This is a genomic window from Arthrobacter sp. B0427-1-12, from assembly GCF_059092905.1.
Window position 1 is genome coordinate 1 of the sequence record NZ_JBNHIC010000024.1, and the last position, 51,900, is coordinate 51,900.

At 66.5% G+C, this 51,900-nt stretch carries 64 protein-coding genes and 3 tRNA genes (1 of these 67 only partly in view); 30 read left to right on the plus strand and 37 right to left on the minus strand.

Features of this window, described 5'->3' with window-relative positions; all coding sequences use genetic code 11:
* Window positions 1-227: 227 nt before the first annotated feature.
* Together AC5RWU_RS14525 and AC5RWU_RS14530 are read left to right on the plus strand one after the other, a co-directional pair.
* A complete protein-coding gene (locus tag AC5RWU_RS14525; protein ID WP_494032590.1) occupies window positions 228-2,396 on the plus strand; it encodes a RecQ family ATP-dependent DNA helicase in 2,169 nt (722 codons plus the stop codon).
* Between the two features lie 16 nt (window positions 2,397-2,412).
* Window positions 2,413-2,733, plus strand: a complete 321-nt coding sequence (locus AC5RWU_RS14530) for a hypothetical protein (protein WP_494002621.1) — start codon at window positions 2,413-2,415, stop codon at window positions 2,731-2,733.
* Window positions 2,734-2,818: 85 nt separating this feature from the next.
* Here AC5RWU_RS14530 and AC5RWU_RS14535 read toward each other — a convergent pair.
* Both AC5RWU_RS14535 and AC5RWU_RS14540 read right to left on the minus strand, forming a co-directional pair.
* A tRNA-Ser gene (locus AC5RWU_RS14535) sits at window positions 2,819-2,907 on the minus strand.
* 94 nt (window positions 2,908-3,001) lie between these two features.
* Entirely contained in the window at window positions 3,002-5,188 is a 2,187-nt protein-coding gene (locus tag AC5RWU_RS14540) for a prolyl oligopeptidase family serine peptidase (protein WP_494032589.1), read from the minus strand.
* A 73-nt stretch (window positions 5,189-5,261) separates the two neighbouring features.
* On the opposite strand from AC5RWU_RS14540, the gene AC5RWU_RS14545 reads away from it, so the two are divergent.
* Window positions 5,262-7,232, plus strand: coding sequence for an FAD/NAD(P)-binding protein (locus tag AC5RWU_RS14545; RefSeq protein ID WP_494032588.1), 1,971 nt, complete (start codon window positions 5,262-5,264; stop codon window positions 7,230-7,232).
* Window positions 7,233-7,269: 37 nt separating this feature from the next.
* Here the strand turns inward: AC5RWU_RS14545 and AC5RWU_RS14550 are convergent, their stop codons facing one another.
* Entirely contained in the window at window positions 7,270-7,788 is a 519-nt protein-coding gene (locus AC5RWU_RS14550; protein ID WP_494032587.1) for a septum formation family protein, read from the minus strand.
* Window positions 7,789-7,978: 190 nt separating this feature from the next.
* Window positions 7,979-8,068: transfer RNA gene (locus tag AC5RWU_RS14555), tRNA-Ser, on the minus strand.
* 86 nt (window positions 8,069-8,154) lie between these two features.
* Here AC5RWU_RS14555 and AC5RWU_RS14560 point away from each other — a divergent pair.
* From AC5RWU_RS14560 to AC5RWU_RS14585, 6 genes are all read left to right on the plus strand, one after another.
* Window positions 8,155-9,138, plus strand: coding sequence for an NAD(P)H-quinone oxidoreductase (locus AC5RWU_RS14560; protein ID WP_494032586.1), 984 nt, complete (start codon window positions 8,155-8,157; stop codon window positions 9,136-9,138).
* Between the two features lie 122 nt (window positions 9,139-9,260).
* The gene (locus AC5RWU_RS14565) at window positions 9,261-11,552 is read left to right on the plus strand and encodes a carbon starvation CstA family protein (RefSeq protein WP_494032585.1); all 2,292 of its coding nucleotides are present in this window, start codon (window positions 9,261-9,263) and stop codon (window positions 11,550-11,552) included.
* Window positions 11,553-11,584: 32 nt separating this feature from the next.
* Window positions 11,585-11,785 carry a YbdD/YjiX family protein gene (locus AC5RWU_RS14570; protein ID WP_494032584.1) on the plus strand — a complete coding sequence of 67 codons (201 nt, stop codon included), beginning with the start codon at window positions 11,585-11,587 and terminating at the stop codon, window positions 11,783-11,785.
* A 121-nt stretch (window positions 11,786-11,906) separates the two neighbouring features.
* Window positions 11,907-12,584 carry a bacterial proteasome activator family protein gene (locus tag AC5RWU_RS14575; protein WP_494032583.1) on the plus strand — a complete coding sequence of 226 codons (678 nt, stop codon included), beginning with the start codon at window positions 11,907-11,909 and terminating at the stop codon, window positions 12,582-12,584.
* Between the two features lie 36 nt (window positions 12,585-12,620).
* Window positions 12,621-13,109, plus strand: coding sequence for a hypothetical protein (locus tag AC5RWU_RS14580; protein WP_494032582.1), 489 nt, complete (start codon window positions 12,621-12,623; stop codon window positions 13,107-13,109).
* A 174-nt stretch (window positions 13,110-13,283) separates the two neighbouring features.
* Window positions 13,284-14,048: a hypothetical protein gene (locus AC5RWU_RS14585; RefSeq protein WP_494037040.1), complete on the plus strand. Its 765-nt coding sequence runs from the start codon at window positions 13,284-13,286 to the stop codon at window positions 14,046-14,048.
* 531 nt (window positions 14,049-14,579) lie between these two features.
* On the opposite strand, the gene AC5RWU_RS14590 is transcribed toward AC5RWU_RS14585, so the two are convergent.
* Entirely contained in the window at window positions 14,580-15,170 is a 591-nt protein-coding gene (locus AC5RWU_RS14590) for a TetR/AcrR family transcriptional regulator (RefSeq protein ID WP_494032580.1), read from the minus strand.
* Between the two features lie 343 nt (window positions 15,171-15,513).
* Between AC5RWU_RS14590 and AC5RWU_RS14595 the strand changes: the two genes are divergently transcribed.
* Together AC5RWU_RS14595 and AC5RWU_RS14600 are read left to right on the plus strand one after the other, a co-directional pair.
* Window positions 15,514-15,723, plus strand: coding sequence for a helix-turn-helix transcriptional regulator (locus tag AC5RWU_RS14595; RefSeq protein ID WP_494032579.1), 210 nt, complete (start codon window positions 15,514-15,516; stop codon window positions 15,721-15,723).
* Between the two features lie 308 nt (window positions 15,724-16,031).
* The gene (locus AC5RWU_RS14600; protein WP_494037041.1) at window positions 16,032-16,967 is read left to right on the plus strand and encodes a tyrosine-type recombinase/integrase; all 936 of its coding nucleotides are present in this window, start codon (window positions 16,032-16,034) and stop codon (window positions 16,965-16,967) included.
* Between the two features lie 490 nt (window positions 16,968-17,457).
* Here the strand turns inward: AC5RWU_RS14600 and AC5RWU_RS14605 are convergent, their stop codons facing one another.
* The gene (locus AC5RWU_RS14605) at window positions 17,458-17,880 is read right to left on the minus strand and encodes a hypothetical protein (RefSeq protein ID WP_494032576.1); all 423 of its coding nucleotides are present in this window, start codon (window positions 17,878-17,880) and stop codon (window positions 17,458-17,460) included.
* Window positions 17,881-17,992: 112 nt separating this feature from the next.
* Window positions 17,993-18,289 (minus strand): hypothetical protein, encoded by a 297-nt coding sequence (locus AC5RWU_RS14610; RefSeq protein WP_494032575.1) that lies wholly within the window; start codon window positions 18,287-18,289, stop codon window positions 17,993-17,995.
* A gap of 97 nt (window positions 18,290-18,386) precedes the next feature.
* On the opposite strand from AC5RWU_RS14610, the gene AC5RWU_RS14615 reads away from it, so the two are divergent.
* Both AC5RWU_RS14615 and AC5RWU_RS14620 read left to right on the plus strand, forming a co-directional pair.
* Window positions 18,387-18,803: a hypothetical protein gene (locus tag AC5RWU_RS14615; protein ID WP_494032574.1), complete on the plus strand. Its 417-nt coding sequence runs from the start codon at window positions 18,387-18,389 to the stop codon at window positions 18,801-18,803.
* Between the two features lie 67 nt (window positions 18,804-18,870).
* Window positions 18,871-19,149, plus strand: a complete 279-nt coding sequence (locus AC5RWU_RS14620) for a type II toxin-antitoxin system Phd/YefM family antitoxin (RefSeq protein ID WP_494032573.1) — start codon at window positions 18,871-18,873, stop codon at window positions 19,147-19,149.
* Between the two features lie 23 nt (window positions 19,150-19,172).
* Here the strand turns inward: AC5RWU_RS14620 and AC5RWU_RS14625 are convergent, their stop codons facing one another.
* Genes AC5RWU_RS14625 through AC5RWU_RS14635 form a run of 3 tightly spaced genes read right to left on the minus strand, consistent with a single transcriptional unit; the run spans window position 19,173 to window position 20,620 of the window.
* Complete coding sequence (locus tag AC5RWU_RS14625; protein WP_494032572.1) at window positions 19,173-19,496, minus strand: hypothetical protein; 324 nt, start codon at window positions 19,494-19,496, stop codon at window positions 19,173-19,175.
* Window positions 19,403-19,816 carry a hypothetical protein gene (locus AC5RWU_RS14630; RefSeq protein ID WP_494037049.1) on the minus strand — a complete coding sequence of 138 codons (414 nt, stop codon included), beginning with the start codon at window positions 19,814-19,816 and terminating at the stop codon, window positions 19,403-19,405. Before AC5RWU_RS14630 ends, AC5RWU_RS14625 begins: the two co-directional genes overlap by 94 nt.
* A 42-nt stretch (window positions 19,817-19,858) precedes the next feature.
* Window positions 19,859-20,620, minus strand: a complete 762-nt coding sequence (locus AC5RWU_RS14635; protein ID WP_494032571.1) for an S-layer homology domain-containing protein — start codon at window positions 20,618-20,620, stop codon at window positions 19,859-19,861.
* A 798-nt stretch (window positions 20,621-21,418) separates the two neighbouring features.
* Here AC5RWU_RS14635 and AC5RWU_RS14640 point away from each other — a divergent pair.
* Window positions 21,419-21,640: a hypothetical protein gene (locus AC5RWU_RS14640; RefSeq protein ID WP_494032570.1), complete on the plus strand. Its 222-nt coding sequence runs from the start codon at window positions 21,419-21,421 to the stop codon at window positions 21,638-21,640.
* Between the two features lie 38 nt (window positions 21,641-21,678).
* Complete coding sequence (locus tag AC5RWU_RS14645) at window positions 21,679-25,176, plus strand: TM0106 family RecB-like putative nuclease (protein WP_494032569.1); 3,498 nt, start codon at window positions 21,679-21,681, stop codon at window positions 25,174-25,176.
* A gap of 2 nt (window positions 25,177-25,178) precedes the next feature.
* On the opposite strand, the gene AC5RWU_RS14650 is transcribed toward AC5RWU_RS14645, so the two are convergent.
* Both AC5RWU_RS14650 and AC5RWU_RS14655 read right to left on the minus strand, forming a co-directional pair.
* Window positions 25,179-25,547, minus strand: a complete 369-nt coding sequence (locus tag AC5RWU_RS14650; RefSeq protein ID WP_494032568.1) for a HepT-like ribonuclease domain-containing protein — start codon at window positions 25,545-25,547, stop codon at window positions 25,179-25,181.
* A gap of 59 nt (window positions 25,548-25,606) precedes the next feature.
* Window positions 25,607-26,059, minus strand: coding sequence for a helix-turn-helix domain-containing protein (locus AC5RWU_RS14655; protein ID WP_494032567.1), 453 nt, complete (start codon window positions 26,057-26,059; stop codon window positions 25,607-25,609).
* Between the two features lie 211 nt (window positions 26,060-26,270).
* Here AC5RWU_RS14655 and AC5RWU_RS14660 point away from each other — a divergent pair, with 211 nt between their 5' ends.
* Entirely contained in the window at window positions 26,271-27,293 is a 1,023-nt protein-coding gene (locus tag AC5RWU_RS14660) for a DUF808 domain-containing protein (RefSeq protein ID WP_494037042.1), read from the plus strand.
* An 18-nt stretch (window positions 27,294-27,311) separates the two neighbouring features.
* Here the strand turns inward: AC5RWU_RS14660 and AC5RWU_RS14665 are convergent, their stop codons facing one another.
* Window positions 27,312-27,905, minus strand: coding sequence for a hypothetical protein (locus tag AC5RWU_RS14665; RefSeq protein WP_494002595.1), 594 nt, complete (start codon window positions 27,903-27,905; stop codon window positions 27,312-27,314).
* A gap of 107 nt (window positions 27,906-28,012) precedes the next feature.
* Window positions 28,013-29,023, minus strand: coding sequence for an NYN domain-containing protein (locus AC5RWU_RS14670; RefSeq protein ID WP_494031977.1), 1,011 nt, complete (start codon window positions 29,021-29,023; stop codon window positions 28,013-28,015).
* A 122-nt stretch (window positions 29,024-29,145) separates the two neighbouring features.
* On the opposite strand from AC5RWU_RS14670, the gene AC5RWU_RS14675 reads away from it, so the two are divergent.
* The 3 genes from AC5RWU_RS14675 (at window position 29,146) to AC5RWU_RS14685 (ending at window position 30,471) form a co-directional block, all read left to right on the plus strand.
* Entirely contained in the window at window positions 29,146-29,520 is a 375-nt protein-coding gene (locus AC5RWU_RS14675) for a class Ib ribonucleoside-diphosphate reductase assembly flavoprotein NrdI (protein ID WP_494031976.1), read from the plus strand.
* A gap of 19 nt (window positions 29,521-29,539) precedes the next feature.
* Complete coding sequence (locus AC5RWU_RS14680) at window positions 29,540-29,809, plus strand: hypothetical protein (protein ID WP_494031975.1); 270 nt, start codon at window positions 29,540-29,542, stop codon at window positions 29,807-29,809.
* Between the two features lie 479 nt (window positions 29,810-30,288).
* Window positions 30,289-30,471 (plus strand): hypothetical protein, encoded by a 183-nt coding sequence (locus tag AC5RWU_RS14685; RefSeq protein ID WP_494031974.1) that lies wholly within the window; start codon window positions 30,289-30,291, stop codon window positions 30,469-30,471.
* An 885-nt stretch (window positions 30,472-31,356) separates the two neighbouring features.
* Here AC5RWU_RS14685 and AC5RWU_RS14690 read toward each other — a convergent pair.
* The 7 genes from AC5RWU_RS14690 to AC5RWU_RS14720 form a co-directional block, all read right to left on the minus strand.
* The gene (locus AC5RWU_RS14690; protein ID WP_494031973.1) at window positions 31,357-31,677 is read right to left on the minus strand and encodes a hypothetical protein; all 321 of its coding nucleotides are present in this window, start codon (window positions 31,675-31,677) and stop codon (window positions 31,357-31,359) included.
* A 77-nt stretch (window positions 31,678-31,754) separates the two neighbouring features.
* Window positions 31,755-32,207 (minus strand): hypothetical protein, encoded by a 453-nt coding sequence (locus tag AC5RWU_RS14695; RefSeq protein WP_494031972.1) that lies wholly within the window; start codon window positions 32,205-32,207, stop codon window positions 31,755-31,757.
* An 80-nt stretch (window positions 32,208-32,287) separates the two neighbouring features.
* Window positions 32,288-32,470 carry a hypothetical protein gene (locus AC5RWU_RS14700; RefSeq protein WP_494031971.1) on the minus strand — a complete coding sequence of 61 codons (183 nt, stop codon included), beginning with the start codon at window positions 32,468-32,470 and terminating at the stop codon, window positions 32,288-32,290.
* Window positions 32,471-32,648: 178 nt separating this feature from the next.
* Window positions 32,649-32,897: a hypothetical protein gene (locus AC5RWU_RS14705; RefSeq protein ID WP_494031970.1), complete on the minus strand. Its 249-nt coding sequence runs from the start codon at window positions 32,895-32,897 to the stop codon at window positions 32,649-32,651.
* Window positions 32,898-32,952: 55 nt separating this feature from the next.
* The gene (locus AC5RWU_RS14710) at window positions 32,953-33,156 is read right to left on the minus strand and encodes a hypothetical protein (protein WP_494031969.1); all 204 of its coding nucleotides are present in this window, start codon (window positions 33,154-33,156) and stop codon (window positions 32,953-32,955) included.
* Window positions 33,153-33,974, minus strand: a complete 822-nt coding sequence (locus AC5RWU_RS14715; protein WP_494031968.1) for an ATP-dependent DNA ligase — start codon at window positions 33,972-33,974, stop codon at window positions 33,153-33,155. Before AC5RWU_RS14715 ends, AC5RWU_RS14710 begins: the two co-directional genes overlap by 4 nt.
* A 13-nt stretch (window positions 33,975-33,987) precedes the next feature.
* Window positions 33,988-34,224, minus strand: coding sequence for a hypothetical protein (locus AC5RWU_RS14720; RefSeq protein ID WP_494037043.1), 237 nt, complete (start codon window positions 34,222-34,224; stop codon window positions 33,988-33,990).
* A gap of 175 nt (window positions 34,225-34,399) precedes the next feature.
* On the opposite strand from AC5RWU_RS14720, the gene AC5RWU_RS14725 reads away from it, so the two are divergent.
* Window positions 34,400-34,957, plus strand: a complete 558-nt coding sequence (locus AC5RWU_RS14725) for a hypothetical protein (protein ID WP_494031966.1) — start codon at window positions 34,400-34,402, stop codon at window positions 34,955-34,957.
* Here the strand turns inward: AC5RWU_RS14725 and AC5RWU_RS14730 are convergent.
* Entirely contained in the window at window positions 34,954-36,042 is a 1,089-nt protein-coding gene (locus AC5RWU_RS14730; protein ID WP_494031965.1) for a hypothetical protein, read from the minus strand. The genes AC5RWU_RS14725 and AC5RWU_RS14730 overlap by 4 nt on opposite strands.
* Before the next feature lie 203 nt (window positions 36,043-36,245).
* Here AC5RWU_RS14730 and AC5RWU_RS14735 point away from each other — a divergent pair, with 203 nt between their 5' ends.
* Together AC5RWU_RS14735 and AC5RWU_RS14740 are read left to right on the plus strand one after the other, a co-directional pair.
* Window positions 36,246-37,097 carry a metallophosphoesterase gene (locus AC5RWU_RS14735; protein WP_494031964.1) on the plus strand — a complete coding sequence of 284 codons (852 nt, stop codon included), beginning with the start codon at window positions 36,246-36,248 and terminating at the stop codon, window positions 37,095-37,097.
* Window positions 37,098-37,158: 61 nt separating this feature from the next.
* The gene (locus AC5RWU_RS14740; RefSeq protein WP_494031963.1) at window positions 37,159-37,446 is read left to right on the plus strand and encodes a hypothetical protein; all 288 of its coding nucleotides are present in this window, start codon (window positions 37,159-37,161) and stop codon (window positions 37,444-37,446) included.
* A 23-nt stretch (window positions 37,447-37,469) separates the two neighbouring features.
* Here AC5RWU_RS14740 and AC5RWU_RS14745 read toward each other — a convergent pair whose 3' ends face one another.
* Window positions 37,470-38,156, minus strand: a complete 687-nt coding sequence (locus tag AC5RWU_RS14745) for a DUF6308 family protein (RefSeq protein ID WP_494031962.1) — start codon at window positions 38,154-38,156, stop codon at window positions 37,470-37,472.
* Between the two features lie 94 nt (window positions 38,157-38,250).
* On the minus strand, window positions 38,251-38,586 hold the full coding sequence (locus tag AC5RWU_RS14750) for a hypothetical protein (protein WP_494031961.1): 336 nt from the start codon (window positions 38,584-38,586) through the stop codon (window positions 38,251-38,253).
* Window positions 38,587-38,629: 43 nt separating this feature from the next.
* Here AC5RWU_RS14750 and AC5RWU_RS14755 point away from each other — a divergent pair, with 43 nt between their 5' ends.
* Together AC5RWU_RS14755 and AC5RWU_RS14760 are read left to right on the plus strand one after the other, a co-directional pair.
* Complete coding sequence (locus tag AC5RWU_RS14755; RefSeq protein ID WP_494031960.1) at window positions 38,630-38,860, plus strand: hypothetical protein; 231 nt, start codon at window positions 38,630-38,632, stop codon at window positions 38,858-38,860.
* Window positions 38,857-39,069, plus strand: a complete 213-nt coding sequence (locus AC5RWU_RS14760) for a hypothetical protein (protein WP_494031959.1) — start codon at window positions 38,857-38,859, stop codon at window positions 39,067-39,069. The genes AC5RWU_RS14755 and AC5RWU_RS14760 overlap by 4 nt, the downstream gene beginning before the upstream one ends.
* 19 nt (window positions 39,070-39,088) lie before the next feature.
* Here the strand turns inward: AC5RWU_RS14760 and AC5RWU_RS14765 are convergent, their stop codons facing one another.
* Both AC5RWU_RS14765 and AC5RWU_RS14770 read right to left on the minus strand, forming a co-directional pair.
* Entirely contained in the window at window positions 39,089-39,367 is a 279-nt protein-coding gene (locus AC5RWU_RS14765; RefSeq protein ID WP_494031958.1) for a hypothetical protein, read from the minus strand.
* Window positions 39,364-39,489 carry a hypothetical protein gene (locus tag AC5RWU_RS14770; protein ID WP_494037044.1) on the minus strand — a complete coding sequence of 42 codons (126 nt, stop codon included), beginning with the start codon at window positions 39,487-39,489 and terminating at the stop codon, window positions 39,364-39,366. Before AC5RWU_RS14770 ends, AC5RWU_RS14765 begins: the two co-directional genes overlap by 4 nt.
* A 471-nt stretch (window positions 39,490-39,960) precedes the next feature.
* Here AC5RWU_RS14770 and AC5RWU_RS14775 point away from each other — a divergent pair, with 471 nt between their 5' ends.
* From AC5RWU_RS14775 to AC5RWU_RS14790, 4 genes are all read left to right on the plus strand, one after another.
* Entirely contained in the window at window positions 39,961-40,359 is a 399-nt protein-coding gene (locus AC5RWU_RS14775) for a hypothetical protein (RefSeq protein ID WP_494031956.1), read from the plus strand.
* A 55-nt stretch (window positions 40,360-40,414) separates the two neighbouring features.
* Window positions 40,415-40,915 carry a hypothetical protein gene (locus AC5RWU_RS14780; protein ID WP_494031955.1) on the plus strand — a complete coding sequence of 167 codons (501 nt, stop codon included), beginning with the start codon at window positions 40,415-40,417 and terminating at the stop codon, window positions 40,913-40,915.
* A gap of 160 nt (window positions 40,916-41,075) precedes the next feature.
* Entirely contained in the window at window positions 41,076-41,498 is a 423-nt protein-coding gene (locus AC5RWU_RS14785; protein ID WP_494037045.1) for a hypothetical protein, read from the plus strand.
* Window positions 41,499-41,706: 208 nt separating this feature from the next.
* Window positions 41,707-42,033 (plus strand): hypothetical protein, encoded by a 327-nt coding sequence (locus AC5RWU_RS14790; protein WP_494031953.1) that lies wholly within the window; start codon window positions 41,707-41,709, stop codon window positions 42,031-42,033.
* Here the strand turns inward: AC5RWU_RS14790 and AC5RWU_RS14795 are convergent.
* From AC5RWU_RS14795 to AC5RWU_RS14805, 3 genes are all read right to left on the minus strand, one after another.
* Window positions 42,030-42,530: a hypothetical protein gene (locus AC5RWU_RS14795; RefSeq protein WP_494031952.1), complete on the minus strand. Its 501-nt coding sequence runs from the start codon at window positions 42,528-42,530 to the stop codon at window positions 42,030-42,032. The two genes, AC5RWU_RS14790 and AC5RWU_RS14795, sit on opposite strands and share 4 nt — an antisense overlap.
* Before the next feature lie 6 nt (window positions 42,531-42,536).
* Window positions 42,537-42,767, minus strand: a complete 231-nt coding sequence (locus tag AC5RWU_RS14800; protein WP_494002698.1) for a helix-turn-helix transcriptional regulator — start codon at window positions 42,765-42,767, stop codon at window positions 42,537-42,539.
* A 347-nt stretch (window positions 42,768-43,114) separates the two neighbouring features.
* The gene (locus AC5RWU_RS14805; RefSeq protein WP_494031951.1) at window positions 43,115-43,825 is read right to left on the minus strand and encodes an SOS response-associated peptidase; all 711 of its coding nucleotides are present in this window, start codon (window positions 43,823-43,825) and stop codon (window positions 43,115-43,117) included.
* 450 nt (window positions 43,826-44,275) lie between these two features.
* On the opposite strand from AC5RWU_RS14805, the gene AC5RWU_RS14810 reads away from it, so the two are divergent.
* Window positions 44,276-44,479, plus strand: a complete 204-nt coding sequence (locus AC5RWU_RS14810) for a cold-shock protein (RefSeq protein WP_494031950.1) — start codon at window positions 44,276-44,278, stop codon at window positions 44,477-44,479.
* Here AC5RWU_RS14810 and AC5RWU_RS14815 read toward each other — a convergent pair.
* From AC5RWU_RS14815 to AC5RWU_RS14845, 7 genes are all read right to left on the minus strand, one after another.
* Window positions 44,476-44,718 (minus strand): hypothetical protein, encoded by a 243-nt coding sequence (locus AC5RWU_RS14815; protein ID WP_494031949.1) that lies wholly within the window; start codon window positions 44,716-44,718, stop codon window positions 44,476-44,478. The two genes, AC5RWU_RS14810 and AC5RWU_RS14815, sit on opposite strands and share 4 nt — an antisense overlap.
* Window positions 44,715-45,002: a KOW domain-containing RNA-binding protein gene (locus AC5RWU_RS14820; protein WP_494031948.1), complete on the minus strand. Its 288-nt coding sequence runs from the start codon at window positions 45,000-45,002 to the stop codon at window positions 44,715-44,717. The genes AC5RWU_RS14815 and AC5RWU_RS14820 overlap by 4 nt, the downstream gene beginning before the upstream one ends.
* A gap of 119 nt (window positions 45,003-45,121) precedes the next feature.
* Window positions 45,122-45,754 (minus strand): TetR/AcrR family transcriptional regulator, encoded by a 633-nt coding sequence (locus AC5RWU_RS14825; protein ID WP_494031947.1) that lies wholly within the window; start codon window positions 45,752-45,754, stop codon window positions 45,122-45,124.
* A gap of 125 nt (window positions 45,755-45,879) precedes the next feature.
* Entirely contained in the window at window positions 45,880-46,326 is a 447-nt protein-coding gene (locus tag AC5RWU_RS14830; RefSeq protein WP_494031946.1) for a hypothetical protein, read from the minus strand.
* A 107-nt stretch (window positions 46,327-46,433) separates the two neighbouring features.
* The gene (locus tag AC5RWU_RS14835) at window positions 46,434-47,174 is read right to left on the minus strand and encodes a hypothetical protein (RefSeq protein WP_494031945.1); all 741 of its coding nucleotides are present in this window, start codon (window positions 47,172-47,174) and stop codon (window positions 46,434-46,436) included.
* Between the two features lie 194 nt (window positions 47,175-47,368).
* A complete protein-coding gene (locus AC5RWU_RS14840; RefSeq protein WP_494037046.1) occupies window positions 47,369-48,787 on the minus strand; it encodes a hypothetical protein in 1,419 nt (472 codons plus the stop codon).
* Window positions 48,788-49,386: 599 nt separating this feature from the next.
* Window positions 49,387-49,462: transfer RNA gene (locus AC5RWU_RS14845), tRNA-Thr, on the minus strand.
* A gap of 226 nt (window positions 49,463-49,688) precedes the next feature.
* On the opposite strand from AC5RWU_RS14845, the gene AC5RWU_RS14850 reads away from it, so the two are divergent.
* Window positions 49,689-50,381, plus strand: coding sequence for a phosphonatase-like hydrolase (locus AC5RWU_RS14850; protein ID WP_494031943.1), 693 nt, complete (start codon window positions 49,689-49,691; stop codon window positions 50,379-50,381).
* A 43-nt stretch (window positions 50,382-50,424) separates the two neighbouring features.
* Here AC5RWU_RS14850 and AC5RWU_RS14855 read toward each other — a convergent pair whose 3' ends face one another.
* On the minus strand, window positions 50,425-51,900 hold the 3' portion of the coding sequence (locus tag AC5RWU_RS14855) for an alpha/beta hydrolase (RefSeq protein ID WP_494031942.1). 87 nt of this gene lie beyond the right edge of the window; the window shows 1,476 of its 1,563 coding nt (coding positions 88-1,563); its start codon lies off the right edge, out of view; it ends in the stop codon at window positions 50,425-50,427.

Consider the following 51,900-nt stretch of genomic DNA (forward strand, 5'->3'; position numbering starts at 1 on the left):
CGACCGCTTCGACGATTTCGGTGGTGATGGTTTCGCCGACGATACCCCGGACGTCGTAGGCCTTGAACGATGCGGAAAGATCAAGTGTTGTGGTCACATAGGTAAGCCTATCTGCTGCGGGCGGACGCCCGGTAAACGTTCCTCCACAGGTTCAGCCCGCGGCTCAGCTGTCCACATCCGGCGGCGGGACCGGGCCGATGTCGGCGCCGACTGGAATACTGGAAGGCATGATTCAGGCAGAGCAGTCCACGGTTGCGGCAGTTGAAAATCCGGAATTGAAAGATGAAGCAACCGCAATCCTGCGCGCCCTGGTAGGGCATCCGGAAGCGCAGTTCCATGCCGGCCAGTTCGAGGCCGTTGAGGCCCTGGTCGGCAGGGGCCGGCGGGCCCTGGTCGTGCAGCGCACCGGATGGGGGAAATCGGCGGTCTACTTTGTGGCCAGCCTGCTGCTGCGCGCCCGCGGCGCCGGTCCCACGCTGATCGTCTCGCCCCTGCTGGCCCTGATGCGGGACCAGGTCTCCGCGGCCGAGCGGGCCGGAGTCCGGGCCGCCGCGATCAACTCCGCCAACCCGCTTGAATGGGATGAGATTTCCGCACGCCTCGCGGCCGATGATGTCGACGTGCTCCTGGTGTCCCCGGAACGCCTCAACAATCCCGGCTTCTGCGAACAGCACCTTCCGGAGCTGATCCGCCGCTCGGGTCTGCTGGTGATCGATGAAGCGCACTGTATCTCCGACTGGGGCCATGACTTCCGCCCGGATTACCGCCGGATCAAGGATCTGATCGAGCAGCTTCCCCAGACGGTTCCGGTCCTCGCCACCACGGCGACCGCTAACTCGCGCGTGGTGGCGGACATTGAAGAACAGTTGGGAGCCCAGGCGCCGGAGTGCAGCACCGGTGCCCGCGGCGAGGTGATGACGATCCGGGGCGCGCTGGCCCGCGAATCCCTGCGGCTCGGCGTGCTGCGGCTGCCGAGCCCGCGGGCACGCCTGGGCTGGCTGCTGACCCATCTGACCGATCTGCCGGGCAGCGGCATCATCTACGCGCTGACGGTGTCAGCGGCCGAAGATACCGCGCGGCTGCTGCGCCAGGCGGGACATGAGGTTCTGGCCTACACCGGCCGCACCGATACCGCGGACCGGGAGGTTGCCGAGGCCGCGCTGAAGGAGAACCGGGTCAAGGCGCTGGTGGCAACCAGTGCCCTTGGCATGGGATTCGACAAGCCGGACCTAGGCTTCGTGGTCCACCTGGGCGCACCGTCGTCTCCGGTGGCGTACTACCAGCAGGTGGGCCGCGCAGGCCGTGCCACGGCCAATGCCGATGTGCTTCTGTTGCCCGGCGCTGAGGACCGGGACATCTGGGAATATTTCGCCACGGCATCCATGCCTGCGGAGGCCAACGCTTCGGCGGTGCTCCGGGAGCTGGGGCCCGGGCTGGTGCTGTCCACCGCCGCCCTGGAAACCCGCGTCAATGTCCGGCGATCGGCGCTGGAACTGCTGCTGAAGGTCCTGGCCGTCGACGGGGCGGTCCAGCGCGTTTCCGGCGGCTGGCAGGGGACCGGAAAAGCATGGGTCTACGACCGTGAACGGTACGAGCGTATCGCCAAGGCCCGGGTGGATGAACAGCGCCACATGCTCGACTATGAGAACAGCACCCAGTGCCGGATGGAGTTCCTGGCCCGCTGCCTCGATGATCCCGCAGCGGCGCCCTGCGGACGCTGCGACAACTGCGCCGGCCCGTGGTACTCGGACGTGGTGGCCACGGAAGCAACTGAAAGCGCGAACCGGGCACTGGGCCGGGTGGGCGTGGAGCTGGAGCCGCGCGGCATGTGGCCCAGCGGGATGGATCGTCTCGGCATCCAGGCCAAGGGCCGGATTCCGGCCGGAGAGGCTTCGCTGCCCGGCAGGGCCCTGGCCCGCCTGACCGACCTGGGCTGGGGCGGACGGCTCCGGGAACTGTTCGCCGCCGGCACTGCGGACAGGCCGATCGACCGTGACCTGCTGCAGGCCTGCGTCCAGGTCCTGGCCCAGTGGGGCTGGGACCACCGGCCGGTCGGGGTCATCACCATCCCTTCGCGGAGCAAGCCCCAGCTCGTGGAGTCACTGGCCCGGGGGCTGTCGGAGATCGGCCGGCTGCCGTACCTGGGCTCCCTGGTGGCACCGCACGGCGGCCCGGCCGGCGGCCCGGGCGGCAACAGCGCCTTCCGGCTGGCTTCCGTCTGGGACCAGTTCGAAGTGCCACCGGCCGGACAGGCCTGGCTCGCCGCGAACCCCGGCCCGGTCCTGCTCGTGGATGACCAGGCGGACAGCCGCTGGACCATGACCGTGGCCGGCCGGGCTCTGCGCCGGGCCGGAGCGGAAGCGGTGCTGCCGTTCGTGCTGGCCCTGAAGGCGTAGCAATTAGGATCAAAATATGGATCCGATGTGGATAATCGCCGCCTTGCTCGTGGTGCTGGTCATCGCCGCGATAGTCCTGGCACGCCGCCGCATGGGGGCTGTGCCGGGACCGGCTGGGCCGGCGACGGTGTCCCGCGAGACGGCCATCGCGGCCAGCCGGCTGCTCTCCGCCGAAGGGCACGCTGAGGTGTACGGCTACATCGGGCGCGGCAACCAGCTGGAGGCGATCCGGGCGTACCGCAGACACACCCGGGCCGGCCTGAAACAGTCCGTCGCCGCAGTGCAGAGCCTGGAGAAGTATCCGCAGGAATACAAGGGTCCTGGCTTCGACGCCTAGACGAGCCACCACGCGCCGCCCGGCTGCCTTCGTGCACTTCCCGTTAACGCAGAGCGCCCCGGTCCGAAGACCGGGGCGCGATACGCGGAGACGGGGGGATTTGAACCCCCGGTCGAGTTTAACCCCGACCCTTCATTAGCAGTGAAGTCCATTCGGCCGCTCTGGCACGTCTCCAAGCGCTATTAACCAGCCAAATCAGGTTACCCGGAAGACGGGGTTAAGAGCAAAACGGGTGCCGGAGGGACCGGGGGCGGCGGGAACCGGCCGGCTACCGGGTCAGCATCTTCCACAGGAACTCATTGGACAGCGCCTGCAGGTGCGCGGCCTGACGGTTGTCCGACGCCCCGGCGTGCCCACCCTCGAGCGACTCGTGGAACCAGACCTCCGGAATGCCCATCGCCTTCATCCGCGCGGCCATCTTCCGGGCCTGGACCGGGCCCACGCGGTCGTCGCTGGTGGCGGTCCAGATCAGGGTCGCCGGATAGTCGGCGCCTGGGCGGAGCAGATGGTACGGCGAGAAGGTCCGGATGAATTCCCACTGCTCCGGGTCCTCGGGGTCGCCGTACTCGGCGATCCATGAGTAGCCGGCGGAGAGCTTGGTGTACCGCCGCATGTCCAGCAGCGGCACGCCGCAGGAAATTGCCCCGAACAGTTCCGGATAACCGGTGAGCATGTTGCCCACCAGCAGGCCGCCATTGCTGCCGCCGGAACAGCCCAGGCGCTCGCGGCGGGTCACGCCGCGGGAGATCAGGTCCTGCGCCACCGCGGCGAAATCCTCGTAGGCGCGGTGCCGGTTCGCCTGCAGCGCGGCCCGGTGCCAGCCGGGCCCGTATTCGCCGCCGCCGCGGATGTTCGCCAGCACATAGACCCCGCCGCGGGTCCGCCCCGACGCATCCGGTCCGGTGCGGCGTTCCAGCCAGGCCCGGCCGACCGCTCCGCTGTAGCCCGGGGTCCTTGAGACCTCGAAGCCGCCGTAGCCGGAGAGCAGGGTGGGATTGCCGCCGTCGAGCTCCAGATCCTTCGGCGCCACCTGGAAGTAGGGCACCCGGGTGCCGTCCTTGGATACTGCGAAATGCTGCTCCACGCTGTAGCGGCTTTCATCGAAGAACGACGGCGCCGCCTTCACCGCCGCTGCCGAACCGCCGGGGATGCGGCCCGCCGGAGTCCCTGACGCGGTCAGCGTGCCGCGGCTGAGCGTGGACGGCGTGAGGAACCCGGTGGCGACGAGCCAGTAGTCGTTGCCGCAGTCCTCGTCTTCGTCGTCGACGGCGAAGGCGTCCACCGAATGCAGCGGCGGACAGTCATCCAGTACCGCCGGCTCCCAGTCCGCCACCGGGTTCAAGACCCGGATCTCCGACGATACGTGGGTGAGCAGGTTCAGCAGCAGGTAGTCCCGGGTCCAGCTCCAGGACTGCAGGGACGTGGCCGCGTCCGGGACGAACAGCGTGCGCAGGGAGCGTTCGCCGGCCAGGAAGTCGTCGAGCCGGACCGCCATCAACGAGCCGGCCTGGTGCACAGTGCCGGCCAGTGTCCAGTCGGTGCGCGGGCGCAGCAGCAGCCATTCGCGGTGCAGCGAGACATTGACGTCCTCCGGCACGTCAATGTGGACCCATTCATCCCCGGCGCGTATATGGGTCCGGCTGGAAAAGAAATCGATGATGTCCACCGCGATGTCCCGCTCGAAGCCGGGGGTGAGGTCGCGGGCGGCAATGCCCATCATGTGGTCCTCGGGGACCTCGAAGTACAGTTCCGCCTCGTCCAGTTGCCGGCCGCGGCGCAGGATCCGCGACGTACGCGGATAGGAGGAAGTGGTCATGGATCCGGGCCCGAAGTCCGTCCCCACGTACAGCGTGTCCGGACCGGCCCAGCCAAGCCGACTTTTCGCCGTCGGAATATCAAAGCCGCCCGGCACAAAGGCGCGGTTTTCGACGTCGAACTCCCGGTAGCGGGTCGCGTCGCCGCCGTCGGGGGAGAGGCCGATCAGCGCACGGCGGTACTCGGTTTCATCGCCCAGCGGGCGCAGGAACACGGCACCGGCCCAGACCCACTCGGTCTCCTCCGCGCGGCCGAGCTCGTCGACGTCGAGCAGGATCTCCCACTGCGGCTGGTCGCTCAGGTAGCTGTCCCAGGTCGTGCGGCGCCACAGGCCCTTGGGGTTCCGCTTGTCCCGCCAGAAGTTGTAGTAGTAGCCGCCGCGCTTGGTGACCATGGGAATCCGGTCCTCGGAGTCCAGCACGTCCAGGATCCGCTGCTCCAGCTCGTCGAACTCCGCCGAGCCCAGCATCGCTTCCGTGACCGCGTTCTCCTGGCGTACCCAGTCCAGCTGCCGGTCCCCGTGGATGTCCTCGAGCCAGAGGAATTCGTCCTCCGGTCCGTGGCCGGCCTCCGTGTCCGCCTCCGTGGCCGTCTCCGGCTTCCGGGCGGTGTCTTGCTGCGTCATGTCCTGCTGGGTCATAGAGCCATCGTAGGCCGCGGGGGCCTGGCAGGCCGCCCCGGGCCCGTCGCGCCTTGCCGGATACCCTAGATCCATGGTGAAACGGCGATACCGGGTGGCAATCGTGGGGGCAGGTCCGCGCGGAATCTCTGTCCTGGAGCGTCTGCTGGCCAACCGTTCCGCCGGCGCGCCGGAGCTGTCCGTCCATCTGATCGACCCGCACGCCCCGGGCCCCGGCCATGTCTGGGACACCGGGCAGTCCCGGCTTTTCCTGATGAACACCCCGGCGCTGTTTCCCACGGTTGTGCCCGTCGATGGCACATACCAGGAGGGACTGGCGCCCCCTGTCGCCGGGCTATCCTTCGACGCCTGGCGGCAGCTGATGCGCAGCGACGGGATCAGCGGGCAGGCGGCGGCCCTGTCCGCCGAGGACGTGAAGGAGCTCGGGGACCTGGGCGCCGCGGACTATCCGAGCCGGGCGCTGTACGGGCGCTATCTGAGCTGGGTCCACGGCCGGCTGTGCGAGGCGGCGGGGCCCCAGGTCACCCTGGTCCACCATCGCGCCGAGGCGCTGGCGGTGCGCCCGCGGGCAGGGGAGCCGGGCCACCGGATCGAGCTCGACGACGGCACGGAAGTCGAGGCCGACGCTGTCGTGCTCGCGCTGGGACACCTGCCGACCCGCCTGAACGCGGACCAGCAGGGCCTGGCCGACGCGGCCGGCAGCCACGGGCTGCAGTACTGGGCGCCGAACGTGCCCGCCGACGTAGACTGGAGCCGGCTGCCCGCCCGCCGGCCGGTCCTCATCCGCGGCCTGGGACTGAATTTCTTCGACATCATGATCCAGCTGACCGCCGGCCGCGGCGGCCGCTTCCGCGCCACGGGTGCCGGACCGGGCCGGGCGCTGGCCTACGAGCCGTCCGGAGAGGAGTCGGAGATCATCGCGGCCTCGCGCCGCGGCACCCCGTACCGGGCCAAGGCCGTGCTGGACACCTACATTCCCCGGAGCGTCACACTGCGGTTCTGCACCCCGGAGGTCCTGGCCCGCTTCCGCGAGTCCGGGGTGCAGCCGGGCTTCGACCGCGACCTGTGGCCGCTGCTGCACCGCGACGTCTTCTGGGCCTACTACACCACACTGGCACGGGTTTCGCCGGATGCCTTCACTACGGACCCGCAGCAGTTCCTGTCGGAGCTGGATGCCATCCTGACCGCGCCGGGGCAGGGCACCGACGAACCCTCCGATGCCCGCTACCACAAGGTGCTGAGACTGCTGGACGGTGCCGTGCCCGCCCGCCATAGGTTCGAGGTCCGCACGCTGGGCCATCCCTTCGCCAGCCGCACCTTCCGCTCCGGAACGGACTACGACGCCGCCGTCCTGGCGTATCTGGAGGAGGATGCGGCCGGATCGGCCGCCGGTGAGGACGATCCACTGAAGATGGCCATCGGGGCGCTGAATGCGGGCCGGTCCGTGCTCAAGGGCTTCGTGTCCGACGGCGGTATCACCGAAGCCTCGTGGCTTGCCGAACTGCGGGGCTGGTTCGAGCAGCTGGTAGAGGGGCTGGCCGGCGGACCGCCCGCGCAGCGGATCGAACAGCTGGCGGCCCTGGTGAGGGCCGGCGTCGTCCGGTTTGTGGGACCGGACCCGAAGTTCGGCGTGGATCCGGTGCACAGCCGGTTCACGGCATCCTCCCCGTGGGTGGCGGGCACCGAGTTCACCGCCAGTTACCTGGTGGAGGCGATGATGCCGGCCAACCGGGTCAATGACAGCCTTTCGCCGCTGATGCGGCAACTGCTCCGCGACGGGCTGGTGCGTGCCAAGCTCATGATGGCCGCCAACGGCGTGCCGGTGGTGACCTCCGGACTCGACCTGACCCTGCCCCCATACCGCCCGCTGGACGTCAACGGGCAGGTGGTGCCCGGGCTGTACGTGATCGGGCTGCAGCTCTCCTCGGTCCAGTGGGGCACCGCGATCGCGGCGGAGGCCGGTGCCCCGCTCGACGGCGGCAGCCGGACGCTGCGGGATGCGGACGACATCGCCCGCGCCCTGCTGGCCGCGGCGCCGGTCTAACCGCCGCACTCACCGCGGCCCAGGCCGCAGCCTCTAGCTAGCGCCGGGCGTTCCGCAGGCTTCCCGTTGTCGGACCTTCCCCGGAGACCAGGCAGGTGATGGTCCGGTCCCCGGCTTCCCAACTGTCGGCCGTGGGATGGACGTAGCGGAGCAGCAGCGCCGAATCCGCGTGCGGAATCCCGACGAAACGCTCGAACTCCGGCAGGCAGAAGTCCTCCGCGGACCGCGACACTTCGTCCTCGCCGGGATAGGTCTCGTCGGTCAGGTTCATGGCGCCGATCGCTTCATAGTCGTGCGGTTCCTCGCAGGGGACCACGGTCAAACCCGCGGCCGCCGCGTTGCCTTCCCCGCCGTCGTCGTCCTGTCCGGCCTGGTCCCGGGCGGGGTCGCGGAGGCAGTTGCCCACGGCGATGCCCGGACCGCGTCCGCCGTCGGACCCGCCGCCGGTGGGGAACAGTCCGCAGCCGCCCAGCAACACACCGAGAACGGCGGCGGTGCACACCGCCGCGGCGAATCGGGCGCCCGTGGGGCCGGAGACGGTGTCGCGCGCAGCCATGGCTGCCTCCTGGAGACTCAACGGCGATGGCGAACTGACACGAGCGACACTAGCGGCGCCGCCGAGGGGAAACAACAGGCGTCCCGGCCGGCAGGCCGGCACGGAAACAGGTGGGGCGCGGAAATAGAGAACACCCCGGCGTGGCCGGGGTGTTCCATGCCGCAGGGCTCATGCCGCAGGGCGGTCGCTGCGGAAGGTAAGGGATTCGAACCCTTGAGCCAGGGGATACCTGGCCACTGGTTTTCAAGACCAGCTCCATCGGCCGCTCGGACAACCTTCCCCTAGTAGTCTGTCATGAGGGACAAGCTGACCAAAATTCCGCGCCGCCTGCGGGCGGACCAACGGGAAGGGCGAGTGGACGAACAGATGAAAGCCGTATTGACCAAGGGAGCCGGCGGGCCGGAAATGCTGGAGGTCGTCGAGGTTGCGGATCCGGTACCCGGGCCCGGCGAGGTGCTGATCGACGTCATCGCCGCCGGGCTCAACCGCGCGGATGTCCAGCAGTTGCGCGGCGTCTACCCGCCTCCGCCCGGCGCCTCCGAGATCCTGGGGCTTGAAGTTTCGGGGCGGATCGCCGCACTCGGGGACGGTGCGGAGGGTTTCGCGGTAGGCGATGCCGTCGTCGCACTTCTTGCCGGCGGAGGTTACGCCGAGCAGGTGGCGGTGCCGGCGGGCCAGGTGCTCCCGGTGCCCGACGGCGTCGAGGTGGCCACCGCGGCAGGCCTGCCGGAGGTGGCCGCGACGGTGTTCTCGAATCTGTTCATGGCCGCCGGAGTCAAGGCAGGGGAGCAGGTCCTGATCCACGGCGGCGCCGGGGGGATCGGCACCATGGCCATCCAACTGGTGGCGGCGTTCGGCGCGGTGCCGATGGTCACCGCCGGTTCTGCGGCGAAGCTGGAGCTGGCCCGGGAGCTCGGCGCCAAGGTGCTGATCAACTACAAGGAGCAGGACTTCGTGGCCGAAGTCAGGGCGGCCACCGGCGGGCACGGAGCCGACGTCATCCTGGATGTCGTCGGCGCCAAGTACCTGCAGCAGAATATCGATGCACTGGCCACTTCCGGCCGGCTGGTCATCATCGGGCTGCAGGGCGGCGCACGGGCGGAGCTGAACCTCGCGCAGCTGATGGCCAAGCGGGCAGCGATTATCGCCACGACGCTGCGCGCCCGGCCCACTGAGGAAAAGTCCGCCATCATGCGCGCGGTCCAGGAGCACGTTTGGCCGCTGGTGGCCGAAGGCAAGGTCCATGCGCAGGTGAACCGGACGTTCAGCCTGAATGACGTGGCCCAGGCCCACGACTATTTCGCCTCCGGTGAGCACACCGGCAAGATCCTGCTGACCACGGGCCGCTAGCCACCTCAACCGCGGCACGGTCCGGGTTGCTCCCTATCCTCTTCCTTGCGGCGCGCCCCGATGCGTAGGCTCGAGATGACAGACCACCTTGTCAAAGATCACTTGGAGTCAAGAGGAGAATCATGAGTGAGAATCCCGAGCGCCCGGGGACGGCCGGCGCTGGCCGGGAGGCAGACGTCCTGGTCCAGGACCCGGACCTTCCCCCAGTGGCCGTTGACCCGGCCATAGCCGAGGCGGAGGACCGGAAGTGGACGCCGGCCAAGATCACCGTCTGGGCGCTTATCGCCCTGCTCGGCGGCCTCGGCTGGGTCATGCTGGCCATAGTCCGCGGCGAAACCGTCAACGCCATCTGGTTCGTCTTCGCCGCCGTGGCCACCTACTTCATTGCGTACCGCTTCTATTCCAAATTCATCGAAGCCAGGCTGCTCAAGCCCAATGATGTCCGGGCGACCCCGGCGGAGTACAACGCAGACGGCAAGGACTATGCCGCAACGGACCGGCGCGTCCTCTACGGCCACCACTTCGCCGCCATCGCCGGCGCCGGTCCGCTGGTCGGGCCGGTCCTGGCCGCCCAGATGGGCTACCTGCCGGGCACCGTCTGGATCATCCTCGGCGTCATCCTGGCCGGCGCCGTGCAGGATTACCTGGTCCTGTTCTTTTCGATGCGCCGCGGCGGCCGGTCTCTGGGGCAGATGGCACGGGACGAACTGGGCGTGATCGGCGGAACCGCGGCGCTGATCGCCACCCTGGTCATCATGATCATCATCGTGGCCATCCTGGCGCTCGTCGTCGTCAACGCCCTTGGCGAAAGTCCTTGGGGCGTCTTCTCCGTCTCCATGACCATTCCGATTGCCCTGCTCATGGGCGTTTACCTGCGCTACCTGCGCCCCGGCCGCGTCACCGAGGTGTCCATTATCGGCTTCGTGCTGCTCATGCTGGCCATCATTGGCGGCGGCTGGGTGGCTGACACCGCGTGGGGTGCCGCCGCATTCACGCTCCCGCGCGAAACCATCGCCTGGGGCATCATTGTCTACGGCTTTATCGCCGCGGTGCTCCCGGTCTGGCTGCTGCTGGCCCCGCGCGACTACCTGTCCACGTTCATGAAGGTCGGCACCATCGTGATGCTCGCCGTCGCCATCATCGTGGTGCGGCCGGAAATCACCGTACCGGCCTTCAGCGAGTTCGCGGGCCGGGACGACGGACCGGTGTTCCCGGGCTCGCTGTTCCCGTTCCTTTTCGTCACCATCGCGTGCGGTGCGCTGTCAGGATTCCATGCCCTGATCTCCTCCGGTACCACGCCGAAGCTGGTGGAGAAGGAACGCCAGACCCGCTTCATCGGCTACGGCGGCATGCTCATGGAGTCATTCGTGGCGATCATGGCCTTGGTGGCCGCGATCTCGATCGACCGCGGCATCTACTTCGCCATGAACTCCTCGGGCGCGGCCACCGGCGGAACCGTCGAGGGGGCGGTGGCCTTCGTCAACAGCCTAGGCCTGACCGGAGTCAACCTGACACCGGACATGCTCACGCAGACGGCGGCCGACGTCGGCGAGGAAAGCATCGTCTCGCGCACCGGCGGTGCGCCCACCCTCGCCGTTGGGCTGGCCGGCATCATGAACCAGTGGTTCGGCGGCGCCGGCATGATGGCGTTCTGGTACCACTTCGCCATCATGTTCGAGGCACTGTTCATCCTCACCGCTGTTGACGCCGGCACCCGCGTGGCCCGCTTCATGCTGCAGGACAGCATCGGCAACTTCGTGCCCAAGTTCAAGGACATGTCCTGGCGTCCCGGCGCCTGGTTCAGTACGGCTGTGATGGTGGCCGGCTGGGGAGCGATCCTGATCATGGGCGTGACCGATCCGCTGGGCGGCATTAATACGCTGTTCCCCCTCTTCGGCATCGCCAACCAGCTGCTGGCGGCCATTGCCCTGGCCGTCTGCCTGGCCATCGTGGCCAAGAAGGGCGCGTTCAAGTACATCTGGATCGTCGGGCTTCCGCTGGCGTTCGCCGCCGTCGTGACCGTTACGGCCTCGATGTACAAGATCTTCTCGACGGTCCCGGCCGTCGGATACTGGGCCCAGCACAGTGCCTTCCGCCAGGCGCTCGCTGACGGGGAGACCAGCTTTGGCACGGCCCGCAGCGTGGAGGCGATGGAAGCGGTGGTCCGCAACACCTTCGTCCAGGGCACACTGTCCATCATCTTCGTGACGCTGTCCATCATCGTGATCATCGCCGCGCTCGTCGTTACGTGGAAGGCCTACAGGGCCGGCGGCGGCGAGGACACTGAGGATGATGCCGTGCCGTCCCGGATGTTCGCTCCGGCCGGATTCGCGGCCACTCCGGCGGAGAAGTCGATCCAGGCGCAGTGGGATGCGCTGGCGGACGACCGGAAGCCAGTGCGCACCGGGCACTGAGCAGTCCGGAGCCGATCCAGGAAAGGAAAGCCATGAGCACCATCGAAGCCATCCGCAAGGGCTGGAAGGGGTTCGCCTGGTACGTCAAGGGCGTCATGGGCGAAAACGCCTACCAGCAGTATGTGGACCACCACAACCGGACGCGCACGTCGGAGCCGTTGATGACCGAGCGGGAGTTCTGGCGGGACAGGACGGACCGCCAGGAGCGGAACCCGCAGGGCCGCTGCTGCTAGAACGCCGCACAGCGCCGGGGCGGATCGGTCTGCAGGGGCGCCCGTTGCCGGACAAAACGTCCGGCGGCGGGCGCCCTTGCTTTCCCCTTGAAGTGTCGGTGCAGCGTGAGACGATGGGGGAATGAGTGAACAGCAGCCAACTGAGCACGACGTCGATCCCGCAGTGCAGAACACTAAAACCAAGGAACCTGCCGTCGCAGGCCAGCTCACCGCCGGACTGGCAGCCGGAGAACACGGGGTGGGCGGACTGACGGTGTCTGCCGAACCGGCCGGCCCGGACGCACACTCCAAGGGACGCTCGGTCCGGCTGAACGAACTGGTGGATGAACCCGCCAAGGTCATGCGCATCGGGACGATGATCAGGCAGCTGCTGGAAGAGGTCCGCAACGCGCCCCTCGACGACGCCGCACGCAGCAGGCTGGCGGAAATCCATGAGCGTTCCATCAAGGAGCTTGAGGACGGCCTGGCGCCGGAACTGGTCCAGGAGCTGCATCGGATCAACCTGCCGTTCACGGATGATTCGGTGCCCTCGGACGCCGAGCTGCGGGTGGCGCAGGCACAGCTGGTCGGCTGGCTGGAGGGCCTGTTCCACGGCATCCAGACGGCTCTTGCCGCCCAGCAGATGGCCAACCAGAACCTGGCGGCGAAACTGCAGCTTCGCCAGCTCCCTCCGGGCACGCAGATCGCCCCGGGCGTCATCGTTGGCGAGGACGGCGAGCCCCGGCGAGCGCCCGGTGCCGGCGATGAGGCCAGCCTGGGCAAGGATGAAGAGCACCACGGTCCGGGACAGTACCTGTAGTCCGGCGGCATCCCGAACAATCCCAGGAATACGACCATGGCTTTTTTCGCAGCGGCCCGCCAGGCCCGCAAGGACGACGCCGAGCTGGGCAAAGGCGTCTGGCGCCGCGCCCACGACCGGTTCCGGCGGGGGCTGGACCGCTGCCACCAGATCCTCGAAGGGGTTACCGACGACGAGCTGTACGCGCAGCTGGTGCCCATCGCCGACGACCTCGCGGCCCTGCTTCCGCAGGTCCGCGCCCTCTGCGCCGAGGCGCAGGTTAAGGCGCCCAGTGCCGGCCTCGACATTCCCGGCAGCATGACTCCGGTCCACCGTGCCCTCTCCCGTGCCGGCAATGCCCTGGCAACGACGGCGGAGGCAGTCGCTATGGCCCGGCACGCGGCGGAGCGGAGCACCGCTTTCGGCGAGGGGAACGACGTCGGACGGCTGGCTGACAGCGTCCGGCGCCGCGCGCTGGTGGTCGCCGAATGCCTGTCGGATGCAGCAGACGCTGCGCGGGCTGCCGGCAGCGGCCCGGCGGCCTAGGGCGTATTGCTCCCTTGCCGTTTATCCGGCCGACTACGTTGCATCGCGGGAACTAACGGCCAAGTGAGCTTAACAGTCACCGTTCCGGGCCGAAATATCCTTTAGACCTGGCCCATGACGCTGTACAGTCGGGGACCAACGGCGGCAACGGTGCCGCTTGGATTTGGGGGAATCATGAACCGCTACGGTCTCTCCGCCCTGGCGGCGGCAGCGGTCCTGCTGGCCGGCTGTTCAGGCGCGGGCACGAACACAGGTCCCAGTGAGGCGCCGCCGCCCGCCGCTGATTCCCCTGCGCGGGAGGCGCCGCTTCGCACCTACACCTCGGAGCAGGTCGCGCAGGCGCTCGGAGGCCTGACCGGTTCCGGCGGTACGCGGCCCGTGCAGGTAATCACTGACAAAGACGTGGCAGCCCAGGGGGCCACCGAAGCCCAGGCCTTGCAGCGGCTGGAGACGACTCCGAGCATCTGCGCCCGGTACCTGAATTTTTCTCCCGTGAGCTACCCCGGCTACACCATGGGCATGGCGTTCCTGGCCTCGGAGCAGCAGCAGTCGTCGGTGGGAGCGGTCGTTGATGCCGGTGGGGGCCACCCTGGCCGGATGGCCGACAACAGGGCCGCACTGAACGAGTGCCGGGCTTTCACGCTGTCACTCCTGGGCCAGGATGTCCCGATGTCGCTGGTGGAGGTCCCAGTCCCGATGGAGGCCGAGGGCATTCTCGGCGTCAGGGCCAGCGGGTCTCTTCAAGGTAGGGAGATCAGCATGCTCAACGTCTCCGGGTACCGGGGAAGCGTCATGGTCAGCGGCACCGCAGTCCTGGCGGATTCTTCCGGCCAGGCCGCGGCAGTGGATGAGCTGACCGGATATGCGGAGAATCTTTTCGCAGCGCTGGAGGGCCCGCCTCCGGAAGAGGAATCACCGGGTGCCGGACCGAAGGCCTGAGGCAGCGAGCGCGGCCGTGGGCCGGCGTGGCACGCAGCCCTCGCCGCTCACCCGTGTGGACGTGGGCTCACCCGTGCGGACGGGACGGATGTGAAAGGCCCTCCGACTCTCACCATTGGGGGGTCGTGAGAGGCGGAGGGCGCTTCAGAAAGTATGGCATACCAGAAGACGCTCATGGGGCCGGATTGATACATCACGCATAACGATCCGGTTGCAACACATCTCAACAGTCCCGGCACAGGCGTGTTCCGTGCTGCTTAAACGGCGAAGCCGCCGGATCGCTGTGATCGCGGCGGCCTGACCGATGACTGTTCTCCCCCAAGAACGGCCTGGATGGTGGCAGGAGGCGTTCCCCCCAAAACGCTTCCTGCCGGGTTCGCCGTTCGGGTCCCCCAACCCGGACCGTCGAACCTTCTGATGAAAGGTTGTCATGGGCGCACCGGCCCCGCCAAGAGCCTTCACTACTCGTTTTTATGGTTGGACATGCACAAGTAGCCAATTTGTTATTTAACCAGTCAGGCCGAGCTCCGTTCAGCGGCCGAGCCGCTCGTCGAGGGTGTGCCAGAAGCTGCGCATCATCACCTCGAAGGCCGCCGTGGACGCATCGGTGTCGTCATTGATCAGAAGGTCGTAGGACAGCCCGTAGAAGGTTGCGCAGAGCAGCCGAGCGTTGGCGGCCGCATCCTCCGGACTCATGCCCTGTGTGGTCAGCCAGGTGCGGGTGTGCTCCAGCCAGTGGGAGAAGTTCTGCTGCGCGGTGCCGATCGGGTTGGCAGAGACCAGGGCCTGCATGGCTGCCTCCAGGCCGAGCCGGCGCAGCTGACGGCTGCGTTCGTGTACCACCCAGCGCCAGCCTTCATTGAGCCAGGCTTCGTACTGGTCCCGGGACCAGGCCTCGATGTCTTCGCGCTTGAGCTCGTCGGCGCGGGTTCCGACGGTGGAGACAATCTCGTGGATCAGCTGCTCGCGGGTGCCGAAGTGGTACACGAGCACATAGGCACTGATGCCCAGGGCGTCCGCCGCGGTCCGGAACGTCAGGGCGGACAGCGGCTTGTCCTGCAGGTAGTCGATGATCTGGGCCAGCAGTTCGCCCTTGCGCTGCGGGTTCTTCGGTCTGGCCATGGCTTGACGTTAGCCCACCGCATGGCGTGGACGGCACGTGTGTGAAGCAGTGTTAATCACCGGTCATGTTCGGTACGCGCGGCCGGAGGGGTAGACGGCCTGGGCAAGAACCACTGAAAATGGAGCCTCCTACCAGAATCGAACTGGTGACCTTCTCATTACGAGTGCTGAGTTCACGAGTTTTCCCGGGGGCTCACCAATGAGCCCGAATCAGCGTCATTTCGGGGATTTTCAGGCCTGGTGTGTTCACTGCAGATCACGGAAGTTCATTTGCAAAGCGTGCCGTTTACGTGCCGGGCTCAAAAGCGACACCTGTCGTTCAGCTTCGCGCATAGAAGTTGGCATGGAACAAGTTCACAACTATGAGCCCGCGATGTGGCTCACCCGCAAGCAGACGGCGGCCCACATGGGCGTGAGCACAGGAACCTTGGCCAACTGGGCCAGCATGGACATCGGGCCGACTTACGCCAAGGTCGGAGCACGACGGGTCATGTACCGGATGGCTGACGTCGATGCATGGATGGCCGCACGGCTGCAGAAGAGGGCCGCGTAATGGGGCGCCCGCAAACACCCGCCTGGCAGCCACAGAACATCACCTCGAAGCAGGATGCGGAAGGCCGCTAGGAGGCACGCACCCGGTTCCGTGATTCTGTCGGGCGCATCCATTTCGTACGGCGTTCCGGCCGGACGAAGGGGGCCGCGGAGCAGGCGGTCCGGCGGGCTATTGCGGAAAAGCGAGAGAGCCACGAGCAAGCCTCAGTAACAGGAGTGCTGACCGTAGCTGACCTGGCACTGGCATGGCTGGAATCGCGGAAGCCTGCACCGGTCAAGGTCGATCCTGAGACCCAGGAAGGGGGAACCGTGACGGACGGGCTGAGCATGCAAACCTGGCTGAAGTACGAACGGAACATCAAAGACCAGCTGCTGCCGAAACTCGGCGGAGAAACGGTCACCAGACTCGGTACACCGCAATGCGAACGGGCAATTCACAGCCTCTACGACAAGGAAGCAGGAACCGGCTACCGAACAGCGGCCATGGCCAAACAGGTACTGCAGCAGGTCATGGACTATGCAGTGCGCCAAGGACACCGGGTGGACAACCCTGTCCGGAGTGTATCCCGTATCCCGAAACCCCGCCGGAAGCCTCAGGTCATGACCCCGGCCGTAACCCGAGCCGTTTACGACGCTGCACAAGCACGACAGCCCGAACCGGGCGTGGGCGGGCCCAAGCCAACGAGCCGCCTGGCGGACACCGTGCTGCTGCTGGCCGCTACCGGCTTGCGCCTCGGAGAAGCGCTTGCCGTCCGCTGGGAAGACATCGATCTGGCGGCCTCGCCGCCCACTGTCACAGTCACCGGGACTCTCGTAGAGCAGACCGGGCTGTTCTTCCGGCAAGGCTATCCAAAAACTGCGGATAGCCGGCGCACGGTCCGTTTGCCGGATTGGGCCACGGGCATGATGCTGCGGCGCAGGGCAAATGCGGCGGCATCGGGTACCGGGGCCGTGTTTGCGACCAGGAATGGCACCTTCGTCAGACCATCGAATTTCCGGGATGATCTTCGCAAGGCGTTGAAGGCGGCCGGAATCACGGAAAGAATCACCCCGCACACATTCAGGCGTACTGTGGCCACTCAATTGGCCGCATCTGCTGGCGACCAGGCAGCTGCTGCACAGCTGGGCCACGCGTCCCCCGAAGTGACGCGGGTGCATTACATCAGCCGTCCTGATCTCGTGCCGGATTACACCGAAGCGTTGGCTGATCTCGCCCCTGCAGCTGTAGAGCGTGAATCAGCATGAGTATGTCGAGCGTACGTTACGCCCGTGATGCTCGACGAAGGCACCAGTCATAGAAGAGGGCCCGTCCTGCGATACCCGTTGTAGGACGGGCCTTTCGGTGCCCAGAGCACACTCAATCCTCTCCTGCGAGGTCTGCTTTCACCCGAACAGATCGATGATCCGGCAGCAGCGAGCAGGCCAACCTCTACCGGATCGACACTGGGCCACTTCTGTATTACGACTCGGCGCCGCGTCAATCCGGGCGGCGGAGCGTCGAGTCCTTGGCCCACCGTTCAGGCTCATACCCGAGCGGGCCGTCGTGACGGAAACGGGCTCCGCAGGTCCCGCACTCCCAGACCGCGTGAATGATCTCCGGGTCGTCTTCACCCGGGTCGTAGATTTCGGCCACCGTCATCTGCTGTGGCGGGTGACCGGTAAGGCACACCAAGGGTGCCGGCTCAGCGGTGTTCATGGCCCGAGGGTAGTTGCGTCCGCTAGAGTCCGGTGCCGGCTACCACATGCCTTCGAAACTGTCTCTGGCCGCCTCCAGCACCTTGGTTGCGTCACCTAAGTGGTTGACGGGCCGCCGGCAGTCTGCGAACCAGCCGGACGGTGAAGTCATCCACAGCGTCACATCTTTGGCGGGCCATCCGTTCTCTCTGGCCAAAGCGAGCAGCGGATTGATGATCGGGTGGATGCTGTGAGTTTCCCGATCGAACTGGAAACCGGGGTACAGCAGGGATCCATCCATCCACGGCCGGATGACCTCCTGGTCGTTGTCGAGCGAGAGCTCCGCATCCCATCCGAGCACCTCGCGGACCTGACCGGCGGTGAGCAGACCGAACTCTGCCGCAATCCGGCGCCAGGCGCGTTCGGCGTTGCGGATGGTCTGGCGCATCTGCGGGCTCACGGCGTTAGGTTCGGTCGTGCTCATGGTTCCAGTGTGAACCTGTTGCCCTTGGGCCAAAATATCTGGCCTATGACGTCGTCCATGCCAGGAGTGTGGTCCCTCTGTCTGGTCTCTCAGTCAGCGCCATTGAAACCGTTTAGGGCTCCTCGCCGAGCAGGCCAGCCTGCGCTTCGAGGTGGTCGATGAATTCGTATGGGATCTGCTGGCTGTACACCGCGGGCGCGTCCAGAGCAGGTGCATAGATGACGGGGCGGCCGATGAGGCTGGAGCCGTGTCGTTCGAAGGCCACGATGGAGTGCTCGCCGAAGGCCTGAAGCAAGGCAGGCGTTCCAGCGAAGTAGACCTTCCCGTCGGGGCTTTCCGTCAGACGCAGCGAACCAAAACCGATCGTCTGTCCAGCTAGCATGAGCTGCTTCAATTCATCATGATTCATTCAAAAGATCCCATCCCGCAGTTGAAGTTAATCCTGCCAGTATTGGCAGTGTCGTCGCCCGCTGCCGGGAGTCGGTGCCGGGTGGTTGACTGGCTCCATGGAACCCTTTGAGATCCCACCGGCTGTCGTCGAGACGGTAGCATGCGGCGGAGTCGTCCAGCTTCACCAGGGTGGGGCCTTCTGCGCCACCGTGGACGCTGACCGGTTGCGGAACTTCCTGGCCGAGGCCCTGCCGGCGAACCTGCAGTGGTTCCGCGAGGGGGACGCTGACGCCGCTGTCCTGCCCGTACTCAACCTGGCCGCCGAGGCAACTGACCCGGACATGGTGCTCGAGCAGGTGCTCACGGCGCTGCGCGAATACGCCGAGGATTGGGTGGACCACCTGCGCCAGGCGCCCAACCATGCCGACAACTGGCCGCGGGTCCAGCTCATTCAGCTCTGCGATGATACGCAGCTGTCGAACTGGCTGAACACTCCGGCCGTCTCGGTCCCGCGAGGCAGTGAAGCGCACTGAAGGCGGTCCGGTTCCGGTGCATTCGGTGAACCTCCCGTTCCGGACAGAATGGCGTCAGAATCTTTATATGGCCATGATTTCCGTGGCGGGAGCCCGCGCGAACCTCTCACGAATTGTGGAACGTGCCGAGTCCACCCATGAGCGGTTTGAGATCACCCGCAACGGCGAACGCGCAGCGGTGCTTCTCGGCGCCGACGATTACGACGCCCTGATGGAGACTATTGCGGTCCTTTCCGACGCCGAGGTCGTCCGGGAGCTTACTGAGGCGGTCCGGGAACTCGACTCCGGGCGCGGTCACAGCGAAGAAGACGTCCGGGCTGCCGTGAAGGCCGCCGGGCGCCTGTGAGCCGCTATGCCGTTCGGTTTTCGTCAGCCGCGCGCCGGGCTCTGGCGGAAACCCTGCCTGAGGCTGTGGCAGCGGCGGCATACGAGTTGATCACGGGAGCTCTGAGCGAGAACCGCCAACAGGCTGGGAAAGCAGCTGTCCGAGCCACTGTACCGCTGTACTGTGCACGGCGTGAATCGTACCGGGTCCTTTACCGGATCGTCGAGGCGGAGCAGAGGCTGGACATCGTCTCCATTACCCATTGAAGGGATTCCTACCGGCCGTAACCGGCGGTACTTGCCGGCCCTGAGCACCGGCAGGTTGGTCCATTCGGTGGTGTAGCTCGGCGACTGGTATTTGCGGGACATGGTCCAGTCGGGGCTTCCATCATGCCGGCCCGGCCCAGCCCGATGCTGGTGGCACCGTACTTGTTCTTAATCGCGCCCATGATTTCGCCGATGTTCCGCCGCTCATGGACGGAGGCGAACGTATCGAACGCCGGCTGGGCGTCGGCGGGGGAGAGGCCGGTGAGCATGACCCCGGCCCGGGCGTACGGGACACCGTCGATGAGCTCGGGTTCCAGGGCGGCGATGGCGGACTTGGACAGCAACACCGGGTCGGCGGTCGGGGCCCGCTGACGCCCCGACTGAGGCTCCGCAGGCAAGTCCAGGCAGCACGAGGCCCGCACAGCTCCTTGGGGCCTGTCCGGGCCTTCCTGGTGCCGGTGAGATCAGCTGTGGTACTCGTATGCCGGAAGGGTTCCGGCGACGATGTTCCACCGGTACATGAAGGCAGCCATCGCATCGCGGTTGACCGGCTGCAGGGGACGGTAAGAGCTGTCTTCCAGCCACCCGTCGGCGATGTTCCACTGGTCCATCCAGGCGATGGCCGTGCGGTAGGGGTGGTCAGGAGCTACGTCTGCGAAGCTGAAGACCGCGGGGTCTATGGGCTGCTCGCCGGCCAGCCGGTACAGGAAGGCGGCCGTCGCATCCCGGGCCACGGGCTGATCCGGCCGGAAGGTGCTGGTGCCGTCCTCCTCCTGCCACCCGGTGGAGATGCCCTCGGCGGCCAGCCAGGCGATCTGCCGGTAGAAGGCGTGGTCGGCGGCCACGTCGGTAAAGGGCGAGACTTCCGGGGGTGTGAAGTCCGGCTGCCCGGCGAGCCGGTACAGGAAGGCGGCCATGGCGTCACGGGCCACCGGCAGGTCCGGCCGGTAGGTGTTGTCCTCGGCCCAGCCGGTGACAATCCCATGGTCGAACGCCCAGGTGATGTCGGCGGCGAACTGGTTCCCGGTTTTGACGTCGGTGAAGTCGTGCAGGTTGGGTGCACACCAGATGATATCGCCGTCGAAGGTCCAGCAAATCTCATTCTCCACCGGGGACATTGGTGCAGTGCGGGCCTGGGCCGGTCCGGCAGCGAGCAGTCCGCCGGCCAGGACAGCAGCAGTGAGCAGGGTGGTTCCGGATACTCCGGCAGTGCGTTTGTACTTCATGGTCACGTCCCCAAAGTGTCGTCGTCAGGTACCGCGGCTGCGGCGTGCTGCCAGCGTAACCGCCGGCACTGACCGGCCTGAGCCCGGGCATGACAAAGGTGACGACAAAAGGCCCTGCCAAGCTGCATGAATGTCATGAGCTGCGGACGGGCCCCAGGGGGCGGTCATGCCCTCCTGGCAGGGTGACGGCCTGATCGCTGTCGCGGTGCATGATGGCCGCCAGGCCTGCCGGGGACGGTGCCTGCCCGAAGACCGGCATCCTCTGCGGTACGTTCCGAATAGCACGAACCGGCGCAGTGGCGGAGGCATGGGGTCAAATCCTGTGATACCCGACCATTTCGGCCGGCGAATGCTGCCGACCACCGGGACGACCCGGCGGGAGGGTTCCGCCGACCGCCGGTTGGCCGGTTTTTTCGGGTATAACCGCAGGTCAGGGGCATGTTGGCGGTGGTGTGGCCGACCTGTCCGACTGTGGCGACCGGGGAACAACGCCCTTATAGAGAGAGTGGATATATATGTCCTTTACTCCTGAGAAGACATATATAGGGCCCTTATGTGTATGTATGTATTTAAGGTAGGTCAGGTAGGACAAGGTATAGGTATAGGCCCTGCTTCCCAGTAAGGGCGCGGATTTTTCTGTCCGACCGCCGGTTGGCAAAACCCCCGAATCCGGTCGCCGGGGTCGGCGGGCCCGGTTCCGGCCGGTCGCCCGGCCGTTTCAGCCCCTACCCTGGATCTGCGGCCCGTCCGCTTCCGGTGATGACGGTTCCGGTGCCTGCTGCCGCACACATACCGGGCATGAGCATCTCACCCCAGCCCCGCCAGCCGAAGGGCACCGCCGACGGCGGACAGTTCGCCGTCGCATCCCACGCCGAACCGGCCGTCGCTCTGGCCGCCCATGCCCCTGCCCCAGTCCGGTTCATTGCCGTGGCCTACGGCGAGTCTGAGGAACTGGCGGGAGCTGGCCGACGGGCAGGTCATAATCCGCCGGCTAACTGCACGGGTGCCGTCTGCGCATGACAGGGTGTGAAGGCAGCACTACCGATGGAGGTCCCGGCTTGTTCAATCTCGATTCCGCGGCACCGGGCACCCCCGGCACCCTGGTCATCTCCGCCAGCGACGTCGTGGCGGCCACCGCCTGCGAGTACGGGCTGCTGCGCGCCCTGGACGCCAGGCTGGGCCGGGCGCCGAAGCTGGAGAGCGAAGATGGCATGCTGGCCATGACCGCCGAGCTGGGTGAGGCCCACGAGCGGCGGGTGCTGCGCCAGTTCCGGGACCGGTTCGGCGACGGTGTCCTCGAGTTCCCCTCGAAGCTGGACTACAGCGATCCGGAGGCCCTGCGCCAGGCCCACGCGGACACCATTGCTGCGCTGCGGGACGGCTACGACGTTGTCTTCCAGGCTGCGTTCTTTGACGGAGCCTTCACCGGCCGCGCCGACTTCCTCGTGCGCCAGGCGGACGGCTCCTACGCGGTCTATGACACCAAGCTGGCCCGGCACGCCAAGACCTCCGCGCTGCTGCAGCTGGCCGCCTACGCGGAACAGCTGGAAGCCGAAGGGATCCCGGTCCACCCGCGGGCGCACCTGATCCTGGGCGACGGTACGGTCAGCTCCCACAGCGTCGCCGGCATCCTGCCCGTCTACCGGCAGCACCGCGACCTGCTGCTGAACCGTCTGGAAGCCCACCGGACGGGGTTTGCTCCGGCAGCCTGGATGGATGCACAGTGGGGCAGGTGCTTCTCCTGCCCGGACTGCGAGGAAGCGATGGCTCAGGCCGATGACCTGATGCTGGTGCACCGGATGACCCGCACCCGCCGGGCCCAGCTGCACGCCGAGGGCATCACCACCCTGGCCGAGCTGGCGGCCCTGGACCCCGAAGAGGCCGCCTCCGATCCGGTGCTGGCCCGGCTGCGGGAACAGGCCGCCATGCAGGCCGGCATTGACCCCGGCGACGGCAGCATCGGCGGCGTGGACTACCGGGTGCTGCAGGAGCACACCCTGGCCGGACTGCCGGCGCCCAGTGACGGGGACATCTTCTTCGACTTCGAGGGCCACCCGCTCTGGCGCGATCCGGCCGACGGGTCCTGGGGGCTGGAGTACCTGTTCGGCATGGTTGAGACCGACCCCGACGACGGGCCACAGTTCTCTTCCTTTGTCGCCCACGACCGGGCCCAGGAGCGCACCGCCCTGAGCGGGTTCCTGGAGTACGTGGCCAAGCGCCGCCAGGACTACCCGGACATGCACGTCTACCACTACGCCGCCTACGAGAAGTCCGCGCTGCGCCGGCTGGTCCAGCGCCACGGCGTCATGGAGGACGTGCTCGACTCCATTCTGCGCGACGGGGTGCTGGTGGACCTCTACCAGGCGGTCGGGGACAGCCTGCGCATCTCCGCGCCGTCGTACAGCATCAAGAAGCTCGAACCGCTCTACATGGGTGATGAGCACCGGGACGGGGTCGACAACGCCGCAGACTCCGTCACCGAGTATGACAAGTACGCCCAGCGAACTGTCGAGGGGAGGCACGAGGAGGCTGCCGAAATCCTGCAGGGCATCCTGGACTACAACGAGTACGATTGCGTCTCCACCCTGCGCCTGCGCGACTGGCTGCTGGGCCTGGCGGACAGGTTCCCGGAGCGGGCACGTACCGCCGCCGCCACCAGCAAACCGCCCAAGCAGACCGTCGACGCGGTCCCGGCGCCGCTGCGTGCCCGGCTGGAGGCCGCCCGCGCCGCCGGCACCCTCACCGGGGATGAGAAGGCCCTGGCCATGGTGGCCGCCGCCGTGGACTTTTACGCCCGGGAAGCCAAGAGCGGCTGGTGGGAACACTACGACCGGCTCACCTCGCCGGTGGAGACCTGGGAGAACGCCCGGGGCACCTTCGTCGCCGAGACGGCCCGGATCCTGCACCCCTGGTCGATGGCCTCCGGCGGCACCGGCATGGAACGCATCCTGGAGCTGACCGGCCGGCTCGCTCCCGGCTCCGGTCTGAAGGAAAACGACACGTGGCTGGAGCTGTACGAGGCGCCGTTCCCGCACTGGGCCGAACCCGGCGCCCGCGACTCGCGGGTCTACAGCCGCCGCAAGACCAAAATCATGACGCTGGAGGAGACCCCGGACGGAATCCACACCCTGATCGTCAGCCAAACCGCACCGGACAGCACGGGCTGCTTCGAGCAGCTGCCGATGGCCCTGGTCGAAGAGTTCCGGGACATGGGCAAGTACCTGGCACCGGCCGTTCAGCGCCTCGCCGAGAAGGTCTCCGGAGCCCTCCCGGAGCTGCCGAAGCATGCGGACCTGGACCTGCCGCGCCGGGTGCCGCCGCGCCTGGCCACCCTGCCGGAACTGCCTGCCGTCACCGGCGGAGACTTCGCCGCCGCCATCACGGCCGCGGTCCGGGACCTGGATGACTCCTACCTGGCCGTGCAGGGTCCGCCCGGGACCGGCAAGACCTACACCGGCTCGCGCGTGATTGCCCGGCTGGTCCTCGAGCACGGCTGGAAGGTCGGGGTGGTCGCCCAGTCGCACGCGGCCGTGGAAAACATGCTGGACGCCGTCCTGCAGGCCGGCGTGCCCGCATCCCGGGTCGCCAAGGAACCCAAGGACAGCGGCGACGTGCGCCCGTGGACGGAGCTCAAAAGCACCGGCTACCGGCGATTCCTGGCCTCCTCCGGCGGGGCGGTGGTTGGCGGGACCGCCTGGAAGTTTGTCAGCGACAAGAAGTTCGATGAGCAGGAGCTGGACCTGCTGGTGGTGGACGAGGCCGGCCAGTTCTCCCTGGCCCACACCCTGGCCGCCTGCCGGGCAACCAGGCGTCTGCTGCTGCTCGGGGATCCGCAGCAGCTGCCGCAGGTCACCCAGGGCACCCATCCGGAACCGGTCGACCAATCGGCGCTGGGCTGGCTGGCCGACGGTCACTTCACCCTGCCCGCCGAGCTGGGCTACTTCCTGGACACCTCATGGCGCATGCACGACCAATTGTGTCGGGCCGTCTCCGCCCTGTCGTATGAGGGCCGGCTGCATTCGGCCCCGGCCGCCGACGAACGCGTTCTCTATGAGGTTGAGCCCGGCGTCGAGTGCGTGCCGGTCGAGCACACCGGCAACACCGTGGCCTCCCCGGAGGAAGCCGAGGCGGTGGTGAAGCAGGTGCGCACCCACCTGGGCCTGCACTGGCATGAACCGGACCTCAACGGGGGAGCGGACCGCAGCCGCGAACTCGGACCGCAGGACATCCTGGTGGTCGCCCCGTACAACGCCCAGGTCGAGCTGATCGCCCGGCACCTGGAGGACGCCGGCCTGGCCGGGGTCCGCGTCGGCACCGTGGATAACTTCCAGGGCCGGGAGGCGCCGGTGGTGATCGTCTCCATGACCGTCTCCTCCCCGGAGGACGCGCCCCGCGGCATGGACTTCGTGCTGCAAAGGAACCGGGTCAACGTCTCGGTCTCCCGCGCCCAGTACAAGGCCGTCATCATCCGCTCACCCGAACTGACCCGCTACACCCCGAACCGGCCCGAGCAGCTGGAGGAACTGGGCGCGTTCATCGCCCTGTGCGGCGACTGAGATCAGATTCCGCCGAGCTTGGCCGTCATGTCGGCAATCTGCCGTTCGAGCTCGGGAAAGCTTTTCAGGGCCGTGTTCCAGATGATCCGGTAATTGACCCCGGCGTAGTCGTGCGCCAGGAAATTTCGGGTGCTGCGAATGTAGCGCCAGGGGACCTGGGCGTTGTCTTCCCGGAACGACTCGGGCAGCCTGTCCGCGGCCGTGGAGAGATTGATGATGATGGCGGTCATGGCGAGCCGCTGCGTATCGTCCTGCGGGTCAAAGAAGGCAGCCTCTCCCCGGCTGACGATGCGGCGGGCCGACACAAGGAATCCGACCATATCGGCCAGCAGCTTGCGGGAACGCTGGGCGTCCTTCGCCTCGCGGCTCAATTGAGGTTTTGCTGCTGTCCGAGGGGTGAAACCTTCGCCGTCCGGTGGACTTGCGGTGCTCAGAGCGGCACCGCCTCACCGCGGATGCGGTTCATGATCTCACTGTCACCGTGGTCGGTCACCACATCCACCCTGGTGCCCAGGAGCTGGCGCAGCTCGGTCTCCAGACCTGCCAGGTCGAAAATGGTCGCATCGTCCTCAGGGGTGACGAGCAGGTCGACATCGCTGTCCGGAGTGTCGGCTCCGTGCACGCTGGAGCCGAAGACCCGGACATTCCTGACGTGCATGCGTTTCGCCAAATCCAGGACCGCCTGCCTGTTCTCGAAGAGTACGATTGAAGGGCGGCGCCGGGCCGCCCTCAGGATTGTCTGCAGGGTTTCCGGGCGGGGAACCCTGGCCCCTGATTCATAGGCGGAGATATTCGGCTGTGGCACCCCGGCCAGCTGGGCCAGGCGGGACTGGCTCAGGCCGGAGCGACTCCGGGCCTCGCGGATTTGCTCGGCGGCATCCATGCGGCAATCATATCGGTGCGATATAGCAAGAAGAAGCATTGTGCCGGCTGAAGGATCCAGACGCATTGCCTGCAGCCTGAAGGTGTTCCAGGGCCCGGTAGAAGGTCAGGCCGTTTCCGGGGCATTTGTATACTTTGAGCATGCCGATCACGCGCCTCAACCGTGGCCTCCACGCCCATCAGTCCGCCCCCGAGCAGTGCGGGGGCCGTCTGTGAGCGGCGGTCTCGTCGCCCTGCTGGACGACGTCGCAGCCCTGGCCCGCATAGCGGCCGCCTCGGTGGACGACGTCGCTGCCGGGGCCGCCAAGGCGGGGGCCAAGGCCGCCGGCGTGGTGATCGACGACGCCGCCGTCACCCCGCAGTACGTATCCGGGGCGGACCCGTCCCGCGAACTGCCGATGATCAAGCGGATCTTCTGGGGCTCGCTCCGGAACAAGCTGTTGATCATCCTGCCGGCGCTGCTGCTCATCAGCGCCTTCATCCCGGGGGTCATCCCGTTCATCCTCATGCTGGGCGGCACCTACCTCTGCTACGAGGGTGCCGAGAAGGTCTGGCATAAGCTCCGCGGCCACCACGCGGCCGAAAAGGCGCCGGCGGTCGAACAGGGCCCGGAGGCGGAGGCTAAGGTCACCAAGGGCGCCATCACCACCGACTTCATCCTGTCCTGCGAGATCATGGTCATCTCGATGAACGAGGTGGCCGACGCGTCCTTGTGGGTCCGGGCGCTCATCCTGGTCGTCGTGGCGATCGCGATTACGGTGCTCGTCTACGGCGCCGTCGCACTCATTGTCAAGATGGACGACCTCGGCCTGCACCTGACCACCAAGGACTCCGCGGGCTCGCAGCGCTTCGGCGCTCTGCTCGTCAAGGGCATGCCCGCCGTGCTGGCCGCGATCACCCTCGTTGGGACGATCGCCATGCTCTGGGTCGGCGGCCACATCATGCTCCAGGGGGCGTACGATCTGGGCTGGCACGCTCCGTACGACCTGGTCCACGTCCTCGAGACCCCGTTCGCCGGGATCCCGGTGGCCGGCGGCTTCCTGGCCTGGCTCGTGAACACCCTGTGCTCGGCCGTCCTCGGAGCCGCCTGGGGCCTCGTCGTCATGGCCATCTTGCACCCCCTGCTCAAAGTGCTGCCGTTCGGCAAGAAGAAGGGCGGGCACGAAGAGGGCGACGTCCGCGCCGCCGTCGCCGGCTATCGCCCGTCGAAACGCGAGGCCGATCCCGCCTCCTAGCCTGATCGAAGGCACCCCTTAGATGAGGCCGACGCTGCCGCCCTGCTGGGAGGGGTAGCGCTTGCCCAGCAGGGACAGGGCGAACTCCTGGTCCTCGGCCGTGGCGTCAGGGTTGATGCTGTGCCGTGCTGTTACCAGATCGCCGGCCAGCCGGCCGAGCAGCTGCATCTCGAACCGGGCCTTGGAGGTGTCGCCGGAGTCGAGCAGCCCGACCACTTTCGTGACTCCGGTGATGACTCCGCCCAGGCCCACCAGCGCGTAGCCGGCGTCCAGGAAAGCAACCTTCGGGGCGCGGTTCCAGTCACCGCACTGGGCGCGCAGCCAGTCCTCGTCGGACAGTTCCGGGCTGTCGCCGACCCAGGTGCGCCATCCCTCGTCGAGCTGGCGTGCGGGAGCGGTCTGGATGAGCGGCAGCCTGCCGTCGGCACTGGTGACGGTGTCCGCCACGCGCAGCGGTGCCAGGTCTTCGCGGGTGAGGCTGGCGATGTAGCCGGCCTGCAGGAGCTTGCCCAGCAGATGCGGGGTGGTCAGCGCGTACTTGGCCGCCGCGCCGACGGAGAGCACCTCGACGGGTGCGGGGGAGGGGGTGAAGGTGATCTTGGGAAGTGCCATCGGAACGCCTTTCAGAACGGGTTGCTGACTTCCCCTTTATCTTATGCATTTATTGAAAAGCCAAAATGGGTAAATGGTTGACCTGATCGCCGGCCACAGTTGATCGCTCAGGAGGTCAGCTGGTCCAGCTTCTCCCAGAACGCCTGGCGCAAAGTCCGGCGGACCGCCTGCAGGTCGGTGCCGGCTTCCCCGATCCGCTGGGCGCAGTCGCGCAGCAGCACCCGGTCAATCTCCTGCGGCAGCAGCGGCCGGTCCGCCAGCACCTCGTTCAGCTCCCGCTGGGTGGTGCTGCCGTACCAGTTCGCGGCCACGCTCTCCCCGACCTCCTCGGCAGTCTCCAGCAGGGCCTGCTCATGCATCGCACCGCCGGCTCCGTACCCGGAACCGGCCGCCCCGGAACTGTAGACCAGCTGGGACTCCGGCCGCCGCGGCGGGACCGGGCGGGCAGACGGCAGGGGGGAGGCCGGTGGCCCGGGCTTGGGCCGCGGACGCACCTCCGCGCCGGGGGATGCAGGGAAAGCGGTCATTGGGGACGCCGGGGCGGGGAAGGGTGCCGGTTCCCTGGTCACCGACCGGGTGAAGCACTTCTCGATCAGCTCCTCCGGCAGGGTGATGATGCTGTCCACCCGCAGTGCCAGGTGCTCAGCCACCGCCGTGACCCCGAGCCGGTGGGTGGGCTTCTCCACCCCGATCAGCACCACCTTCATGCCCAGGTCCTGGGCCGCCTCCACCGCCTCGGCCAGATCGTCGTCACCGGAGACCAGGAACGCCACCGACGCAGCCCGGTTCCGCGCGATCCCTACCAGGTCCAGGCCCAGCTTCAGGTCCACGCCCTTCTGCTCGCCGCTGTAGGAAATCCGGCCCAGCCGGACTTTGACATCGGGCAGCAGCCCGATCTTTTTATGCTCGTCGGTAAAAAGCGCGTCCCGGGAGGCGTCGTACCAGTGCACGCGCAGCACATCCAGGCCGCAGTAGTCTTTCGCGCAGGCCATGATGCCCTCGATCAGGGCCCGGTAATCCACGGAAAAGGCCGACCGCAGCGACGTTCCGGCCACATGCTGGCCGCCGACGGCCATCAGGAAACCGGCATCCACGAAGACCGCACTTTGTTCCCTCATGCCCCTGATCCTACGGCAGCCAGAACGGCTTTTGCCGGGTCCGTGCACCCGTGGGAGGCCGGGGCGCATAGAAGTATGGCAGGTCCACCGGCAGGCGGCGGACCGGACAAGGAGCAAGGCATGTGAGCGGGCTGATCTATTTCTCCTCGGTCACCAACAACACCCACCGGTTCGTGCAGAAGCTCGGGCTGGAGGCGTTCCGGCTGCCGCTGCGTACCGCCGAGGACGCCGTCATCGCTGACCGGCCCTACGTGCTCGTCGTTCCCACCTACGGGGGCGGCAACGGCCTGGTGGAAAGAAACGAGGACTTCCATTTAGGCCGGCTGCGAATTGGCAGAAATCCCGCTCATCTGGGAAGATTCCTGTCATCTTCGCCCCGGGGCAGCCGGACAAGCTGCCCGCCGGTCCGGTGCCGCTGCAACGGCGCCGGTCCTTTCCGGCTCCAGATGCCTGGACCGGATGCTGAACCTGTAGACCGCAACAGCCCGGCACAGTAGCCGGCAGGAAGGACGCAGTATGAGCATCACAGTCACCCATAAGCCACGGACCGCCACCCGGGTCTGGAACATCTGGGCAGAAGGCTTCACCGCCACCGGCAAGACCTCCACCGCCTGGCAGCTGAACGAAACCCCGGTCCGCGCTGAATCGTTCGACGACGCGGTCCTGATGCTTATCGCCGCCTCCACCAACAAGGCCCTGTTCGACCGGGGGCGGGACGGTGAATGGCGGTACTGGGGCTGCCGGCTCTACGACAATGAGGCGGACGCCCGCGACTCCTTCGGCTGAAGCCGCACCCAAGCACAGGCCCCGGGCTGTCATCGGTCCGGGGCCTTCGTGCGTTCCGGGCGGGTACCGGTGACGGCTGACCGCTAACCCCTCCCAGGAAGACAGCCACGATTATGCTCTACTCCGAAGAAACTATGCGGGCATGGCCTGCCAGGACATTGACGATCTGCTGATCGCCTTCACCGGCGCGGTCATGGCTGCCGCCGCAGATCCGTCCGCCGGTGCGTGCGGCTAGGCGGTTCTCGCTGCGGCGCTGCGCGCACAGGACCTGCTCCGCTGGCCGGAAGACACCCGCGACCTCCATGTCGGCTGAACCGTGGAAGGGCCGGCGGATACCGCGGCGAGGGCCGTGCGCCCGGACTGGATCAAGCCGTTCGGTTCCAATGCCCGGGAAGCGCTCGAGTACGCCGCTGCCTGCCGGACCGTCAACATCCCGAACCGTCTCTACTGGAGGTTCCGCACCCAACCCCAGGGGAACAATGAGGATCTGTTCCGCCGTGGACGTCTCCGGTGACCTGGCGAAGCTGGACCAGATCCAGGTCAAGGGCCACGCACCGAAGATCGGCTACGACCGGGACCGATTCAGGGCCGCTTGGAATGACACCAGCCTGCAGGCCGATGAACAGGCCATGCCTCAGGCCTCGGTGTCGAGTCCGGCATAGTCGAGGGCGTTGGTCGGGTGGGCCGGGGTCGCCATTCGATCCGCAGTCTCTCCGGCAGCTTCGCGTCCCCGCCACGGCCGACGGCGGCACCGAGCGGCGCAGCCGCAGCACATTGAACCGGCATTATGGTTTGACGCCGGACAGGATCAGCCGTCTTTCCGGGGCGCAGCCCCTTGCCTTACGGAACGGGCAACGCACCGGACACCAGGACGCCAAACGGTACGGCCCGCCCTCCGGGCGCGCAGCGCCCTTATCGAATCCCGGAACGCAAGACAAGACGCCCAACAGGACGGACCACGGTCCCGGGGCGAAGCCCCCTTGCAGCCAGCACCGCGGAGGCCAAAACGAAAACGAAGCGGACCACGGAACCGGGGCGAAGCCCCTGGACAACAAGTCGACGAACTGGACGGATCGCAGGGCCGCGCAGCGGACCACGACGGCACGAACGGACCGTGAAGGTCAGAACAGGAGCAGCGGAGCAGGCGGTGACGGCGGGAGCGCAGCGACCAAGTCAACCCTGCGCAGCGGGCACCGCACCCGCGGGCAGGGCGCGCAGCGCCCAGCCCAGCGGAACGCCCGCGCAGCGGGGAACGAAACGAAAACGGCGGGGACGCGCAGCGGCAACGCCAGGAACACGGACCGGAACACGGAACGCGCAGCGGAACGGGGCCGGCGCAACGGACACCAGGACGGACACCGGATCGTTCGCGTAACGGGTGAGGGCCGCCAGGCCCGAACCTTCTTAATATGCCCGACAGACCAGCGGCTCAAACATTTTTCTCAGACCGGACCGGCATTGCGGCGATCGCCGGGCCCGGCGCTATCGCGCCCGCACCGACCCGCCGGGGCGGGCCGGGCAGGAAGGGCTGGATGAAGGTGTGAGGGTCAGCGGTAGTAGCGGTCGGTGTCTGCCACGCGGCGCTGTTCGGTCTGGACGCTGTCGGGCATGACGCCGTCCTCGTCGGCGGAGCCGGGCAGTTCGTGGGTTTCGCAGGGGCGGGTTCCGGCGAAGCCGTGGTTGCGGCAGTAGGGGTCGGAGGATCCGTAGTCGCCGCAGCTGCAGCAGTAGCAGTTGGTGCGTTCGACCAGTTTCCAGTCGGAGGCGGTGACGGTGCGCGCCCAGACTACGCCCGGGTCGGTGCGGGTTTCGGTCCAGCGGTAGGTGCCGTCGGTCTGAAGTTCCGGCTTCGTGGTCTTGATGGTCATGGCGGTGCTCCTCGGGATGGCGGTGGTCGCTGCACCTGTCATGTGTGCGGAGGAGGCTGCCGCCCTTCCCAGGCTGTTCAGCAGCGGGCGGGGTCCGGGTGGATGACGGTCAGTTCGACGACGTCGAAGATGGACCGGTTCCTGCCGCGGGACTTCATGGTCCGGTGGGTGCGGGCGGTGTCATCGGCGCGGGTGCGGGTGCGGTAGATGCCGCCGCTGAGGTGGCGGGTTCTGGCGTCCTGGATGCTGACGGCGCCGACGGCGTAGCCGGCGTGGGTGCCGGCCGGCGGAGCGGTGAGGGGGACGCGGTGTCCGGTGCCCGCCGGGTCGCGGTCGAGCAGGGTGACCTGGGCGATGTCATAGAAGTGCTTCGTGTCCCGGCACCGCAGCGTGTCGGCGTACCGGCGGGCATCATCGAGCACCGTGTAGACGCGGGCGCCGTCGTGGCTGTTCAGCGTCGGCAGCCCCGGGGTGCGGCCGGGCTGGGGGCGGACGGCGGTGATGATGGTGTAGCCGGTCGAGTCTTCCATGCAGCCCATGTGTGCGGCGACAGCCGGAGCGCTCGCCGGCCAAGCGTTCAGGCATGGTGTGCTCAGCCGGTGGTTGGTGCTCAGTCGGTGCGCAGGATAGAGGTGATGAAGCCGAACACAGCGACCGCGTAGAGCCAGGCCGCGCAGACCATCATCAGCCGGAAGCGCGGCGGGTTGAAGCTGTCCGGCAGCGCGTACTGCGCGGCGGCAAAGTTCAACGCGAGTCCACCGAGGCACAACAGGAAGACGGTGAACAGACTCATGCACACAGTATGCGCCGTCCAGCCGCGGGCAGGGGTGGGCCGGTAATCACTCTGCCTGGAGGGAGGCGGTACGGCGTGCGGCACCCAGGACGGCGGCGGTGTCTCCGCGGCGCAGCAGCTCCCATCCGGTCGGACTACCTTCACCGCCGGAGCTGCCGGCCAGCCACAGGGCCCAGGTTCACGGATCGTTCGCTCCGGTGGCCAGGATGTCGAGCGCTTCCTTGAGCCCGGCCACGGTTGTCCGGTCATGGAGGAACTGGGCCGTCGGGTAGAAGAGCGGGCCCTCCATGGAGGGGAGACCAAGCAGCCGCCGGTGGTGGACGCAGTCGTCCAGGGCCTGCGCAGTGACGCCCAGCCAGCCGACGAGACCGGGCGTGTCATAGAACGGACCTGCGACCTGAAGCATTCGTTCCTCGGTGTCGCTCACACAGGCCTCCTTGGTGCCTTGATAGAGCCAGCGTAGCCGCGGCCCTTGGCGGAAGCTATGGCGTCTGCCGGTCAAGCCGCTCGGGCAGCTTCACGTCGTACGGATCGAGTTCGGGCCGGGCGCGCAGGTATCGGACCAGGTGCCGGAAGGATTCGCCGGTCCAGGTGGCGTCGGCGGAGATCTCCACGACGATCGGATCCACCGGAATGGCCTGGATGGTCTCGCGGCCAAAGCGGCTGGTGCCGGCCAAGTCGTTCATGGTCCAGGGCCAGTCATGCCCGGCGGGGTGCAGCAGCCGGCCCAGGTCACGGGCGGCCGCAGTCTTGATCGGCAGTGACCGGCCGACCACCTGCAGACGCCCTTCGACGGGGAGGCGATGACGATCCGGTCGGGCCGTTCCAGGGTGCCGGTAACGGCGGGGCAGACGACATCGACGGTGGACCGGTGTTTGATTTTGAGCCACTGGCGTCTCCCGCCCCGGTATTCCTGGCCGCGTCCCTTGGCCAGAATTCCTTCGACGCCGGCGGTGTGCAGTTCCTCGAACCAGGCGGCGGCCTCCTCCGGGTCGGTGGTGGCGGCGGAAAGGTTCAGCGGCGGTTCCCAGTGTGAGGTGAGTTCCTCAAGCAGTTCACGGCGCTCACCCAGGGGGATGCTGCGGGTGTCATGGCCGGCGACCGCCAGCAGGTCGAAGGCAATGAAGGAGGCCGGTCGGGCGTGCACCTGGCCGGCCAGGTTCCGGGGTGAGGCGCTGATGCGTTGCTGCAGTGCGGGGAAGTCGAGCCGGCCGCCGGACCAGACAACTGCTTCACCGTCGACGGCACAGCCGGGCGGCAGCTGTTCGGCGGCAGCCTGGGCCAGGTCGGGGAAGTTGCCGGTGAGGTCGGTGCCCTGTCGGGAGATGAGGGCGGTCGTGTCGCCGTCGCGCAGGATGACGATCCGGTACCCGTCCCACTTGGGCTCGTACAGGGCACCGCCGTCCAGAGCATCAGCCTCGGGGATGGCGTCGACTTCGCGGGCCAGAGCAACCTCAACCGGCGGGTGCAGGGACGCCGGCATCCGGGTGTCATCCACCTCCACGGGAGGGGTAAGCCTAGACGGTAAGCGGCAGGCGGTGGGCTGGTTCCCGGGCCGGGGTGCTGACGGTGAGGGTGCCGTTCTCGTCGCGGATCAGGTGCGCTACCCCGTACAGGCCGGCGTCGCGCTGCCCCTGGGCGATCATTGACTCGCGGCTGCCGGTGACGGCGGCGGCGAACGGGTTGTCGATGCCGACGCGGCGGTTGCTCCAGCGTCCGTTCTCGCAGTAGGTTTCGACGTCGCCTTTAGCCATGGTGGTGCGGCCCTTCAGGTTGGTGCGGGGTGTCCGGGGTACAGAGTACCGGGCCTGACCGGCGCGCAGTGAAGGGGACGTAATGAGTCTTGGCAACCGCTCACCGTGGCGTCATGCCGGAGAGGGTCTTGGGCTGTACGGTAGAGGCAGTTTTGAGCGGGGAATGGGCGGAAGTATGCGTGACGACGTAACCGGGCGGATCTGGGACACCGAGGTGCAGGCCTTCATTGCCGCCTGCACCCACCGCGGGCTACACAACATTGAACTGAAGGAAAACCCGGTCGACGGGGACGGGTCCCTGCTGCAGGTGGACGCCCTGTACCGGAGCCGCCGCGGCGCGCTGGTGCCGGTGCGTCTTCGGTGGGAGTGGTACGACGGGAGCTGGGCGCCGTTCATCTTCGTGGGCAACCACTCCTGCCCGGTGTTCAAGAACCACCACGACTACTATCCGGTGGCCCGGCAGGCCCGCCTGTGGTGGGAGCGGCGCACCCTGGGAGCCGCCCTGCTGGGGCTGGCCGCCATCTACTTCAAGGCCCACGCCGTCAGGGGCCGTCTGCACGCCGCACGGCTGCGTGAGGTCCGGACCGAGGAGCGGGCCCTGCCCGGCCTCGTGACCGCCGGCGACACGGAACTGCGGATGGCCGAAACCCAGCAGCTGACCCTGGCCACCCTCAACGACCTGGCTTACCTGTACGGCAGCCGGATCAAGCCGGGGAGCGAAGACCCGGCCTAAAGGTTCACGGGCCGGCCGGTGTGCAGCCGGGCGGTCGCGTTCATCAGGGCCAGCAGGTCTTCGTCCGCTTCCCGGATCGCCTTTACTGCGTCGGCGTGGTCAACGCCCTCCTGCAGGTGTTCGGCCAGATCCTCCCGGTGCATTCCTGCCACGTCCTCGGCCACATGCACCAGCTGGTGCAGATGCTCCAGGATGTGGGCGATCTCTGCCCGGGCCTCCAGCGACAGTTGCGGCAGGGAAGCGTCAAGATCGACCTCGCCGTGGGCCTCGATGCGCTGCCCGCCAACGTCAATCCAGTGGACGGCTGAACCGTCGGTTCCGGTGTCCCAGAAGATGCGCAGCCGCTGCGCCTGGTCGTCGTCTAGGCCGAAGGAGTCGGCGGAGATGTCAATGGCCTGCAGCAGGCGGGGTGAACGTTCCAGGACCACCCCGGACAGGACCGGGGTCTGGCACAGTTCGTCGAAGAAGGCCAGCGCCTCCTGCCAGTTGTCAAGTTCCTCCTCGTCCTCATCCGCGTGGTCATGGTTCCCGTGCACGTGGCCCAGCATGTAGTCCAGATCGGTGTGATCAGGGCCGCCGCCGGCAATGGTGTCGTTCAGGTCCTGACAGACCGCAGACAGGGCGCCGCTGAGCATCAGGCTGGCTAGCGCCGCGCCGGTGCGGTGCACCGCCTGCAGGTTGGCGGCGGCATCAACCAGACTGCGGGCGTCCTCCACGCCGAGACCGGGCACCAGCAGACCCGGATCGTCGATAAAGGCCAGATAGTCCGCGGTCCGTCCGTTGATCTCGATCCAGTAGCTGAAGTCGGTGACCATGCTGGCCTCGTACTGCTCCATCGAGCCGGGGACCGACGGATTGGGGCAAGGGATGACGTCCAGGCCAGGGCTCGGGCCGTGCCACATTTTCATTACACGCATGGCCCCGGTGGAATCGTCCGTAGCAGCCTCCACCGCAATCCACAGGTGTCCGGCCTGGGACTCCGGACTGAACCGGATCCCCTCCAGGCCGGTTTCCCAGCACAGCTGGAAGAACGAATCGATCATCGACGGTTCGGGTGCACCGGGGTCCGGGGCGGAGGAAGTCATAGGGGTCTGCTTTCATGGACGGGGGTCGCTGGAATCAAAATTACCGCCGCCGGGCCTGCGCGGCAGTAGGTGGCATGTAGTCAGCATCCCTGGTTTTTCCGCCAACGCTGATCGGCTGAGTTCGGCTACCACTTCTTCTGATCCACTAGGAGAAATGCCAAGTGTGCGATGAAATGAACTAGCCGGGGGAGAGGAATGCATGGATGGACAACGGTACCGATAGCCTGCCCTTCGTGATAGCCGGTGACTGGCACGGCGACATCCAGTGGGCCAGCGCTGTCGTGAATTCAGCAGCCGCAACCGGTGTGAAGCGGATCTTTCAGGTCGGCGATATGGGCGTGATGTGGCCCGGACCGGCCAAGGGCAAATACGAGCGGCGGTTGGAGCAGCGGCTAACCGAGTGTGATATGGATGTGGTCTTTATCGACGGAAACCACGACAACCACGAGGAACTGCGGGAACTGCCCCTCGAGGACGACGGGCTAGCCCGCATCCGGCCTCATATCAAATATCTGCCCCGGGGCGGTCGGATCGAATATGCCGGCCTGATCATCGGCGGGCTGGGCGGGGCTTTCTCCATCGATTACCAGTGGCGCACCCCGGGCAAGGACTGGTGGCCCGGCATTGAGGAGGTGGAGCCGCAGGACGTCGACAAGCTCATTGCGGGCGGTCCGGTGGACATCCTGCTCACCCACGATGTACCCGCCGATTTTGCAGGCCTCTCGAGCCAGGTGTCAGGGATTTCGGCCGAGACCGAGGCGCGCTCCCGCATGAGCCGCGTCCTTCTCCAAAATGCGGTTGATTCTATCCGGCCGAGCCTGGTGTTCTGCGGGCATTGGCACCAGCGCCGCATCGGGGAACTGCAGCACAGCGACGGATCATCCACGCGCGTGGACGTTCTGAACATGAACTCATCACGCGAGGGCAATGCCGTGCTCGTCAACCCGGCGTACCACCCCTTCAGATCGAACCGCTCATCGTCCGCCGATAAAAACGGACGGCCGGTGCGGCAGGCCCCGGGATACGGAATGGTTGGTGCTCTATGGACTGCGTAAAGTCGGACTATGACCTGAGATCCCCGGTAAAACCGAATTGGAACTATCGATCCAATATCCCTTGGCTGATCCGAACGATGTGGAGCCACAGCTCCAGGCGGAGCTGCTTCGCGACAGCAGTTTGAGGGAATCCAGGATTCCTTGGGAGCAACTTTCCGTCGGCGTGAGTAGCGGCCCCACTCTTTCCACCTTCACCATCCGCCCCAAAGGTAAGCCCGAGCATCCTGGGCAAGTGGTTCTGGCCGCCAACTGGGAGCAGTTCAGGGAGATTTGTCAGGTAACTTTCGGATCCGTTCCCGCTACGGATGAGTACGACATACAGGTTGAAGGTATGGCAGCCAACGACTAATCGCACGGGCAGCGCCAGGTGCCTTACTCGGGGGCCGTGACAACCCCGTCATCTGCCGGATCCGGCGTAATGCCCTGGCGCTTCCCATACATCCATAGCGCCACGTCCATAACCCGCAGCGCCGCGATCTCCTCGGTGATGCCGGACTCCTGCCGTATCGCCGCCAATCGTTCGGGCAGGCCGGTGCCGCCCGTAAGCATGGTGTGCCATGTACGCCATTGGCCGCCCGAGTGCGGTATGCCCGTCACCTTGCGGATCACCGAATCATAGATCGGCACCAGCCGCGGCCGCTTACGGGCGATGATCTTGCTTGCCCTGGTTTCGCCGACACCCCACCGGCCGGTGTCCCGTGCCCGTACCAGGTGCCACAGCCGGGAGCCGGGGCTGTCCGCATCGTTCAGCAGCCGTTCGAAGTCCGCTGCCGGCAGGTCGGCGAGGTCCACATCCGCAGGCAGCTGGGCCAGCAGGTCGCTTACCTGGTCAGCGTAGGTCTCCAGCAGCCCGATGGCTGCCTCGGCAGGCACATCAACGGACAGGAACGAGACGGCGATCAGGTCGTCGGCCGTCAGCGTGTTCACGGTCTCCGGGCTGTCACCGCCTCCGGCCCAGTCGTCAAAGCGTTTCCCGGTCCGCGGCTGGGCGTAGTAGTCCCGCACCAGGGCGGCAGCCTCGGCGATCCGCTCCTCGGCAAGAATGTCTGGCAGCTGCATAATGCCTCCTTCAGTGTCCCGGAAGAAGCCGGAAGACCCTTCCCGCCTGCCAGCCTAACGGTGCGCCACGCAAGACACGCGACTCCCAGCGGAACTAGGAGTGCGGCCGTTCCTCGGACAGCCGCGTGATCGACAGAATCGGAGTTGTCCCTCGGAATGTCAGGATGCCGTCGCCGCGGACATCGACAATCATGGCGCCGCGTTCCCCGACCCGGAGCCGCTCGATGTGCAGCAGCGGAATCCGCTCACCGTCGCGGCGCAGGATAGAAATGGGGACATGCAGGAACCTCTCCGTCATGGCGTGTTCGGCGCGGATGCGCTGGATGTACCGCCGGCCGTCTTCCTCCACATCGACGATGTGGGCGGTCCCGCTTTCGGTCCGGACGCAGTAGGAGCCGGTCGGAGCGCCATCGTTAATCAGCTCGTCCATGCGGGCAGTGTATCGGCCGGATCCCACATCCTAGACTTGCCGCATGATGGCCGAGCAGGAGACGGTACTCGGGCTGGTGACCGCCGCGGGCGAGCGGGCAGACGAACTCGTTAACCGGCTGCTGGACGTCCTGACACCGGCCCGGGCCGTGCTGTGGCTGCAGGGGAGCGACCCGCACCTGGGAGGCGCCCGACCGACCGATGTGCTTGAACTCGAGGGCCCGGACCCCCTGTTCGAGGCTCTGGACGCCTACGAACAGGGAGCCTTCGCGTGAGCGCCGGTGCACCGCTGACCTGCATTTCCGCCCATCCGCCGCGCCCCATGGACGTCGCGGTCATTTATGACCCGGGCGAAGATGACCCGGAACTGGTCCACGTCATCTGGGAATGCGGCAGCTGCGGTGCACGGATCCGACATGACGGACCCCTCGAATATGACCCGGAGCCCTGGACGATCGACTCCACGGTAAGGCGCTCTGGATGACCGATCCAGGCTCGGCTGTTTAGACGTCGGGCTGGCCTTCAGCTTGGGCGTAGGCGGCCGCCAGGACATTGGGCAACCCCTCACGGATAGCCGTCACAGGCGTCCGTTCGGTGAACCTTGGATTGGCCCCGATAAACCATTGCCCCACCATATCCGCACCGTCGGCCTCCTCGAGGATCTGCCAGACCTGCCGCGCCAGCTCCAGCCGCGGATCATCCGGGGCGGCATCCCGGCCCGCCAGGGCAGCCGTCAACGTCGGTCCCAGCACCTGCTGAAGAAAAGCCCGGGCATCGCTCATGCGACCTCCAGCCGCTTGAACAGTTCGGCGTCATTTCGGAGGACCCAGGCCAGCCCGTCCTCAACCTCCCGGCGGCGCTCAGCCCCGGACAGCTCAGCGTCCCGCTGTTCCTCACCGGTCACAGGGATCATCCGGCCAGGGGAAACGGTGGGCCAGCGCCCTGACCCAGGCAGGGCTTTCGACTTCATCCCGCCAGTCCAGCACACACTGAAGCCGGGCAGCTGCCACAGCAACCTCCAGCGGAACACCGCCACGCTCCGTCTCCACGCCGTCCTGACGCTGTTCACCGCACACGGCCGCACGCACCCTGATGTGGGTTTTCCGCTGCCAGTCTTACCACCCAGCGCGGGGGCACCTTACCCAGCTTCCGGTCCGTGACCAGACGCAATCGGGCGGCCATGATCTGCACGCGCCGGCGGGCCTCCCGGTCCCTGCGGCTCGGGCGCTGCCGGCACTCCGGACAGCGTTCCGCGGGTGCCGCACAGGTCTCGCACATGCCGGCCTCCTTCCGCCTTGCCTCCAGTGTGCCCTCAGGACCCCGCACTGCGACACCAGGGGGACATGAAAAACTGCCCGGCACGTATCCTTGCTGCATGAATGCCCCGCCGCAGCAGCCAAGCCGGAACGATCTGGCGGAGCGCACCGGCCCGTTCTACGACACTTCCACCCTGTCCTCCTGGCTCGGCATCACCGAGAACGCTCTCGACCAGCGAAGCCAGAACGGAGCGTTACTCTCCGTCACAACGTCCGACGGGGTCCGGCTGTACCCGGCCTGGCAGTTCGCGCCTGATGGCAGACTCGTCCCTGGCCTGCCGGAGGTGCTGACTGTCCTGCGGGCCGGAACCGGTTCGGGCTGGACGATCGCCCTCTGGCTGGTAACCCCTGTCCTGGAACTGGACGGAAAGTCGGCAATCCAATGGCTTACTGAGGGCCGAGCAGCCGTTTGTGTCCTCGAGCTGGCACGCCGCGACGCCGCGGCATGGTCTGCCTGAACCGGTCGATTTCCGACTTCGTCCCTGTTCCGGGCTGTAGACGTATCCTTGCCTCATGAACCATCCCAATGCCAGGGCCACGCATGATCGAGAGCCGGACCTGACCCCGGAAGAGCGCCGATTCTGGGATCAACATTCCGGGATCGCCGCGTCTGAAGAGGAGGTGGAGCGAGCCATCGCGGCGAACGCCGCTGCGCAGGAAGCCGCCGATGCCGCGGCCCTCGGCGTCGAGGAGGTGGCCCGACGGCTGAACATGCCTGTCGCAGCCGTCCAACGGGACGCTTCTGCCCGCAGGCTGTACACATACACAGTTGGCGGGCGCACGGTATTCCCGGATTGGCAGTTCGCGGGTGAAAGGACCATTCCGTATCTTCCAGACGTGCTTCAGGCCCTGCCCGTGGACCTGCATCCTGGGGCGGTGGCAGGCTTCTTCCTGAGCCCGCAGCCGGACCTGGTCCTGGGTGACAGGCCAGCCTCGATCCGCGAATGGCTCCTGGCAGGCAGGGACATAAGTCCAGTGGTCAGGCAGGCCGAGGAGCTGGACACCGGCTACTGACGCGTCGATCAGGGTCCTGAGGCTGTATCGGGAAGGTCTGTCCATCCGTAACGACTCCGGGTACCTTCGTGGCATGAGCAGCGACAACGGGACTGTTGGGGCCCCCGGAGCATGTGAGGATCGGTATAGCCGGAAGGGAATCCGTGCTCTCGAAAAAGCTGTGCGGAATCTGGACACCACGGTGTCTCCGCAGCTGGCGCGCTCCATTCAGGCTGCGGAAAACCATGTCCGGGACAGGGAGTTCGGTCTGCTCTCCGCAATGCAGGTATCCGTCCTGCTCGGCAACAGGGCCGGGGATGTTCGGTTCGTCAACCGGATGCGCGCAGCCGGCAAAGTACTGGGCATCAGGCGCGGACACCGTTTCCTGTACCCGGGCTTTCAGTTTGCCGGAGGCAGCGTGAAGCCCGTCATCCCGCGCCTCCTCGAAGCCGGGCGTGCTGCCGAATGGGATGACAGCGATGTGGTTCTTTGGCTGTGTTCGCCCACCACCTATTTGCCGGGTGGGCACCGGCCGGTGGACTTTCTCAACGATGCCGACACCGTAGTTGCGGCTGCCCAGGCATCTTTCAACGTTGAATGGTGAGGGATGTCTGCGGATAGAGCCATTGGTCGTGGTCGGTGGCATTGATGGGCGCCCCTCCGGGTCCCCCTTCCGCGGCGTGTCCCCGGTCTGGTCGACAGTGAGCTGCTGAGGAGATTTCGGGCAGCGGATTAGCGGTTTTCTCTACGGGGCGGCAGGGAAGCTCGGCCCGACTGATGCAGTCAACGCTCTCAACCAGCTCATTGGCGTTGTGCGTGAGTCGATCCAGATCCAGGAGACCGAGAGCACGAAGCGCGAGAGGCTCAAGACGTACCGGGACATCGAGGTCGCGCGGATCAAGGCCTCTAAGAAGACCTTGCGGGACTATTTCGACTGGATTTTCGAAGAGCGCCGCGAGAAGCACAAGCGCCTGTTCGAGAGCCTTGATCTGGCGCTTGAGTCCGGCGACGTTTCAGCGATACAGACCGTCGTCAGAGGCATCGTCGAAGTCGCACGGATATCACCCCTCGTAGGCATCGGCAGTATCGGCGAATTGAGGTGCGCTATGGACGACCCGAACGCCGTCTTTGAGCTCTAGGTCGTGTGGATCAGGTCGCTCTTGCTCCAGATCAGCGCGGCGGCGAACCCGCTCGCAGCTCGGTAGCGGAACTCTTGTTTGTCGCCGAAGTCGATGGTCGTCCTGATTTCATCGAACTCGTCGCGGCTGAGCAGTTCCTGGGCGTGGGCGGCCACCACCTGGTCCCAGGTTCCCGGCAGACGGCCCTCGTGCGGCGGCGGGGCTTCTTCACCGAAGGTGTACGGAAACGCCTTGAGGGCCTCGACCAGTCTCCGGCAGTCGAGGCGGTCAACGAAGGCCCGCAGAATCATCTCCTCAGGTTCCGGCTCGCGGCTGGAGCTGCGCCGTGCGGCGGCCCTGAGCAGCCTGCCCGCCTGGGCCTCGCTGATGGAGAGCAGGTCGGCGACGTCACGCGGTGTCAGGCCATGGTGAAGGAAGCCCCTGGCTGCTCGCAGTTCATCGAAACGGGCCACGCGCTGCCGGGCCCGCCGGCGCAGCTCCTCAGGATCGTCATCCATGGAGCCTCAGTCCTCCGCCGGCGTTTCCTCGGGCAGGCCCGCCCGGATGCCGGCCGCTGTCTTCTCGTAGGCGGCAGCAATGTACTCGTTGTATTTGGAACGCTCGACACGCCACTGGCCCCGGCCACCAATCTGTATCGCAGGCAGCTCTCCGGAGCGGACCAGCGCGTACGCCTGGGCCTGGGAGATGGCCAGATCCTCGGCCACCTGGGGCAGTGTCATGAAGCGGGCAGGCATACTGCCATCGTATGCACACCGCTGGCCTGCCGGGCAAAAAAAGAGGCCCTCCGACTCAAGCTCTTGGGGGTAAGCGGAGGCGGAGGGCGCTTCCCTCAGTATGGCATAACGGACGGTCGGTAAATGGTCGGGCTGATACTTTGCACATAACAATCCGGTGTCAGGTGTTTTCACGCGGCAGCAGGGGCGGGCCGGAAAGTCAGGCGCCCTCCGGCTCCTGGCCTTGGGGGATGCACGGGAGGCGGAGGACGCTCGAAAAGTATGGCATAGGCAAACGCCTGTTATTGAAATATCCGGGATGCCGGGTTCCCGGCGTGTCCCGACCCGGAAGCCTTGGATGCCAGGGGCTATTCTCCGTCCGGCTCGATCAGCTCAGGTCCGTTGTTGCGCACCGAGTTCACCCGGTCACTGACAGTTACCGGCTCCAGCTCCGGATCGGGAATGGCGTCCAGCAGGCCGGCAACATCGGCCTTGGCGGTGGTCTTCGGATCCAGCCAATCCGCCTGCAGGTCTTCGGGCACGATCATCGGGGTCCGGTCATGAATGTGGCCCAGAGCATCGGCGGCCGGTCGCGTGAGGATGGTGCAGGTGGCCAGCCACTTGTCCGGATGCTCCTCGGGCAGGGCCGGGTCCGGCCAGAACTCATAGAGCCCCGCAAATGCCAGCAGGCCCTCATCTGCCGGGCGCAGGTAGGTGGGCACCTTCCCGTCGGCGGTTTTCATCCATTCGTAGTAGCCTTCCGCCGGCACCAGGGCCCGGCGCTTGACCGCCGCGGACCGGAACGAGGGCTTCTCCAGCACCGTCTCTGAGCGGGCATTGATAAGCCGGGAACCGACTTTGGGATCCTTGGCCCACGAGGGGACCAGGCCCCAGCGGACCGTTTCCAGGACCCGGGTCAGTTCCCCGGTCTCCGGATCCAGCCGCTCGAGGACCAGGCGCACCTTCTGGGTCGGGGCGACATTCCAGGACGGCCGCAGGTCGGTGCCTGCCGCCTCGTCGGCGTTGAAGGCAGAGACCAGGTCCCCGGTGGCTTTCGACATCACATAGCGTCCGCACATGGGAATGATTCTGCAGGATTCCAGGCCCCGGGGCCATCCTGCCGATTTGCTTAAACGGCGAGGCCGCCGGATCGATTACCTGATCCCGGCGGCCTGGCCGATCTCTGTTCTCCCCCAAGAACAGGTTCAGTTGCGGCTGGATCCATTCCCCCGAAGTGAATCCAGCCTGTCCGGCGGCCCAGGTCCCCCAACCCGGTTCGTCGAACTAACTGATAAATAGAATCGCATGTGTGAAGACCCATGCCTAGGGAGCGGACTACGCATCTTCGAACTACTTGGACATGTCCAGCCATCACCAGTTACTTAACTAGTGGGTGCCTGTCGCGATGGCGCCGTGCTACCCGCCCCTTGCCGCTCCGTCCGGCCCTCGCCTACGGTGGAAGTGGACGCCCCGCGGGTCAGGTTCCCGGCAGGGGAGCCGGCGGTGCAGCCAAGAAGGATGAAACAAGCATGGCAACAGGCATCGTGAAATGGTTCAACGCCGAAAAGGGCTTCGGCTTCATCGCCCAGGACGAGAACGGTCAGGACGTGTTCGCACACTTCTCCCAGATCGCCGCCAGCGGCTACCGCTCCCTGGAAGAGAACCAGCGGGTCGAATTCGACATCGCCCAGGGCCCGAAGGGCCTGCAAGCCGAAAACATCCGCCCGATCTAGCCGGGATGGGCCTGCCGGTAGGGGCGGGTCAACCAGATGCTGTACTCGGCCAGGTCGATGCCCAGAGGCTGTCCGGCCACACCCTCGCGGATCCACAGGACACCGTCCTTGGGAACGGCGGATTCGACCTGGCCGAAATAGTGGGTCACCCCGTTGCGCCGGGCCTCAATGTTGTCCCCGGGCCGCAGCGCGGGCAGGTCATGGACCCGCGGGATGTCGGTACTGGCAGTTTCCGTCATGGGATGGCTCCTTCGTTTTCGGCCGGCCGGGCCGGTCCCGGCATGTCTGGGAGGGGAATGGATCCTGGCTGCCGGCGGAGCCAGATGCTGAACTCCTGGGGGTCGACGATCCGGCGGTAGCCGGGCAGCGACTCGGCGATCCAGGCGATGCCCAGATCCGGGGCCACGGAGTCGACCCGCCCGCGGAGGTGGATCGCGTCACCGCGGCGGGCCTCGATGTAGTCTCCGGGCTTGAGCGCAGAGACGTCCGTGATACTGACGGCGGGGTCGGCGGTCTCAGCCATGTCATGCCTCCTGGAGATGCTGGCACTGCTGATTGCTAAGGATGCTTCCCATGCTGGCTATCAGTGATTACCGGAAGGTGACCGCAGCGTTGATTCCCGGTGTAGTTCCGCTTCGTGTTTCAGGAAGGAACGGGGCGGCGTGCCACGGCTTCATCGAGCGGTTCGCCTGTCAGCCGCTCATCGACGGTACGCCAGAAGTTGCGCATCAGCGCCTCGAAGGCATCAGTGGCAGCGTCGGTGTCGTCGTTGATCACCAGGTCGTACGCCAGGCCGTAGAACGAATTGACCAGCAGTCTGGCTTCCGTGGCCGCCTCGTCCGGTGGCAGGCCCTGGGCGGTCAGCCAGGTGCTGTGAAGGTCGCACCAGCGCGCGAAATATTTTTGGGCGATGGTGGTGGGCTCCGGTGCGACCAGGTCCTGCATGGCTGCCTCGAATCTGAGCCGGCGCAGCTGGCGCATGCGGTCCTGAACCATCCAGCGCCAGTTTTCATCTATCCATGCCCGGTACTGGTCCCGGGACCAGGATGCGACGTTCTCGGTCGTGATTTCCTGGGACAGTGCGTCGACGGTTGCAGTGATCTGGTTCATCATCTGCTCGCGGGTGCCGAAGTGGTAGACCAGCACGTAGGCGCTGACGCCCAGGCCCTTGGCCAGGGTGCGGAAGGACAAGCAGGACAGCGGCTTGTCCTGCAGGTAACCGATGATCTGGTCCATCAGTTCGGTCTTGCGACCCGGGTTCTTCGGTCGTGCCATGAAAAGAATGTATCGGGGCTTTCGTCGGCGCTCTAGTTTGTGGTCGTAATGTGCGGAAGCAAGCCCTTGGGTGACGGGGGGTAGCCTGCGTCTTCAGACCAGAGCGGAGTGTCCCAATGCCTGGGTCAGTGACGCTCCGCCCCCACCGGCTCCTCCAGAGAGGTATGGCCCGCACCATTGGCCGGAGGGCAGTGTGCCGCCAGGGCCGCCGTGTCCTTCCATGCCTCCATCACCAGGATCAGCCGGTCGAAGCGTTCGGATGCAATGCAGCGTCTGGCGGTGGAAATGGCCTCCCGGCCGAAGGCGATACGGGTGTCCCGGTCCAGGGACGCCAGCCAGGGGAACGCATCCTGCAGGCGCTGATCGAAATCCCGGTCCGGCTCCGGCACGGCTGCCGCCAGAAATGAGGCAATAATCTGCCCGGCGGCCCGTTGCCGTTCCATCGTCCCGGCAGTGGTGACCACCAGATCCTCCAGGCCCGGACGGGTTACGGTCACGGTGCCCTGGCCGGCGCTGGCAAAGGCAGCCTCGGGGCTGCAGATGAATTCGGTGAGCGTGACGGTCGACTTCATCCATCCGACCCTAGCTGACCCCCACTGTCAGCGGAACCGGCTTCAGTCCTCAGCGGAGGGTCTGCCGGGACAGGTCCGGGCAGGGGTCGGCTGCCCGGACCGGTCTTCTAGCCCTGGCTCTTGACGAAGGTGTCGTCGACAAGTTTGACCAGTTCGGCCTGCGCCTGGGACGGGACGTTGGCGCCGATCTTGACCGCGTTGACCGCCAGTGTTCCCTGGGTGCCTGCGACGGTCATGATCGTCTGGGTCTCCCCGGTGTCGAGGGTCTGGGTAACGATGACAGCGGAGGTTTCCTCGCCGGTGGTGGTCACCTCCAGTGGCTGGACCTGTGCGGTGATCGTCCGCCCCTGGGCCTGGACCTGGAAATTGGCGCACTCGGTAATGGCCTGCCGGGTCTGGGCGATCTCATCGGCCATGGCCTGAGGATCGGGAACGGCGACGAGGGTCACCGTGGTCAAGGTCTTCTCCGCCGCGGACTGGGTGGTGCCGGCGGCGTAGGTGCTGCCTTCGGGGATCTGCGCGCTCTCGGAGGCGAAGGCGGCGCAGGCCTCCGGGGTGACGGTGGCGGTGGCCTGCAGTTCCTGCGTCTGGGCCAGGATCTGATCCAGCTGGGCGGCCGGGATCACGGTCATTGGCTGGCCCTGGGCATCGGTGAGCGAGGAGACTAGCGCGGTCAGGTCCTCATTGGTGTAGGTCTTGGCCGCGGTGGGGGTCGGCGAGGGCGCCTCGGAGGATGCCGGTGCCGCCGAGGCAGGTTCGGATGATTCCGATTCAGCCTCGCCGCCGCAGCCGGTCAGTACCAGCGCCGACGCCAGCAATGCTCCGCAGATTCCGGTCTTCCGTTTCATGGGGCTTGTCCTGTCCACTAAGCGCTGTCCCAGCACAACGCGCCTGATGTGATACAGGCCACGCTACATTCGGGCTGCAGGACCCGCCAGAGTCCGGGGCGCCGGGCGGTACGGTTATACGTTCAGCAGACCGGGAAAGCCCTGCCGGTAGACTCGCTGACCGTCGGCCCCGACTGCCGGTTCGCCCGCGCCGTCTAGCTCCTGGACAGCATGGAGACGGCTGAATCGCGCATCTCCTGGACTTCGTCCCTGACGGCATCGACAGTACTCTTCGGCACGAACCCGTCGAGGAGGGCCAGTCCGTTTTGCGCGGCCGCGAAAGCGGCATTCTCGTCGGCAGCCTGCCCGTTCTGCCGGTAGACCTCCCCGAAGCGCTCCAGCAGATCGGCGCGCTGTCCGCTCAGCTCTGACACCCGGTGTTGGATGAATTCCAGCACCGTCCGCTGGATGCTCTCCCCGTCCGGCCCGGCTGGTTCGGGGCGCAGCCGCTCCACGTCTTCCGGGAGGACGGTCATGACATCCAGGTTCAGCAGCATACGGAAGAGGATCAGGGACCGCGGCCGGTGCGCCATTTTCGACGGCAGGACGTATTCTCTGCGTTCCCACTCGCCCTTGAGCATCCGCGCGATCCCTTTGGCGAACTCGTTGACGATGTAGCTGCGAAGCTTCTGCTGGGGGATGACGCTCTTGAAGGATTTCAGGTTGGCCGCGGACCGGAAGGCATTCCAGAGCAGGTTGTAGAACATGCCCAGGTTCAGCGGCCCCCAGTTCTCCCGGACCAGTTGGCGGACCCGCTCCTCCTGCTGGTCATCGAGCCCATCCCATCGCCGTTCGTCCACGTGAAAATCGATGTAGTGAAGCACCTCGTCCTCGATGCAGCGGACTGCGGCATCGACGATCTCATCAAACGGCCTGGCAATTAGCGCTTCGCCGTACTGGCGGTCCAGAAAGTCATCGGCCGCCTGAATACGCTGCTGGGGCATCCCCTCGCCGGCGAACATCCAGGTGATCATTTCCGGGTCGCAGAAAGCCTTCCCGTCTTCCTTGAAGACGACGGCGTCCAGGCTCGCATCCTCGGGGACCAGCAGGGTACTGGCCAGCTTCGCGACGTCCGGGAACGATAGGGTCTCCTTCAGAGCAAATCCCGGTATCCGTGCACCGTACTCCGCGGTCTGCCGCAGCGCCAGGGCGGAGAGCAGAACGTCCAGTGTGACGGTCTGCGGCAACAGGCGGTCGGATTTGTCAATCCACTGCTGTACCCGGTCCCGGCAGCGGTCACAGGTGATTCCCGTTCTGAAACGGGAGTGCTGGGCACTCCAGACCTTCCTGGCCTCCGCGCGGCTGCCCACCGGCACCGGCGGCAGCGGCTGACCGCACCGTTCGCAAGCCAGCCCCGTGAGTTCAGCCGATACGAACTGGGCCACATGCTGGGCCACCTTGTCCGCGTTACGGCGGTCGATACGGTCGCCCCACAGCTCCTTCAGGACACGGGGAAAGGACAGCTCATCGCGCTTGCTGACCTCGTTTTCCCAGTAGGCGATGGCCGCTTCGGTTTCCGGTCCGCGATCGCCCAGAATTCCCAGGCGGACGGCTCCGACATCAGCGTGTTCCAACTGCAAAACTCCCTGCTTTTCGGCACTTCTGAACTCCACCGTAGCGCCTCTTCGGGAGGCTGCGGTGAGCTTACCCAGCGGGGTATGCGCATGTGTTCAGGGGAGTAAAAATACCCAGCCAGGCATGCTCGGAGGCACCCATGGTCTACCAGACGCTGACCGTCATCGCCGGCAGTATCATCGTCCTGCTCGCGGGGCTGTCTCCCGGCACAGGTAGCCGAACGGATGCATCTGTCGCCTAAGACTATTGTCAATTGGTCCTCTACCGGTCTCGGCCCGACTACATTAACTCACCGGTGGTGCCCGCCGGTGCCCTCCGTTATAAGCGGCGCTTCGTTCGGCAGTCCGTGGACGCTCACGGGGGGCTTGCCTTGGTCGGCAGGGATCTTGTCTGTTTTTTGGCCTGGCTACATAAGGCCGACATTCCCGCTCCATCATATGTATCGGAGCCTGCTGACTTGATCGCTGCACGGTTAGTGTTAGTGGCCATCAACCGTGGGCAGCGAGGACGCGTAGGATCACGTTCATGGATCAGCGGATTTCAAAACGTGCCGTAAGCGTGCCGGACTCCGGCGGGCCGGGGCAAAAACCCTTGAATATGGAGCCTCCTACCAGAATCGAACTGGTGACCTTCTCATTACGAGTGAGACGCTCTACCGACTGAGCTAAGGAGGCCGGTTCCGGATTCCGGCGGAAATTGCCGGACCGAATCCACAAGGAACAACTGTATAAGAGCGGTGCACCGGGGTCAAAACCAAGACCTGCCGGACCGGCTCATACCGGCCCCGCGCATGTTCACCCGCTGGTTAGCTTGGCGTCATCCAATGGCCGTTCGCACCGTGCAAAATTACACGATCAGGGTGTCATACCCGCATTTCCCAGCAGCTGAAGGAGCCGTGCAGTGCCCATCGAGAGTGCCGCGTCCAGCAAACTGCGCCTTGCCGTACTGGACATGGGCGGAACCACCATCGATGAACGTGGTCTGCAGGAGACCGCCTTCACCCGCGCCGTCGCGGAGCAGGGCGTGGATCCGGAGGGCGCCCGCTTCCGGAGCATGTTCGCCTATGCGCGGGAGACGATGGGCACCTCGAAGCTGAGCGTCTTCGAGCAGCTGTTCGACGGCGATCTGGATGTTGCCGCCCGGACCAACAAGGTTTTTGAGCTCTTCTACGACGAGCTGCTCGCCGAGCACGGAGTCCAGCCGATCCCGGGGGCCGAGGAGGCAATTACCCGGCTGCGGGAGGCGGGACTGAAGATCTGCCTGAGCACCGGCTTCGCCCGCCACACTCAGAACATGATCCTGGAATCGCTGGGCTGGATGGGGCTGGCTGACCTCTCACTTTGCCCCTCCGACGCCGGGCGGGGACGGCCGTACCCGGACATGATCCTGACCGCAGTGCTCGCCCTGGATCTCGACGATGTCCGCAGTGTGCTGGTGGCGGGGGATACGACGTCGGACATACTCGCGGGGCTGCGCGCCGGCGCCAGCGTCGTGGCGGGCGTGCTGACCGGCTATCACGACGAGGCCGCGCTGCGCGCGGCCGGTGCGACCGCCGTCGTGCCTTCCATCAGGGAACTGCCGGAACTGCTGTAGGCGGGTTTCGACCCGCTGGTTCCGCGCCCGCTCAACCACCGGGTCAGCAGCGGGCTCCGTCCTCCGGCACCTTGCCGTCGATGAAGTAGTCGTCCACGGCATCTTCAATGCACTCGCCGGCGCGTCCGTAGGCGGTATGGCCCTGGCCCTCCCAGGTGACCATCACCCCGGAGTCCAGCTGGCTGCTCAGGGCCTCGGCCCATTCGTAGGGCGTCGCGGGATCGCCGGTGGTGCCGATGACCACGATCGGATCAGCGCCAGTGGCATGAATGGGATGGGGTTCGCGGACCGGTTCGTAGGCCCAGTCCTGGCAGGTGACGCCCCCGTAGGCGAGGTAGCGCCCGATCGTGGGGGAAGCAGCGTCGAGTTTCTCCGCATCCGCCTGCATGGCGGCGGGGTCGGTGGTCATGGTGTAGTCCATGCAGTTGAACGCGGTGAACGCGGCGGCCGTGTTGCCGTCGTAGCTGCCGTCCGGGTTCCGCTCGGCACCGAAGTCCGCCAGCCGCAGCATGTCCGTCGGGTCACCGTTGAAGGCACCGGTCAGGGCCTGCGTGAGCGTCGGCCAGTTCAGGTCGTTGTACAGCGGCAGGATGAAGCCATTGACGAAGGTGGCGACGGGTACCAGCCGGCCGTCGCTGGCCGTCATCGGGCTGGCCTCAACGGAGTCGATCAGTTCGCCGATCTGAGCCACGGCGTCGTCGACGCTGCCGTCCATGGGGCATTCCGGCCGACTGAGGCAGTCCTGGGCATAGGCGCGGATGGCCCGTTCGAAGCCGGCAGCCTGGCCGAGGGTGATCTCTTCGTTGGACAGGCTCGGGTCCATGGCGCCGTCGAGCACCAGCCGTCCGGACCGCTCCGGGAAGAGCTCGGCATAGGTGGCGCCCAGCATCGATCCGTAGGAGAAGCCCAGGTAGTTCAGCTTCGGGTCCCCGACGACCGCCCGCAGGATGTCCATGTCCCGCGCGGAGCTTTCCGTATCCACATGGCCCAGCAGTTCGCCGGTGTTGGCCGCGCACTTGGCTGCGAATTCCCCGGCGCTCTGCGCAGCCGATTCCCTGCCTTCGGCCGTATCCAGATCGTGGAACGTGCTGCGGGATTCATCGCGTTCGTCGTCGGTCAGGCACTTGACGGCCGAGGAACGGCCCACGCCGCGGGGGTCGAAACCCAGGATGTCGTAGTTGTCCCGCAGCCGGTCCGACGTGACCATGTTCACGCTGTCCCTGACGGTGGTGTATCCCGAAGCTCCCGGACCGCCCGGGTTGATCAGCACCGTGCCGAGCGGATTACCGGAGGCCTCGCTCCTGATGGCTGCGATATCGATGCTCTCGCCGGCGGGGTTTTCATAGTCCATGGGCACCGTGACGGTGGCGCACTCGAAACCGTTCTCGCAGTCCTCCCAGCGCACATCCTGGGTGTAATAGCTCATCAGCTCCGCGGGTACGTCACCGATGACCTCGGCATCCGCCGTGCGGTCGGCGTCTGCCCCGCCGCCGCTGCCAGGGAAGATCAGCTGGCAGCC

What these genes read in the sequence shown, in the direction of transcription:
- AC5RWU_RS14800 (WP_494002698.1), bottom strand. Translation starts at nt 42,767, where the DNA reads ATGCCTGCCCGCTTCATGACACTGCCCCAGGTGGCCGAGGATCTGGCC.
- AC5RWU_RS14830 (WP_494031946.1), bottom strand. Translation starts at nt 46,326, where the DNA reads ATGAAGTCGACCGTCACGCTCACCGAATTCATCTGCAGCCCCGAGGCT.
- AC5RWU_RS14730 (WP_494031965.1), bottom strand. Translation starts at nt 36,042, where the DNA reads ATGACTTCCTCCGCCCCGGACCCCGGTGCACCCGAACCGTCGATGATC.
- AC5RWU_RS14835 (WP_494031945.1), bottom strand. Translation starts at nt 47,174, where the DNA reads ATGAAACGGAAGACCGGAATCTGCGGAGCATTGCTGGCGTCGGCGCTG.
- AC5RWU_RS14820 (WP_494031948.1), bottom strand. Translation starts at nt 45,002, where the DNA reads ATGGCTGAGACCGCCGACCCCGCCGTCAGTATCACGGACGTCTCTGCG.
- AC5RWU_RS14795 (WP_494031952.1), bottom strand. Translation starts at nt 42,530, where the DNA reads ATGGATGACGATCCTGAGGAGCTGCGCCGGCGGGCCCGGCAGCGCGTG.
- AC5RWU_RS14690 (WP_494031973.1), bottom strand. Translation starts at nt 31,677, where the DNA reads ATGACCATCAAGACCACGAAGCCGGAACTTCAGACCGACGGCACCTAC.
- AC5RWU_RS14525 (WP_494032590.1), top strand. Translation starts at nt 228, where the DNA reads ATGATTCAGGCAGAGCAGTCCACGGTTGCGGCAGTTGAAAATCCGGAA.
- AC5RWU_RS14570 (WP_494032584.1), top strand. Translation starts at nt 11,585, where the DNA reads ATGAGCACCATCGAAGCCATCCGCAAGGGCTGGAAGGGGTTCGCCTGG.
- AC5RWU_RS14780 (WP_494031955.1), top strand. Translation starts at nt 40,415, where the DNA reads ATGAACCATCCCAATGCCAGGGCCACGCATGATCGAGAGCCGGACCTG.
- AC5RWU_RS14580 (WP_494032582.1), top strand. Translation starts at nt 12,621, where the DNA reads ATGGCTTTTTTCGCAGCGGCCCGCCAGGCCCGCAAGGACGACGCCGAG.
- AC5RWU_RS14665 (WP_494002595.1), bottom strand. Translation starts at nt 27,905, where the DNA reads ATGGCACTTCCCAAGATCACCTTCACCCCCTCCCCCGCACCCGTCGAG.
- AC5RWU_RS14530 (WP_494002621.1), top strand. Translation starts at nt 2,413, where the DNA reads ATGGATCCGATGTGGATAATCGCCGCCTTGCTCGTGGTGCTGGTCATC.
- AC5RWU_RS14750 (WP_494031961.1), bottom strand. Translation starts at nt 38,586, where the DNA reads ATGGACGAGCTGATTAACGATGGCGCTCCGACCGGCTCCTACTGCGTC.
- AC5RWU_RS14805 (WP_494031951.1), bottom strand. Translation starts at nt 43,825, where the DNA reads ATGTGCGGACGCTATGTGATGTCGAAAGCCACCGGGGACCTGGTCTCT.
- AC5RWU_RS14640 (WP_494032570.1), top strand. Translation starts at nt 21,419, where the DNA reads ATGAGCATCTCACCCCAGCCCCGCCAGCCGAAGGGCACCGCCGACGGC.
- AC5RWU_RS14735 (WP_494031964.1), top strand. Translation starts at nt 36,246, where the DNA reads ATGGACAACGGTACCGATAGCCTGCCCTTCGTGATAGCCGGTGACTGG.
- AC5RWU_RS14595 (WP_494032579.1), top strand. Translation starts at nt 15,514, where the DNA reads ATGGAACAAGTTCACAACTATGAGCCCGCGATGTGGCTCACCCGCAAG.
- AC5RWU_RS14550 (WP_494032587.1), bottom strand. Translation starts at nt 7,788, where the DNA reads ATGGCTGCGCGCGACACCGTCTCCGGCCCCACGGGCGCCCGATTCGCC.
- AC5RWU_RS14585 (WP_494037040.1), top strand. Translation starts at nt 13,284, where the DNA reads ATGAACCGCTACGGTCTCTCCGCCCTGGCGGCGGCAGCGGTCCTGCTG.
- AC5RWU_RS14575 (WP_494032583.1), top strand. Translation starts at nt 11,907, where the DNA reads ATGAGTGAACAGCAGCCAACTGAGCACGACGTCGATCCCGCAGTGCAG.
- AC5RWU_RS14620 (WP_494032573.1), top strand. Translation starts at nt 18,871, where the DNA reads ATGGCCATGATTTCCGTGGCGGGAGCCCGCGCGAACCTCTCACGAATT.
- AC5RWU_RS14565 (WP_494032585.1), top strand. Translation starts at nt 9,261, where the DNA reads ATGAGTGAGAATCCCGAGCGCCCGGGGACGGCCGGCGCTGGCCGGGAG.
- AC5RWU_RS14725 (WP_494031966.1), top strand. Translation starts at nt 34,400, where the DNA reads ATGCGTGACGACGTAACCGGGCGGATCTGGGACACCGAGGTGCAGGCC.
- AC5RWU_RS14610 (WP_494032575.1), bottom strand. Translation starts at nt 18,289, where the DNA reads ATGAATCATGATGAATTGAAGCAGCTCATGCTAGCTGGACAGACGATC.
- AC5RWU_RS14810 (WP_494031950.1), top strand. Translation starts at nt 44,276, where the DNA reads ATGGCAACAGGCATCGTGAAATGGTTCAACGCCGAAAAGGGCTTCGGC.
- AC5RWU_RS14670 (WP_494031977.1), bottom strand. Translation starts at nt 29,023, where the DNA reads ATGAGGGAACAAAGTGCGGTCTTCGTGGATGCCGGTTTCCTGATGGCC.
- AC5RWU_RS14775 (WP_494031956.1), top strand. Translation starts at nt 39,961, where the DNA reads ATGAATGCCCCGCCGCAGCAGCCAAGCCGGAACGATCTGGCGGAGCGC.
- AC5RWU_RS14655 (WP_494032567.1), bottom strand. Translation starts at nt 26,059, where the DNA reads ATGGATGCCGCCGAGCAAATCCGCGAGGCCCGGAGTCGCTCCGGCCTG.
- AC5RWU_RS14590 (WP_494032580.1), bottom strand. Translation starts at nt 15,170, where the DNA reads ATGGCCAGACCGAAGAACCCGCAGCGCAAGGGCGAACTGCTGGCCCAG.
- AC5RWU_RS14615 (WP_494032574.1), top strand. Translation starts at nt 18,387, where the DNA reads ATGGAACCCTTTGAGATCCCACCGGCTGTCGTCGAGACGGTAGCATGC.
- AC5RWU_RS14635 (WP_494032571.1), bottom strand. Translation starts at nt 20,620, where the DNA reads ATGAAGTACAAACGCACTGCCGGAGTATCCGGAACCACCCTGCTCACT.
- AC5RWU_RS14710 (WP_494031969.1), bottom strand. Translation starts at nt 33,156, where the DNA reads ATGAACGACTTGGCCGGCACCAGCCGCTTTGGCCGCGAGACCATCCAG.
- AC5RWU_RS14695 (WP_494031972.1), bottom strand. Translation starts at nt 32,207, where the DNA reads ATGGAAGACTCGACCGGCTACACCATCATCACCGCCGTCCGCCCCCAG.
- AC5RWU_RS14560 (WP_494032586.1), top strand. Translation starts at nt 8,155, where the DNA reads ATGAAAGCCGTATTGACCAAGGGAGCCGGCGGGCCGGAAATGCTGGAG.
- AC5RWU_RS14540 (WP_494032589.1), bottom strand. Translation starts at nt 5,188, where the DNA reads ATGACCCAGCAGGACATGACGCAGCAAGACACCGCCCGGAAGCCGGAG.
- AC5RWU_RS14700 (WP_494031971.1), bottom strand. Translation starts at nt 32,470, where the DNA reads ATGAGTCTGTTCACCGTCTTCCTGTTGTGCCTCGGTGGACTCGCGTTG.
- AC5RWU_RS14545 (WP_494032588.1), top strand. Translation starts at nt 5,262, where the DNA reads ATGGTGAAACGGCGATACCGGGTGGCAATCGTGGGGGCAGGTCCGCGC.
- AC5RWU_RS14625 (WP_494032572.1), bottom strand. Translation starts at nt 19,496, where the DNA reads ATGTCCCGCAAATACCAGTCGCCGAGCTACACCACCGAATGGACCAAC.
- AC5RWU_RS14720 (WP_494037043.1), bottom strand. Translation starts at nt 34,224, where the DNA reads ATGGCTAAAGGCGACGTCGAAACCTACTGCGAGAACGGACGCTGGAGC.
- AC5RWU_RS14605 (WP_494032576.1), bottom strand. Translation starts at nt 17,880, where the DNA reads ATGAGCACGACCGAACCTAACGCCGTGAGCCCGCAGATGCGCCAGACC.
- AC5RWU_RS14825 (WP_494031947.1), bottom strand. Translation starts at nt 45,754, where the DNA reads ATGGCACGACCGAAGAACCCGGGTCGCAAGACCGAACTGATGGACCAG.
- AC5RWU_RS14815 (WP_494031949.1), bottom strand. Translation starts at nt 44,718, where the DNA reads ATGACGGAAACTGCCAGTACCGACATCCCGCGGGTCCATGACCTGCCC.
- AC5RWU_RS14755 (WP_494031960.1), top strand. Translation starts at nt 38,630, where the DNA reads ATGATGGCCGAGCAGGAGACGGTACTCGGGCTGGTGACCGCCGCGGGC.
- AC5RWU_RS14685 (WP_494031974.1), top strand. Translation starts at nt 30,289, where the DNA reads ATGAGGATCTGTTCCGCCGTGGACGTCTCCGGTGACCTGGCGAAGCTG.
- AC5RWU_RS14765 (WP_494031958.1), bottom strand. Translation starts at nt 39,367, where the DNA reads ATGAGCGATGCCCGGGCTTTTCTTCAGCAGGTGCTGGGACCGACGTTG.
- AC5RWU_RS14680 (WP_494031975.1), top strand. Translation starts at nt 29,540, where the DNA reads ATGAGCATCACAGTCACCCATAAGCCACGGACCGCCACCCGGGTCTGG.
- AC5RWU_RS14745 (WP_494031962.1), bottom strand. Translation starts at nt 38,156, where the DNA reads ATGCAGCTGCCAGACATTCTTGCCGAGGAGCGGATCGCCGAGGCTGCC.